The following is a 55,983-nucleotide window of genomic DNA, read 5'->3' as shown; positions in this document are numbered from 1 at the left end:
GCCTCCAGCCTCCGTACCCAGCAGATCCACCCCATCTGGGCGGCTGCGGTGGACATTCAACAGCAGTGTGGTTTCCGGAAGTTGTTCCGCTCTGTCCCTTGACACCCCAGCGGGGAGCCGCAACCCTTCAACACATCAACCTGGGAGCGCTCCCACAGTACCTGAGTCATACACAACCCGCACGCTGCCCGCCCGTGCCGATGCATCTCAAAGTCCCATGGATTCCCCCTTTTTGGCCGGGAGCGGTACGTCAGGGCGCTAGGAGGACGGAATGCGCAGGACCACTGGTACGTACCGCAGCAGAGCGGTGGCCCTCGCGGCCATCGCCGCGTTAGGGGCCGGACTGCTCAGCGGCTGCGCCGACGACGGCGACAGCGACACCAACAAGTCCGGCGGTGGCGGCGAGGGCGGCAGCGGCAAGACGAAGATCATCATGGGCCTCTTCGGCACCATGGGCTTCAAGGAGGCCGGGCTCTACGACGAGTACATGAAGCTCCACCCGGACATCAAGATCGAGCAGACGGTCATCGAGCGCAACGAGAACTACTACCCGCAGCTGCTCAACCACCTGAGCACGGGCAGCGGTCTCGCCGACGTCCAGGGCATCGAAGTCGCCAACATCGCCGAGGTCGTCCAGACCCAGGCGGACAAGTTCGTTGATCTTTCGAAGACAGCGGGCGTCAAGAAAGAGAACTGGCTCGACTGGAAATGGCCGCAGGGCGTCACCAAGGACGGCAAGGCGATCGGTCTCGCCACCGACATCGGCCCGATGGCGATCTGCTACCGCAAGGACCTGTTCCAGAAGGCCGGGCTGCCCACCGACCGTGAGAAGGTCGCCCAGCTCTGGGCCGGGGACTGGAACAAGTACCTGGACGCGGGCAAGGAGTACATGAAGAAGGCCCCCAGCGGCACGGCCTTCGTCGACTCGGCGGGCGGCGTCTTCAACGCGGTGGTCGCGGGCAACGCGGAGCGCTACTACAACAAGAGCGGCAAGATCATCTACAAGGACAGCCCGGCCGTGAAGGACGCCTGGAAGATCGCGACCGAGGCGGCCACCGGGAAGGTGACGGCCAAGCTCCAGCAGTTCCAGAAGACCTGGGACCAGGGCTTCGCCAACGGGCAGTTCGCCACCGTCTCCTGCCCGCCGTGGATGCTCGGCTACATCCAGGAGAAGGCCGGGGACAAGGCGAAGGACCAGTGGGACGTCGCCGCCGCGCCCAAGCCCGGCAACTGGGGCGGCACCTTCCTCGGCGTGCCGCAGGCGGGCAAGAACAAGGAGGAGGCGGCCAAGCTCGTCGCCTGGCTGACCGCGCCCGAGCAGCAGGCCAAGCTGTTCAAGGAGCGCGGAAGCTGGCCGAGCGCCCAGGCGTCGTACTCGCTGCCCGATGTGAAGGACGCCAAGCACCCCTACTTCGCGAACGCGCCCATCGGCTCCATCTTCGCCGAGGCCGCCAAGGGCATCCCGGTCCAGGTGCTGGGCCCGAAGGACCAGATCATCAACCAGAACCTCGTGGACATCGGCATCCTCCAGGTCGACCAGCAGGGCAAGTCCCCTGAGGCGGGCTGGAAGGCCGCGACCAAGACGATCGACAACGCGCTGGACCAGTGACCCGGATGTCCACCACCTCCGGTACTGCCGCGCCCCCCGCAGGGCAGGGGGGCGCGGCCCCGCGCCGCGCCGCCCCGGCGGCGCCCCTCGACCCCAGGGAGCAGCGGCGGCGCACCTGGCGCTCCCGCCGCCACCACTGGGACGTGAAGTGGAGCCCGTACGCCTTCGTCGCCCCGTTCTTCCTCTTCTTCGCCGCCTTCGGACTCTTCCCGCTGCTGTACACGGGCTGGTCCGCGCTGCACCGCGTGGAGCTGACCGACCCCACCCACATGGAGTGGGTCGGGATGCGGAACTTCTCCCGGCTGTGGGAGGACGAGTTCTTCTGGAACGCGCTCCAGAACACGTTCACCATCGGACTGATCTCCACCGTGCCGCAGCTGCTGATGGCCCTCGGGCTGGCGCATCTGCTCAACTACAAGCTGCGCGGCTCGATGTTCTTCCGGGTCGCCGTCCTCACCCCGTACGCCACGTCGGTGGCCGCCGCGACGCTGGTGTTCGTGCTGCTCTTCGGGCGCGACTACGGAATGATCAACTGGGCGCTCGGCTCGATCGGCATCGACAGGATCGACTGGCAGAACGGCACCTGGACCTCCCAGTTCGCCGTCTCCACCATCGTCATCTGGCGCTGGACCGGCTACAACGCGCTGATCTACCTGGCCGCCATGCAGGCCGTGCCGCACGATCTGTACGAGTCGGCGTCGCTCGACGGGGCCTCCCGCTGGCAGCAGTTCATCCATGTCACGATCCCCTCGCTGCGCCCCACGATCCTGTTCACCGTCGTGGTGTCCACGATCGGGGCGACCCAGCTCTTCGGCGAGCCCCTGCTGTTCAACGGCAGCGCGGGCGCGACCGGCGGGGGCGACCACCAGTTCCAGACGCTGGGCCTGTACCTGTACGAGCAGGGCTGGGTGAACCTCCATCTCGGCCGGGCCTCGGCCATCGCCTGGACCATGTTCCTGATCCTGCTGCTGATCGCCGCGGCCAACTGGCTGTTCCAGCGACGGCTGCGGAAGAGCCAGTGAGGGAGACGAGGGACCACCATGACCGCCACCGTGTCTTCCCGGCCGGCGTCCGCACCGCCCGCACCGCCCCCGGCCGGGCGGAAGGGCCGTAACCGCGCGGGCAGGCAGCTGCACGGCGGGAAGATCACCTACGCCGTGCTGATCCTGTTCACCATCGGCTCGCTCTTCCCGCTGGTGTGGACCGCCATCGCCGCCTCCCGCACCAACACCCGGCTCGCCGAGACCCCGCCGCCGTTCTGGTTCGGCGGGAACCTGTTCCACAACCTCGATGTGGCGTGGAACGACGCCAACATGGGCGAGGCGCTGCTGAACACGACCGTGGTGGCCGGGACCATCTCGGTCGGAACCGTGCTGTTCTCCACCATCGCCGGGTTCGCCTTCGCCAAGCTGCGCTTCCGCTTCAAGAACCTGCTGCTGATGCTCACCATCGGGACGATGATGGTGCCGCCCCAGCTCAGCGTGGTACCGCTGTACATGATGGTCGCCAAGCTGGAGTGGACCGACCAGCTCCAGGCCGTCATCCTGCCGACGCTGGTGACCGCCTTCGGGGTGTTCTTCATGCGGCAGTACCTCACCCAGGCGCTGCCGACGGAGCTGATCGAGGCGGCCCGGGTGGACGGCGCCAGCAGTCTGCGCATCATCTGGCACATCGTCTTCCCGGCGGCCCGCCCGGCCATGGCCGTGCTGGGGATGCTCACCTTCGTCCAGGCGTGGAACGACTTCTTCTGGCCGATCATCGCACTCACCCAGACCGGCAACCCCACCGTCCAGGTCGCGCTGAACGGACTGGGCCGCGGCTATGTCCCCGACCAGTCGGTGATCATGGCGGGGGCACTGCTCGGCACCCTGCCGCTGCTGATCGCGTTCGTGCTCTTCGGCAAGCAGATCGTGGGAGGCATCATGCAGGGCGCGGTCAAGGGCTGAGCCACCCGCCCGCGCCGTCCGCACGGCCCGCACCGCCCTCGCCTCCCTCTCCCCCGTCCCTCCCCACACCCTCACCTCGAATGGGAGCGCTTCCATGACCCTTTCCTTCCCGCCCGGATTCCTGTGGGGCGCGGCCGCCGCGGCCTACCAGATCGAGGGCGCCGCGCAGGAGGACGGCCGCACCCCGTCCATCTGGGACACCTTCAGCCACACCCCCGGCAAGGTGCTCGGCGGCGACACCGGCGATGTGGCGGTCGACCACTACCACCGCTTCCGCGAGGACATCCGGCTCATGGCCGACCTCAACCTGGCGGCATACCGCTTCTCCGTCTCCTGGTCACGCGTCCAGCCCACCGGCCGCGGGCCCGCGGTGCAGCGCGGGCTGGACTTCTACCGCGGCCTGGTGGACGAGCTGCTGTCCGCCGGGATCCAGCCGGTGCTGACCCTGTACCACTGGGACCTCCCCCAGGAGCTGGAAAACACAGGAGGCTGGCCGGAACGCGAGACGGCCGAGCGGTTCGCCGAGTACGCCGGGATCGTCGCGGAGGCGCTGGGCGACCGCGTCGAGTACTGGACCACCCTCAACGAGCCGTGGTGCAGCGCCTTCCTCGGCTACGGCTCCGGGGTGCACGCCCCGGGTCGCACCGAGCGGCTCGCCCCGCTGCGCGCCGCCCACCACCTCAACCTGGCCCACGGCCTCGGCGCGCAGGCGCTGCGGGCCGTCCTCCCGGCCCGCGCCCAGATCGCCATCAGCCTCAACCCGGCCGTGATCCGCCCGCTCACCCAGGACCCCGCGGACCTGGACGCTCAGCGCCGTATCGACGCGCTGGCCAACCGGGTGTTCAGCGGGCCGCTGCTGCGCGGCGCGTATCCGAGCGACCTCATCGAGGACACGGCGGCTATCACCGACTGGTCCTTCGTCCGCGATGGCGACCTGGCCGTCATCAAGCACCCCCTCGACGCGCTCGGCATCAACTACTACACGCCCTCATTGGTATCAGCCGCCACCGACAACGGGGACCGGCCCGCCCGCCACGACGGCCACGGCGCCAGCGCCCACTCCCCCTGGCCGGGCTCCGAACGGGTCGCGTTCCACCAGACGCCGGGCGACCGCACCGAGATGGGCTGGACCGTCGACCCGACCGGACTGTACGAGCTGCTGATGCGCTACACCCGTGAGGCGCCGGGCGTGCCGCTCTACATCACCGAGAACGGCGCCGCGTACGACGACAAACCGGACGCGGACGGCAAGGTCCACGACCCGGAGCGGATCGAGTACCTGCGCGCCCACCTGGCCACCGCCCACCGGGCCATCGCGGACGGCGCCGATCTGCGCGGCTACTTCCTGTGGTCGCTGATGGACAACTTCGAATGGGCGTACGGGTACAGCAAGCGCTTCGGCGCGGTCTACGTCGACTACCCCACCCAGGCCCGCGTCCCCAAGTCCAGCGCCCGCTGGTACGCGGAGGTCGCCCGCACCGGAGAGCTGCCGGAGGCGTAGCCGCTCCGGACGCGACAAAGACCGCGGCTCCGCCCAGCCTGGGGGGGGTGGGCGGAGCCGCTCCCTCCCCCGAATGGATTACGGCGTGGGCCACACGCCCGGCCGACGGGGCGGACGGCGGAATGTGCTGGTAAATGCATGAGATATGAGCAAAGCAAAGGGCGAGGCACTTGCCGGGTGGTTCGACGGGCGGGTCGGCCTCTTCAAGATGGCCAAGGCCAATCTGCGGAAGGTCTTCCCCGACCACTGGTCCTTCCTGATCGGTGAGATCGCCCTGTACACGTTCGTCATCATCATTCTGACGGGCGTCTATCTCACCTTGTTCTTCGAGCCCGCGATGAACGAGGTGGTCTACCACGGCCGCTACGAGCCGCTCAATGGCATCCGCATGTCCCAGGCGTTCGAGTCCACCATGGACATCAGCTTCGACGTACGCGGCGGCCTGCTCATGCGGCAGATCCACCACTGGGCGGCCGTGCTCTTCATCGCGAGCATGATCGCCCATATGATGCGCACGTTCTTCAACGGCGTCTTCCGCAAGCCGCGCGAAATCAACTGGCTCTCCGGCGCCGGACTGCTGATTCTCGGCATGTTCGACGGCTTCATGGGCTATTCGCTCCCCGACGACCTGCTGTCCGGCACCGGGCTGCGCTTCATGGAGGGCGCGATGCTGTCGGTTCCGATCGTCGGCACGTATCTGTCGTTCTTCTTCTTCGGCGGAGAGTTCCCCGGGACGATCGTCATCTCCCGGCTCTTCACCCTCCACGTCCTGCTCATCCCCGGTATCATGCTCGGCCTGCTGGCCCTCCATATGATTCTGCTCGTCTATCACAAGCACACCCATGAGCCCGGGCCCGGCAAGAAGAACATGAATATCGTGGGTCCCCCGCTGTGGCCGGTCTATGTCGCCAAATCCGGCGGGTTCTTCTTCCTCGTCTTCGGCGTCACCACCCTGATGGCGGGCATCGCCCAGATCAATCCGATCTGGATGTACGGCCCCTACCGGCCCGACCAGGTCTCCACCGACGCCCAGCCCGACTGGTACATGGGCTACTCCGAGGGGCTGATCCGGCTGATGCCGGGCTGGGAGATCAACCTGTGGGGCCACACCCTGGTCCTCGGCGTCTTCATCCCCCTGGTGGTCTTCCCGATGGTGCTGCTCGCCATCTGGCTCTATCCGTTCCTCGAAGCCTGGATCACCGGCGACAAGCGCGAACACCACCTCAACCAGCGCCCGCGCAACGCCCCCACCCGCACCGCCTTCGGCGCCGCCTGGATCGCCCTGTACACGGTCCTGCTGATCGGCGGCGGCAACGACCTCTTCGCGACCCACTTCCATCTGTCGATCAACGCGATCACCTGGGCCGGACGGATCGGCTTCTTCGTGGTGCCGCTCGTGGTGTTCGCCATCACCCGACGGGTCTGTCTCGGGTTGCAGCGGCGCGACCGGGACAAGGTGCTGCACGGCCGCGAGACCGGCATCATCCAGCGGCTGCCGCACGGCGAGTACATCGAGGTGCACGAGCCGCTGTCACCGGGCGAGCGGTACACGCTGACGGCCTACGAGCAGTACGAGCCCCTGGAGCTGCCACCGGCCGTGGACGGGGCCGGGGTCGAACGGAAGCTGACCCGCAAGGAGCGGCTGCGGGCGCGGCTGTCCCAGTTCTACTTCGGCGACGGCGGCCAGATCGCCAAGCCGACGGCCGAGGAGTACCGGGAGCACCAGGAGAGCCCCCACCACTAGAGCCCTTCCGCAGAGCCCTTCCGCAGAGCCCTTTCGCAGGGCCCTTCGGCGGGTCAGCCCCGGTAGCCGCCCAGCGCCTTGGTGAACGCGAGCGCGCCCTGCTCGACCGAGCTACAGATCGCCGACGCCGTGGCCTGGGTGCCGCCCGCGCACTGTTTGTCGCGGGTGGCGGACCACATCGACAGCTTGCCCAGCCCCTTGGTCCGGGCGAACCGCACCAGCTCCGTGGCGTCGTCAACCGTGAATATCTCGTTCTTGACGTCGTTGACGCCGATCATCGGGGTGACGCCGACGGTCTTCCACGCCGCCGCGTCGCCCAGCCCGAGGGCACGCTTGAGCTGCTTCTGCGTCGCGGTGGCCGCGTCGATCGCGTACCGGCCCATGTCGCCGTCGAAGGAGCTGCCGTAGTCCATGGCCATGATGTTGACGGCGGAGACCTTCACCCCGTTCTTCCGGGCGTCGGCGACCAGTTCGGCGCCGTCGCGGGTGAGGCCGGTGGGCATCACGGGCAGGGTGAACGAGACGTCCAGACCGGGCTTCTGCTTCTGGAGCGCGGCGATGGCCTGCGCACGGCGGGTGCTCGCCGCGGCGTTCTCCAGCGCCTTGCCCTCGATGTCGAAGTCGACCTTGGTGAGCTTGAACCGGTCCACGACCTGGCTGTACGCCGCGGTCAGCTGGTCCACCGAGGAGCAGGCCAGTGCGAGTTCGGACCCGGCCTGACCGCCGAAGGACACCCGTATGTCCCCGCCCTCCGCGCGCAGCGCCTCCGTCTGCCGGGCCACCTTGTCGGCGCCGAGCCCGGTCCTGCCACCCCACTTGGGGGTGCAGCCGCCGCCGGGGGAGACGAAGCCGAGGGTGAACTCCTTGACGCCGGTCTTCTTCGCGGTGCCCACCATGTCGTAGGGGGCGTGGAGCGAGGTGTCGATGTACGGGGCGAAGCGCGCGTTCGCGACCTCCCCCGCCCCGTTCCCCGGCTGCTTCCCCGGTGCCGTCCCCGGCGTCGTGCCTGGCGTCGTGCCCGGTGTCGTCCCTGGCGCGGTGCCCGGCCCGGTCCCCGGTCCGGTGCCCGCGCCCAAGTCCGGTGCCGTTCCCGCCGTGTCCCCGCCGTCGTCCGTCGCGCTGCTCAGCGCGAACGCCGCCCCGCCCGCCACGAGAACGGCGGCGGTGGCTCCCATCGCCATCGTGCTCCGGCTCATGGTGCGGCGGCGGTACCTGCGGCTCGTCACGTGTGCCTGCCCTGCATACGGAAGTGGGGGTCGTCGTACGCGCGCCACGGTAACGGCCGGGTATCGGCACTCACGAAAAGATCTTCACAAGACGCACAGTTTTCCTGACCCGCTTGAACAACCGGGAGGCACAACTGAGGCCCGGTCAGTCGAAGACGGCCGCCGGAGGCGCCGGGGACCGCGTGGCGGTCGCGTCGGTGGCCGGGACCGCGCCACCGGTGAAGTCCGCCAGCGCGCGGCCGTGTTCGACCCGGGCGGGGTGCGGATCCCCGGCGGCGCGGCGGGTCAGCTCGGCCACCGGCAGCTCGTGGTCGGCGGCCAGCAGGACGGCGTTGCCGAAGCGGCGGCCGCGCAGCACGGCGGGGTCGGCGGTCAGGCACACCTCGGCGAACGCGGCGCGGGCGGTGGCGATCTGGGCGCGCAGATGGGCCAGCGGCGGGCCGTCCGCGACGTTCGCCGCGTACAGTCCGCCGGGGCGCAGCACCCGGCGGACCTCGGCCAGGAACTCCAGGCTGGTCAGGTGCGCGGGGGTGCGGGCCCCGCTGAAGACGTCCGCGATGACCAGATCGGCCCACCCCTCGGGCACCTTGGCGAGCCCGGCCCGGGCGTCGGTGCCCCGCACCCGTATCCGGTCGCCGGGGTCGAGCGGCAGCTCGCGCCGTACGAACTGGACGAGCGCGGCGTCGATCTCGACGATCTGCTGGGTGGAGCGGGGCCGGGTCGCCGCGATGTAGCGGGCCAGGGTGAAGGCGCCGCCGCCCAGATGGACGGCGTGCAGCGGGCGCCCCGGCGGGGCGGCGAGATCGGCGGCGTGGCCGAGCCGCCGCTGATACTCGAAGTCGAGGTGGGCGGGGTCGTCCAGGTCCACGTGGGACTGCGGTTTGCCGTCCAGCAGCAGCGTCCAGCCGCGCGGGCGGTCGCGGTCCGGCACCAGCTCGGCGAGGCCCCCGTCGACGGGTGCGGTGATCGGCTCGGGGGTGCGCCCCCGGCCTGCCGCGCGCCCGCGCGCCGCCGCTCGCTTCTTCGTGCCTTTCGCCATGTGCCCCAGTATGAGCCGGGCCACCGACAGCCGGTCCGCCGGTCCGCCGGCCAGGGCCCATGCCGACCAGGGGTACTCCGGCCCGGGGCTGCTCCGGCCAGCTCTACTGACAGCGGTCGACGGCCTCGATGGTGCGGGCCGCCTCACCGAGCGCGGCGCGCAGCTCCGCGGGGTCGGTGGCGCCGCTGTACGCGGCGTCCGGCGGCACCAGCCAGTGGGTGGCGCCCTGACCCGGGGCGCCGCCGTCGCTTATCCGCATGCCGCGCCCGGCCGTCTGGGTGCAGTCGCTGCCCGGCATGTCCCAGCCGTCCGCGGTGCCGGGGGGCACCAGGAAGCCGAGGGTGTCGCAGGCGTTGTCGTGCATCACGGGGCCGAGGCCGTCGCAGCCGCGGCGCAGGATGTCCACCGCCTCCAGCCCCTGGCGGGCGGGCACGGTGACCAGATCGCAGTCCTGGCGCTGGTGATGTTGGGCAGTCGTCCGCGAGCGGCTGATATCCACTCCGGCCTCCCTCTTCATCGGGTTGCACAGGGTTCAACGCTCGGCAGTGTCAACGGCTACGGCCGAATGCCGCCGTAAAGGATGGCAGTTCATGGCAGATCGCGGGCGTTTCGTCTTTATTGCCGGGAATATCCGAATGGCGAGAACGTCGCAACCGGTACGGTTCTCCCCCGCCGACACGGCGGCACCGTGCAGCACCGTAGGGAGGGTCACATGAGGCCGCTTCCGGAATCCCCGTCATCCCCTTCATCTTCATCCTCGTCACTGCGGCCGAACACCGCGTTCCGGCTGTTACGCGGGCAGCTCTCACCGGCCGAGTTCGCGGCGTCCGTACGGCGCGCGGCCCGCGAGATCGGCGAACAGGTCTCCTGCGACGCGCGCTACATCGGCCGTGTCGAGTCGGGGGCGATCCGCTGCCCCAACTACGCCTACGAGCGGGTCTTCCGCCATATGTTCCCCGGCCGCGCCCTCACCGACCTGGGGTTCACCCCCCGCGAGGCGGTCCGGGGCCGCCCGGTCGGGCCCGCCGCCGTCCCGGCGCCCCGCCCGGAACCGCTGCCCGGCCCGGAACCGGTATCCCGCCCGGAGCCACTGCCCCGGCCGGAGCCGGAGCGCCGCGCCCCGGCCGACATCGACGTCTTCGAGGAGAGCGAACTGCTACGGCGCGCGTTCATGGCCGGTGGAGCGGCGGCCGCCGCCGACGCCGTGCGGACCTCCCGGCGGGCCGGGCAGGCCGAGGCGGCCGCCGTGGAGGAGGCCGTGCGCCGGATCCGGCTGCTGGACGACCGGCACGGCGCGGACAGCCTCTACATCCACACCGCGCGCCCGCTGAGCGCCGCGTACGCGCTGCTCGACGCGGGCGGCTACGGCCGGTCCGTCGTGGAGCGGCTGTACGCGGGCGCGGGCGAACTGGCCATCTCGGTGGGCTGGCTCGCCCACGACTCAGGACGGCTCACCGACGCCCGCTCGCACTACGCGGAGGCGCTCGCCACCGCACGCGTCACGGGCGATCCCGCCCTGGAGGCCCACGCGTTCTGCAACACCGCCTTCCTCGCCCGCGACGCCGGGCGCCCGCGCGAGGCCGTACGCGCCGCCCAGGCCGCGCAGCGGGCCGCGCGGCGGCTGGCGTCGCCCCGGCTGCTGTCGCTCATCGCGCTGCGCGAGGCGGGCGGCCGGGCCTGGCTGGCGGACCGCAGCGGCTGCGAACGGGCCCTGCTGCGCGCCCAGACGCTCTTCGGCCGCGGCCCCTGCGACGACGACCCGGAGTGGATGACCTTCTTCGGCGAGGCCGAACTGGAGGGGCTGGAGGCGCAGTGCTGGTCGGCCCTGGGCGACTGGGGGCGCGCGGCGGAGCACGCGCGCCGCGCGGTCTCCCTCCAGAAGCCCCACTTCACGCGCAACATCGCCCTGTTCACCACCGAGTTGGCGAGCGACCTGGTCGCGGACGGCGAGCCGGAGGCGGCCGCCGCGGCGGCGGACCGCGCCCTGGGCCTGCTGAACCAGGTCACGTCCTCCCGGATCCGCCGCATGCTGGAGGACACCGCCCGGCTGCTGCGCCCGCACGGCCGCAACGCGTCGGTCGCGGACTTCCTCGCCCGCTATCAGCAGGCCGTTCGCGAGAGCCCGGTCTGACGGTGCCCTCCCACGTCCTCCCGTCCGTGACCGGAGGTCAGGCCAGGTGCCCGGTGTCGTTCCAGCGCTCGATGGCCGGTTCGCCGTACGCCCATCCCAGGATCGACAGGGACGTGGGGTCGAGGCGTATGCGGGCCGCGAAGGAGGCGTCGTAGCCGAGCCAGCGGGCCCCCAGGGTGCGCAGGATGTGGCCGTGCGCGAAGACCAGCACATCGCGGTCGGCGGAGCGCGCCCACTCCACCACCGCGTCCGCCCGGGCCGTGATCGCGGCCAGGGACTCGCCCTCCGGGACGCCGTCGCGCCAGATGAGCCAGCCGGGGCGGGTCGCCTTGATCTCGTCCGGGGTCATCCCCTCGTAGGCGCCGTAGTCCCACTCCAGCAGGGCGTCCCACTCGCTCGCCCGGTCGCCGAAGCCCGCGAGTTCGCAGGTCTCCCCGGCGCGTACGAGCGGACTGGTGCGCACCTCGACGTCCGGCAGGCCCGCCCACGGGGACTGGTGCAGCCGCTCGCCGAGCAGTTTGGCGCCGCGCCGCCCCTCGTCCAGCAGCGGGATGTCCGTACGGCCGGTGTGCTTGCCCAGGAGCGACCACTGCGTCTGTCCGTGCCGGGCCAGGAGGATGCGTGGTGCCATGGGGGTCGCCTTTCACCGGAAACGTGCCTGCCGCGCGCCCCGTGCGCCGTGACACGTGACCGCCCGCGGATACCTGCGCTCTACGCGCCCAGGGGAACAGATCTCTGTCCGTCCGTTGTCCAACCATCATCGCGCACGTGATCGAGAGGCAACCTCGGGGGGACTCCCGGCGTCTTCCTCCTCGCGCGGTCGTCAGCCGTGGGACCCCGGGGGCGGTGCGGGGGCCGCCTCGACTACACCGTACGGTTGATCGCGCGCCATGTCGTGGCCGCCTGATTTTTGACTGGGAGAGCGTCCGGATGCCCCATACCGTGCCCCGTGCCGGAGTGTCACTGGGCAGTCGGCCCCGTTGGTGGACCGAGCTGCCGCTGATCGCGGTGGTGTACCTCGCGTACGCGGGCGGTCGGCTTCTGGGCCAAGGCGATGTGACCACGGCCGTCAACCACGGCCTGGGAATCCTCCGTTTCGAGCGGCGGTTCAACATCGATTTCGAGTCACCGCTCAACGACCTGTTCACCCGCCACGCCTGGATAGGCATACCGGCCGACTTCGTGTACGCGTCGCTGCACTACGCGGCCACCCCGGCGGTGCTGGTGTGGCTGTGGAAGCGCGGCCGGAACGCGGACTACCGCTTCGCCCGCACCTGGCTGCTGATCACGACGATGATCGGCCTGATCGGCTTCGTCGTGGTGCCGACCTGCCCGCCGCGGCTGCTGGAGGCGGGCCAGGGCTTCGTCGACACGATGGCCCAGTACAGCTCGTACGGCTGGTGGGGCGGTGACGCGAGCGCGCCGCGCGGCATGGGCGGACTCACCAACCAGTACGCGGCGATGCCGAGCCTCCATGTGGGCTGGGCGCTGTGGTGCGGGATAGCGCTGTGGTGGCAGGGGCGCTCGGTGTGGTCGAAGATCATCGCCGTGGTCTATCCGCTGGTCATCACCCTCGTGGTGATGGGCACCGCGAACCACTACTTCCTCGACGCGGCCGCCGGTGCCGCCGCCGTCGGGGCCGGAGCGCTGCTGACCCGGCCCGCGCTGCGGCTTGCGAGCGCCGTCCGCGAGCGCTTCGCCCCGGCCCGCGCCGCCACCGCGACCCGTACCGCCGACGCCTCCGCCGAGGCGGGCGCCGCCGGAATCACCGCCGGAGAGCCCGCCGAACCTGCGGGTGCGGCCACGAATGTCAGTGACAAGTGCGAGACTTCGGCCCGTGAACGGGAACGGATCCCCCGACAGCAGGGCAGGGGCGCGGACAGGCAACGTACGGATGGCGGCGACGGCGGCGGACGGGAAGCCGGTGCCGGTGCCGGACGCGGCCGGGGGACCGGCGCGGGCGGAAGCTCCGCGGCAGCCGGCGACGGCGCTCCGGCAACAGCTCGCTGAGCTGCGCGGCCCGTCCGCCGTTCCGCATCCGATGGACGCCCGCGCGCTGGCCGCGCTGGCGTCCAACCCCGGCTGCCGCCGCCGCGCGCTGCTCGACGGCGCCGGGGTCGACAAGGGCGCCCTCGCGCGGGCGCTCGGAGCACCCGCGCCCTTCGGCCAGTCCCAGTTCGCCCACCAGCGCGGCAACACCTTCGAGGCCCGGGTCAAGGCCGACCGCGGCGCACTGCTCACGCGGCTGCTGCACGAGCGGCTGGCCGACGGTTCGGACCCGCCCGACCCGGACACCACCGCGGCCCCCGACCTGACCGCGGCCGGTCCCCAGGGGCGCACGGCCCGTACGGCGCTGGCGCTGCGGGAAGCCACCGCGGCGGGGCAGTGGGCGCTGCTCGACCATCCGATGGTGAGCCTGGACGTCGCGGGCTCCCCCGCCTTCCTGGAGCCGGACGCGGTCGTGGTGCACCCGGACGGCTCCTGGACCGTCATCGAGATCAAGTCCTTCCCCATGGTGGACGGCGCCGCCGACCCGGCCAAGGTCGGCGCGGCGGCCCGGCAGTCGGCCGTCTACGCCCTGGCCCTCGAGCGGATCGCGGCCCACCTCGGGGAGGTCACGGAGGGCCCGGAGGGCAAGGAGGACGGCGTCGCGGCCCGGGTGCGGCACCAGGTGCTGCTCGTCTGCCCCAAGGACTTCTCCAACCTGCCCACCGCCGAACTCGTCGACGTGCGCAAGCAGCTCGCCGTGACCCGGCGGCAGCTGGGCCGCCTCACCCGGATCGAGGAGATCGCCGCCGCCCTCCCCGAGGGCACCACCTTCGACCTGCGGCTCGCCGAGGACGGCCGGACCCCGACCCGGCCCGTCGAGGAGCTGACCGCCGCCGTCGAGACGGTGGACGCGGCGTACGCGCCGGAGTGCCTGTCCACCTGCGAACTGGCCCTCCACTGCCGGGCGCGGGCCCGGGAGGCGGGCGCCGTCGAGTCGCTGGGGCGCGGCGTCCGGGGCGAGCTGGGCGGGCTCACCACGGTCGAGGCGGTGCTCGCGGCCGCCCTGGAGTCCGGCGGTGCGGAGCCCACCGGCGACCCGGCCGTGGACACCCTGCGGCGCGCGGCGGCCCTGCGCGCCGAGGCCCTCGCCACCGCCGCGCGGTCTGCGGAGGCGGTATGTCGCTGATCACCACGCTGGCCCGGATGGAGGCCGTCCGGGAGGGCCGGGCACGGCCGGTCGCCACGGTGCGGCACCGTCATCTCTCGCAGCGGCCGCTGGCGTTCGTGCCGCTGACCACCGCGGGCGAGACGGGCGCGCCGCTCGGAGCCCTGGTGGGCACCGACCGGGACGCGCCGCGGCTGCTGGTCGTGGCGCAGCCGCGCAACCGTGATCTGCGGTTCGCGTTCCTCGCCGAGCTGGCGGAGGAGATGCTTCCGTACCTGGAGGGGTACGCGGACGACGTCGAGCTGGAGGAGCGCAAGGAGACCGACCCGGAGACCGGGAAGAAGGTGCCGGTCCAGGTCGAGCTGTGCGCGGACGCGCCGCAGCTGCTGGTGCCCAGCGGTGCGGGCGTGGCGTTCGTCCGGCTGCTGGGGCGGTCGATGCGGTTCCGGCGCACCGCCGAGCAGGACCCGGAGACGCCGTTCCCGGCGCCCGCGCGCGTACCGCTCCTCGGCCGGTGGCTCACGCACTACGGGGAGCGGTCCCGGGTGCCCGGCTCCTCGCTGCTGCTGTCGCTGACCGAGCTGCTGGGGCGGCACTGGGCGACCGGGCAGAGCAACCTGGAGGACCAGCACCTGGGGTCGCTGCTGGCCTGGATCGACCCGCCGGAGGGCGTCCCGGGCGCGGAGGCGGCGCTGCACACCGAGACGGCGCGGGACGGGGACGGACAGCTGCTGTACCCGCCCGCGGGACCCGCCACCGACCCGGCGTTCGACAACAAGCTGCTGGCCCCGGCGATGTCCCGGTACGACGCGGCGCGCTCCGAGGTGACCGGCGGCGTGGCGAGCGGGGAGGCGCGGCTGCGGGCGGCCGAGGCGGAGTTGCGCGAGCTGATCGCGTCCCAGCTGCGGCCCACCTGGGACGCGCTGTGGCGGGGTGTGGACCTGCTGCGGGACCTGCCGGAGGGGGCGCGGGTTGCGGACCGCTGGAAGCGGGACCGCTGGTCGTACACGGCCCACCGGGACCGGATCCGGGCCGGTGAGCCGCCCCAGCCGAAGCGGGACGACGCGGTGACGGCGGCGCAGAAGCTCGCGGCGCGGGAGACGGCGCAGGCCCAGCTGGACGCCCAGGAGGCGCTGGACGATCCGCTGGTCATGGCCGGGCGGCGGCTGTCCGGGGAGGCGTTCGCGGGCGAGGTCACCGAGGTGGAGATGGCCTGGTCGGAGGCGAAGGTGCCGCGGCCGAGGCCGCTGGTCACGGTGCGCACCGAGGACCGTCCGCATCTGGCCGAGCGGGTCAAGCTGTACCGGGTGATGGACGACGGCCGGACGCAGACCGCGGAGTTCGCCGGGGAGCCCGAGGAGCCTGAGGATTCCGGGGAGCCCGCGGAATCCAGGGAGCCTTCGGAGCCTGTGGAGGCCGGGGCGCCCGGAAGGGCCTCCGCCGCGTTCGTCGTCCGGCTGACCGGTGGGATGGGCCGGGGCAAGGAGCCGGAGCCGGGTTCGGTGCCCGAGCCGGGCGACCGGGTGTGCTGGACGCTGTTCGAGCACGCACCCCGGGGTGGGCCCGAGCTGCCCGACCCCGAGAGCACCCCGTGGACCCACGGCGGCCCGCCGGACCCGGCCGCGCAGGACGCCGACCCCGTGACCGAGGAGGACTATCTTTGACCCCTCCCCCAGCTGACAGCAGGGGGATTCCTGGCTCACGTCGCCTGCGGCCCCGCGGGTCGACAGGTCTCCCACGATCAACACCAGCCGGGTTGGAACCAGCCCGGTTCGGCATTACAAGCAAAGGAGTCGCTGTGCTGGCTTGGTTCTCGCTCAGCACACCGGACCTCGTACCAGCCGTCTCGTCCGATTCCTCCCGATCTGAAGACCAGGGCATCTTCGGAGGTTCACGGTGATCGCCACGGACCGGGCGGCCCGTACGGGGAGGGGCGAGCCGTTCGACCCGTCGGCCGCGGCCGCGCGCGCGACCGACGCGATCCTGCACGACACGCTGCACGGCACCCACCGCGGTGTGGTCGTGGACTCCCCGCCCGGCGCGGGCAAGTCGACGCTGGTCGTCCGGGCGGCCCGGGAGCTGGCCGCCGCCGGGCGGCCGCTGATGGTGGTCGCGCAGACCAACGCACAGGTGGATGACCTGGTGGACCGGCTCGCCACGGCGGACCCGGACCTTCCGGTCGGCCGGTTGCACAGCAGCGATCCGCATCCGTACGACCCGGTGCTCGACGATCATCCGGCGGTGCGCTGCTCGGCGAAGGCCGCCGATCTGGCCGGGCTGGGCATCGTGGTGTCCACCGCTGCGAAATGGGCGCACGTCAAGAACGTCGAGCCGTGGAGCCACGCGATCGTGGACGAGGCGTACCAGATGCGCTCGGACGCGCTGCTGGCCGTCGCGGGGCTCTTCGAGCGGGCGCTGTTCGTCGGCGACCCCGGGCAGCTCGACCCGTTCAGCGTGGTGGGCGCCGATCAGTGGGCGGGGCTCTCGTACGACCCGTCGGCGAGCGCGGTGACCACGCTCCTGGCCCACAATCCGCGGCTGCCGCAGCACCGGCTGCCGGTGTCCTGGCGGCTGCCCGCGTCGGCCGCGCCGCTGGTCTCGGACGCGTTCTATCCGTACACGCCCTTCCGCAGCGGCACCGACCACGGTGACCGGCGGCTGAGCTTCGGGGTGCCCTCGGACGGTTCCGGGCCGGACCGGGTGCTGGACGAGGCCGCCGTCTCGGGGTGGGGTCTGCTGGAGCTTCCGGCCCGCCGTACGCCGCGCACCGACCCGGAGGCGGTGGCCGCCGTGGCCCAGGTGGTCCGGCGGACGCTGGACCGGGGCGGCGCGGCGGTCAGCGAGCGCGCCGACGAGCCGGTGCCGCTGACCGCCGACCGGATCGCCGTCGGCACCGCGCACCGCGACCAGGCGGCGGCCGTGCGGGCGGCGCTGGCGGGGCTGGGGGTGTCGGGCGTCACCATCGATACGGCGAACCGCCTCCAGGGACGTGAGTTCGATCTGACGGTGGTGCTGCACCCGCTGTCCGGCCGCCCGGACGCGACAGCCTTCCACCTGGAGACGGGCCGGTTGTGCGTGCTGGCGTCGCGGCACCGGCACGCGTGTGTGGTGGTGTGCCGGGCCGGGGTGGCGGAGCTGCTGGACGAGCATCCGTCGACGGAACCGGTGCAGCTGGGGGTGACGGTGAAGTTCCCGGACGGGTGGGAGGCGAATCACGCCGTTCTGTCGCACCTGGCCGAACACCGCGTCTCCTGGCGGCCGTAGGGGGTGTCGTGCCTCCGCCCGGCCCCGGACCGGTGGCCGGGAGCCGGGCGCTGGGTTCGGAGGAGGGGCCGATGGGGAGACACCCCTGGTGGGGGCGGCGGTCTTGCCTCCCGCGCGACAATGGGAGCAGGACGCACCGCGAACCGATCGTGTCCCACGACCCAGGAGGAGAGATCACATGCCCGAGCCGGATGCGGCTCAAGGCCCGCACGGCGGCGCGCCACGGCGAATGAAACCAGCCGCGCTGCTCTTCGAACCGGCCGCCGCCGTCAAGGACGAGGCGCACTTCTTCGACCTGGAATCGATCGAGGATCCACGCGAACTGCTCACCCGCTCGACCGAGCTGGTGCTCGCGTTCCGCGCGGCGACGGACCGGGCCATGGAGTTCCAGGCGATGGCGGCCGCGCAGCTCGCCGACCCGCGGCGGTTCGACCGGCTGACCCCCGCCGTGATCGCCGAGCGGGCGGAGTGGACCGAGGACTACGCCAAAAAGATGATCGAGTTCGGTCGCGAACTGATACAAAGCGGCGAGCTACCAGACTGATGGGCGTACTCCGTAGGAGAAACCCGCACGAACGCGTGGCGTCCTGCCGTGATCACGCGCCGGGGGCATATGCGGGCGGAAGGTACCCCATCGCCCCGCGTCATGTCCTGGTTTTGCCGCATCCCCCGACACCTCGTCCACCGACGGTAATTGTAGAAACATGAGCAGAACGCCTCGGGACGCACTTCACACCGCCGCCTACGTCACCCCGGCCGGCGCGGACTGGCTCGCCTCCGCCAGCCGGACCCCCCGCGGCGTCCACGCGCTCTGGGCACAGCATCCGGCGACCTCGGTCCCGCTGCCGTGCGGCACCGCATTCGACGTCGTCAGCATGGACGCGCTCTTCGGGCGCCGGGTGGTCAGCCGGTTATGGACCGATGGGCCCGGCACGGGTCCGGTGGCCGCCCAGGGCGGCCGGGTCCTGCTGTTCGCCACCCCGGGCTCGGCCCAGCGGCTGCCCGCGCTGCTCGGCTGGGAGGAGTGGGGCGGCGCCGCCCCACCGCTGCTCTGCTACGGCTGGGGAGACACGGTGACCGTGCCGCCCCTGTACCCCCTGGACCCCGGCCCGGCGGATCCCGAGCCCCCGGCGGAGATCGCCTCGTACGACGCGCCCTCGCCCCGCTGGCTCGTCGCCCCCGACGTCCGCAGCCCCTGGCTGCCCGGGCCCGAGGTGCTGCTGTGGGCCTGTGTGCGGGCGGCCCGCACGCTCCGTGCCACCGCCGATACGGACATGGAGAGCACGGACACGGGGGGTACGGACGCCGATGGCACGGACGCCGACGACAGGGCTGTGACCAGCGCACCCGCCCTTTTTCCGGGCTGAGAGCGGCCTGAAAGATATCGATTTTCGCTTCGCCTGACCCGGGTGCTAAGGTCTCCTACGTCAGCAGGCGCCGCTAGCTCAGTTGGTTAGAGCAGCTGACTCTTAATCAGCGGGTCCGGGGTTCGAGTCCCTGGCGGCGCACCGACATGCGAAGGCCCTTCACCACGTGTGAGGGGCCTTTCGTATGTCCTCGGGGCGGGCCGTCAGCCGCACGACCGCCGCCTCCGGGCCGGGCATCGACCGGGCCTCCTCCCGCAGCGCACGGGCCGCGACCACGTACGAGGGCTGCTCCAGCAGGGCGAAGAGGTCCCGGGCCAGCTGGGCACCGGCCGCCCGGGCGGTGCGCGGCGAACCGTCGAGGAGCGCGGCGGGGGTGTGCGCCCCGGCGCCCGTGAGGGCCACCCGCGCCCCGTTGAGCTGCTGCTCCGGGCGGGGCGCGACGATCAGCTGGGGCACCCCGGCCACCGCCGCGGCCAGGACGGCGGCCCCGCCGCCCTGGTGGAGCACCGCGCGGCAGCCCGGCAGCACCCGGTGCAGCGGTCCGGCGGGCGGCGGCCCCACCGCGGCGGTACCCAGCCGGACGACCTCCACCCCGCGCGCCTCGGCCGCCCGCAGCGCCGCCCGTACGGCTTCGGGCGGGCCCGCTGGGTCCTCCCACGCGGCACAGATGCGGGTGGGCGCGGGGACCGGCCCCCGGCGCGTCGAGTCGTACGACGGCTCGCCCACCGCGTCGTACGCCCCCTCGTACGCCCCGCGTGGCGCCCCGTACGGCGACTCGTAGGGCATCTCGTACGGGGGCTCGTACGGGGGCTCGTACGGCGACTCGTACGGGACGAACCGCACCGGAAGCCGCCGCTCCGGCGACGGCAGCGCCAGGCTCGGCGGGCAGGGGTCGAGCCACAGCTCCGGTTCGCGCGCCGGATCCGCCCCGTAGCGCCGCATCAGGCGTGCATAGCCGGGCAGCGGCGGGCCGTCCAGCCGCTGCCGGTCGAGGCGCAGCAGCGCCGCGCTCCCGCACAGCTGGCCGACCGCGGGCACGCCCAGCGCCGCCGCGGCCACCGTGCCCGCGTACGTACTCGCGTCGTGCACCACCAGCTCCGGCTGCCAGCAGCGGGCGTAGGCCACCAGCCCCTGGGCCATCGCCTCGGCGATGGCCACCCGCCGGTCGCCGAGGGCGCGCAGCACCCCGTGCTGCTCGGGGCCGAGCACACCGGGCCGCACCGGCCAGTCCGCGGGCCAGATGCCGCGCGAGCGGCGCGCCACGGCCGGTGGCAGGCCGAGCGCGCGGGGCAGCACCCCGGCGGGCACCGGCATCAGCCCGGCCCGGGCGACCGCCGCCGCGCAGCCGCCCGGGACCGCGACCCGCACCTGGTGGCCCGCCGCGAGGAAGGCCCGGGCGAGCGGCACCAGCGCGATCAGATGCCCGCCCGGGGCCCAGGTCGTGAACAGGACGCGCACGATCCCTCCCGGTCAGCCGCCTGTGAGCGTGAGGGTGTGGCCGGTGAGACGGGTGTTGGCCCCCGAGCACAGGAACAGCAGCGTCTGCGCGGCGGCTCCGGCCCCGGAGGGCGCGCCCTCCGGGCACACCGCGTTGACCAGCACGCCGTCCGCCGCCACCTGCCCGCTGAGGCCGCGGGCCAGGCCGTGCAGCCCGGCCTCGGCCGCGCCGTGGAACTCGTCGGGCACCCGGCGCGAGGACACCAGCGCGATCCGGCCCCAGCCGCGCTCCCGCATCCCGACGACGGCGCGCTGCACCGTACGGATCACCGGGGCGAGGCTGTCCGCGACGACCGGCAGCCAGTCCCCCTCGGGGATGTCCTCGAAACGGGCGCGCGAATCGCAGCGCGCGCCCCGCCGCCACGCGTTCGCCACCAGGACGTCGAGTGCGCCCCAGCGCTCCTCGACGGCGGCCACGACCCAGCGCGGCGACGCGGAGTCCTCCAGTGCGTACGGCACGGCGAACGCCTGGTTGCCGTCCGGGCCCGCCAGCTCGGCGGCCAGCTCCTCGGCGGTCTCGCGGCGGTTCCGGAAGGCCAGCGCCACCCGGGCGCCCTGTGCCGCGAAGGCGCGGGCGGCGGCCCGGCCGACGACGCCGGTGGCGCCGGTGACCAGGACCGTGCGCCCGTCCAAACCGAGGTCCATCATGGGCGCGCCGCCATCGCGCGGTCCGGCGCCCCCGCCTCGGCCAGCTGGTCGCGCAGCGACCGGACCGTGCCGAACCGCGGCCGCCAGCCCAGCAGCAGCCGGGCCCGGGAGATGTCCACCCGCTGCCAGGCAGGGCCCGGAGGGTGACCGCCGGCGCCCGGCTCCTCCACCAGCGGCACGCCGAGCCCGCTCAGCACGATCATGCGCTCCACCAGCCTGCGCACGCTCAGCGCCTGGCCACAGCCGATGTTGACGACCTGCCCGCTCGCGCGGGGCGCCGTCGCCGCCGCGAGGGCCGCGGCGGCGACGTCCCGGACGTCCACGAAGTCCCAGCGCCCCTCCAGCGGTTCCAGCCGCAGCGGACCCGGACAGCGCGAAGCCAGATGGCGGGCGACGGTGCCCAGGAGGTCGGCGCGGGGCGCGCCGGGGCCGAAGACATGGGCGATCCGCAGCACCGTGCCGTCCACCGCACCGGCCCGGGTGGCGCGCAGCAGGGCTTGTGCGCCGTGCAGTTTGGTGCGGCCGTACGCGCTGATCGGCGCGGGCGGCAGATCCTCGGTGATGCCGACGCCCCGGCACACCGGGCCGTACTCGTGGACGGTGCCCAGTTGCACCAGCCGGGGCCGGTACGGCAGCGCCGCGGCGGCCTCCACCAGGGTGCGCACCAGCCCGGCGTTGGCCTCGGCCAACTGCTTCTCGGTGCCGCCGTGGGTGAGCCCCGCCGCGTTCACCACGACATCGGCGGCGGCCCCGGCGAGGAGGGACGCGAGCTGCCCGGACGGGGCGCGGGTCAGATCCAGCCCGGCCCAGGAGACGGCCTCTCCGGGCTCCGGCTCCCGGCGGGAGACCACCAGCACCCGGGCGCCCGCGGCCTCGAACGCGCGCTGGACCGCACCGCCCAGGGCGCCGGTGCCGCCGAGCACCACGACGGACAGCCCCGCTGCGTCTGACACCCTCGGCACCATCGGCGCCCTCCTCGCGGTCGTTCCCGGATGGCGTTGCTGAGTACGCCATGGTCGCCGCCGTGACTTGAGCCCGCCTCGACCCGGCGCCGGTGCCGCCCCGGACCGGGCCGCCGCGCGCCGCCCGCTCAGGGGCGCCCGCACACCCTGGCATCCACGACGCGGATCACCGGGCCGCCGTACGCGATGCGTTGGAGCATCCTGCGGTGCAGCGGGGTGTGGCGCAGCGCCCGGGAGAGATACGGGCGCACACGAGTGGCGAACGCGCCGCCCGAGAGCAGGGCCCGGCTCTGCCGGGCCTGCATCCGTACGACGGCCGCGACATCGGGCTCCCGGCGCCCCTCGAAGGCGGCGAGGCGATCCGCGCCGACGTCCCCCGCGGCCAGCGCACCGACCAGCACGGGGTGCAGCACCACCGCGTCCTGGATGGCGAGGGTGATGCCCTGGGCGGCGATCGGGCCATGGGTGTGGGCGGCGTCGCCGATCAGCACCAGCCCGTCGTCCACCCAGCGCCGGGCACGGGCCGAGAAGACGTCCAACAGCCCGAGGTCGCCCAGGGCGCGGATCTGTTCGCGGATGGCCGTGGCGTACGGCGGCACGGCGCGCGCGAGCCGCTCCCTGACCCGGTCCGGGCCGAGCGCGGTGAGGGCGCGGTGGCCGTGCTGCGGCAGCGTCCAGCCGAGGTGTATGCGGTCCGGCCACGAGCCGTAGACCACCACCGGGCCGTCCCCGGTGCGGAACACCCGCACCTCGCGGAGCGGCGGGGCATGCGCGCCGCCCGCCCTGAGGGTGCACCACAGCAGCACGTGGTGCAGCGCCTCGGTGCGGCCCGCGCCGATCCCGGCCAGCCGCCGGACCCGGGAGTAGCGGCCGTCCGCACCGACCACGGCCCGGGCCCGCACGGTGCAGCGGCCGTCCGGCCCGTCGGCGGTGACCCCGGCGATCCGCCCGTCCCGCCACACCAGGCCGCCGACCCTCCGGCCGGGCAGATAGCGGAAGTCGGGCGAGCGGCGGCAATGGGCGAGGAGTTCGTCCAGCAGATGCGTGCGGGGAAGGGACAGCAGATGGTCGTACGGGGCGGGGAGGAGCCGGTAGTCGGCCTCCAGCAGCATCCGCTCGCCCTCGAACAGCCGGAACCGGTCGTGCTCCTGGGCGCCGCGCGCCCGCGCCCCGGCGAGCACCCCCAGCTCGTCCAGCAGCGCCTGCGCGCCGGGCTGGAGGATCTCGCCGCGGGACTCCCGCTCGTGCGCGCGGGCGCGCTCCAGCACCGTCACCCGCGCCCCCGAGCGCAGCATCAGCAGCGCCAGCACGAGACCGGCCGGGCCGCCGCCCACCACACAGACCTCGGTGTCGACCTCCTGGTGCGCCGTCGCCACCGGACTCACACCTCGTCGAGCAGGGCCACCGCGCGGGTCCAGCCCGAGCCCGCACCCGTGGTCTTCACGGGGAAGCAGGCGACCCGGAACCCGGTGGGCGGCAGGGTGTCCAGCCGCGCCAACCGCTCGATCTGGCAGTACTCCCGGCGGTGGCCCGCGAAGTGCGCGGGCCACAGCGCCGACCGGTCGCCGGTGGCGTGATAGCGGCGGATCATGTCGTGGAAGGGCGCGTCGAGGCTGAACGCGTCGGTGCCGATCACCCGGACCCCCAGGTCGAGGAGGTAGTCGGTGGCGGGGCCGTCGAGGCCGGTGAAGTCGGTGAAGTAGCGCGGCGTACCGGCCCAGCAGGCGGCACCGGTGTGCAGCAGGACGACGTCCAGCGGGCGGGGGCGACAGCCGGTGCGGGCGAGCGCCTTCTCGATGTCCTCGACCCCGGCGGTGCGGGTGTCCGGGTCGGCACCGGTGATGTCCAGGACGTGCGCCGGGCGCAGAAACCACTCCACCGGCATCCGGTCGATGACGCGCGACATCCCGCGCGCACCGGGGGCACCGCAGGGCGCGGGGGCGTCCACCGGTGTGGACAGGTCGATGATGCGCAAGGCACCCCCTCGGCTGGTGTCGGACGAGCGGTCGGCGGGAGGTCGGCGGGCGTTCGGGGCGGCGGACGTTCGGGTCGGTGGGAGTCGGCGGGAGTCGATGGTCGTGCGGCGGGAAATGCACTACGGCTCCGCTTGCCCGCGCGGGGGGATCGGGCAGCGGAGCCGTAGCAGACCCGGCTGAAGGGCGGCGCCGGGCGTTCGGGGGGAGGTCACCGGGCGGGCCCTGGGGAGGTGACGGGGCCTGTGCGGCGGGTGGAGCGGTCAGGCGGGGCGCGGGACGGACCGTACGGAGCGGCGGGTCAGGCGGCGAACAGGTCGAGCACCGGGCGGCGCCAGTGCCCTTCGAGGTCGAGGTCGAGCGCGGGGTCGGAGGCCAGCACCGCCTGCTGGAGCTTCTGGAGCCGCGGCGAGGGCTCCAGCCCCAGGTCCTCGACGAGCCGGGCGCGCAGCCCCTGGTAGACCTCCAGCGCCTGCCACGGGCGGCCCGCCCGGTACAGGGCGGCCATGCACTGGGCGTGCAGCCCCTCGTGCAGCGGATGGCGGGCGGTCAGCTCGGTGAGCTCGGTCAGCAGTTCGGCATGGCGGCCGAGCCGCAGATCGGCCTCGATGCGGCGCTCCAGGACGCCGAGGCGGCTCTCCTCCAGCCGGGCCAGCTCGATCTCCAGGACCGGACCGACCCGCACGTCCACCAGCGCCGGACCGCGCCAGACCGCGAGCGCCTCGCGCAGCAGCAGGGACGCCTCGGCGTCGTCCCCGGCGTCGAGTGCGTCGCGCCCGGCGGCCACCAGCCGGTCGTACTCATGGATGTCGACCGCGCCCGGCTGCGCCTCCAGGACATAGCCGCCGTACCGGGTGGCCAGCACGTCCTTCGAGGCCTGCGGCGCCTGGGGGCCGTAAGCGGCGGCCAGCCTGCGGCGGAGCTGAAGGATGTACGTCTGCAAGGTGGTGGGCGCACTGCGTGGCATCTGCGTGCCCCAGATTTCCTCCATAAGAGTGGGCACCGGCAGCATTTGGTTGGCGTAGACGGAAAGCAGTGCAAGGATCTGCCGCGGCTTGCCCGCGCTGGGCACGATCGACTGACCGCACGCCTCGACGCTCAGCGGCCCCAACACCTTGATGTCCATGGTCCTGTACCTCCGTCAACGGTCCGTCAGGTGCCTCCTGGCCGCGCGGCCGTGCCATCGAGGCACAGAAAAGACTCGCGGGTGAGCGGTGCCTCCGACCAGTGCCGGAATACCGAACTCGGTATGAGTCCTGGGAGGTCGGCCCATGACAAATTCACACCCTGGCGATGACGGCGGCACTGAACCGCGGCGGCGGCCCCGCCGCGGCCCCGGTCCACGACCGCCTCCCACCCCGAGGAGAGCCTGTGATGACGGAAGCCTCCATCCCCCCGCAACCCGCGGCCGACGGCGGTGTCCCGGCCCCGCCGGACCTCGACCCGAACGACCTGAACGCCCTGGACGCCCCGGACGACCCGCACGGCCTGGACGACCCGCACAACCTGGACGACCTGGTCATCGAGGAGCTCACCGACGCCTCCTGGCCGGTCGTCGCGCCGCGTATCTGCATCTGCACGTTCGGCGGGGAATGAGGGAGCGCGGACGCATGGCGGGCGAACTGGGCTTCACCCCGCATCTGCGGGTCGAACCGGTGCCGGGCGAGGCCGTCTACCTGGTCTCCGAGCACGGCGTCACCGCGCTGCACGGGCGGGCGATCGCGGCCCTCGCGCCGCTGCTGGACGGGTCGCGGGACCTCGCGCACATCCTCACCGAGGCCGCCCGCGCGGCCGGGCGGCCGGGCGCGGTGCCCGCCGGGCAGGCGGAGCGGGTCATCGCGCGGCTGCGGGCCGCGGGGCTGGTGTCCGAGCGGGAGCCCACGCACGCCCCCGGGCCCGAGGAGGCGTACTGGGAGCTGGCCGGTCTCGGCGGCGGGGACGGCCGCTCCATACGCCCGGCCGCCCGCCCGGCCGCGGCCTCCGTGGGGTCGGTGGCGTCGGTGATCCTGGGGTCGGCCGACCCCGCCGAAGTCGTCCGGGCGCTGCGGGCGGCGGGGCTGCGGGCGGCGGGCCCGGCGGACGACACGGGGGACGACCGGGCGGCGGCCCCGGCCGCGCAGGGCCGGGAGTGCCGATGGGCCGTACGTCAAGTCGGCCTCCGTCAACACGGCGCCGCAGAACTCACCCTTGTGGTGTGCGACGACTACCTCGATCCGCGGCTCGCCGCGGTCGACGCCGCCCATCGCGCCGCGGGCCGCCGCTGGCTGCCCGTCAAACCGGTGGGCACCCGGGCGTGGCTGGGCCCGTTCCTCGGCGCCCCCGACGACCCGTGCTGGGCGTGTCTGGCCGACCGGCTGTGGCGGGGGCGGCAGGCCGAGGCGTACCTCCAGCGCAGGCTGGGCCGCCCGGGGCCGGTGCCGCGGCCGCCGGCCTCACTGCCCGCGAGCCGCGCGGCCGCGCTCCAGCTGGCCGCGCTGGAGGCCGCCAAGTGGCTGGCCGGGCACCGGCATCCGGGACAGCAGGCGCTGTGCACCCTGGACAGCCTCACCGCCACCGTGGACCGCCATCCGCTCGCCCGCCGCCCGCAGTGCCCCGGGTGCGGGAATCCGGCGCTGGTCGCGGAGCGGATACGGGCGCCGCTGGCCCTGCCGTCGCCGCGCGAGCCCCGTGAGAACCACGTAAACGCCGCCGACGACGCCTCACCGCGCCGCGTGATGGAGCGGTACGGCCATCTGGTGGACCCCGTCACCGGGCTGGTCACCGAGATCCGCCGCGATCCGCGCGGCCCGGCCTTCCTCAACTGCTACCACGCCCGGCACCCTTCGTACGCCGCGTACGCCACCTCCCCGAGCGGGCTGGACGCCGTACGCGCCGGGCTGGGGGCCGCCGCGCACGGCAAGGGGCGGACCGCCGAGCAGGCCCGGGCGAGCGCCCTGTGCGAGGCCCTCGAGCACTACAGCGGCCACTTCCAGGGCGACGAGCCGCGCCAGCGCGCCCGCTACCGCGCGCTGGATCCGGCGGACGCGGTGCATCCGGACACCGTCCAGCTCGTGGATCCACGGCAGTTCGCGCGGCCGTGCACGGACCAGGGGGCGCCGCGCCGCCGGCTCCCCGACCCGTTCGACGAGGACGCCGAGCTGGACTGGACGCCGGTGTGGTCGCTCACCGCCGAGCGGCACCGGCTGCTGCCCACCGCGCTGCTGTACTACGGCGCACCGCAGCCCCCGGGGCGGCGCTGCTGCCGGGCTGACTCCAACGGCGCGGCGGCCGGGTCCACCCTGGCCGACGCCGTCGTGCGGGGCTTCCTGGAGCTGGTGGAGCGGGACGCGGTCGCCCTGTGGTGGTACAACCGCACCCGTCAGCCCGCGCTCCCCCTGGACGCCTTCGACGACCCGTGGCTGGCCGAACTGCGCCGCGCCCACGGCGGACTGCGGCGCGAGGTGTGGGCGCTGGACCTCACCACCGACTTCGGCATCCCGGTGGTCGCCGCACTCTCCCGCCGCACCGACAAGCCCGCCGAGGACATCACACTGGGCTTCGGCGCCCACTTCGACCGGCACACCGCGCTGTGCCACGCCTTCGCCGAGCTGAACCAGATGCTGCCCGCCGTGGTCGAGGCCCGCGCCGACGGCGGCGGATACGGCGCGGGCGACCCGGAGGCGCTGCGCTGGTTCCGCACCGCGACCACCGCCAACCAGCCCTATCTGACGCCCGATCCGGAAGCTGCGCCGCCGCCCGGGACGGCCGCTCCCCCGGACGGCGACGCCCTGGCCGCCGTACGGGACGCGGTCCGTGCGCGCGGGATGGAGCTGCTGGTGCTGGACCAGACCCGGCCGGACGTGGGACTGCCCGTGGCCAAGGTGCTGGTGCCCGGACTGCGCCCGCACTGGCCCCGGTTCGCCCCCGGGCGGCTGTACGACGTCCCGGTGGCCCTGGGACGGCTGCGGCGGCCGACGGCGTACCGCGAGCTGAACCCCGTTCCCCTTTTCCTGTGATTCTTCCTGTGATCCCCGGTGACAACCCGTAACTCTGTGTACAGCATGAGCCTTCTCCGCACCCCCTCCTCCCCCGCAAAAGATCGGATACTCTCGGGCAAGCCGCCCAATCCGGCCCGATCATCCGGAGGACGAGTGCAGGGGAGCCTCTTGCCCGACGATGCCGGGAAAAAGCCGCCGCGCGACCACGACGACCTGGCGCCGCGCCTGGCCGTGGTGATCACGGTGGTGGTGCTGCTGGGCTACTTCACCGTCGCCGTGACGTATGTGGTCGAAGGGCTCCCCCCGGGGAGCGCGGTGGACGCCGTGGTGCGGATGCTGGAGATCCTGCCGGTGCTGGCCGCGCTGCTGGGCATCCAGCTGCTGCACTCCTTCCCGGGTCTTGCGCCCCGGCTGGCCGCCGCCCGGCACTGGACGCTGCTGCTCCAGGCGGCGCTGACCTTCCTGCCGTTCGCCGTCTTCGAGCAGGCGTGGTTGGGCATGCCCGGCTTCCTGGCGGGCTCCGGGCTGCTGGTGCTGGCTCCGGCGGTGGCCTGGCCGACGTTCGCGGCGATCCTGGTGATCACCGATGTGCTGCTGTTCCAGGTGGGGTTCGGCTGGGACAAGGTCGCGTACACCACCGTGTCCACCACGATCACCGGGCTGGTGGTCTTCGGTCTCTCCCGGCTCTCCGGACTGGTCGCCGAGGTCTCCCGGTCGCGCGCGGAGCTGGCCCGGCTGGCGGTCGCGCAGGAGCGGCTGCGGTTCTCGCGGGACGTGCACGACCTGCTCGGCCTCAGCCTCTCCACCATCACCCTCAAGTGCGAGCTGGTGCACCGGCTGGTGCCCCGGCAGAACGACCGGGCGCAGCAGGAACTGGCCGAGATCCTCCAGACCTCCCGTCAGGCGCTGGCCGACGTACGGGCGGTGGCCAGCGGCTACCGCAAGATGTCGCTGTCCGCGGAGGCGGAGACGGCCCGGTCCATGCTGGCCGCGGCGGGCATCCGGGCCACCGCGGACATCGACTGCGGGCCGCTGCCCGAGCGGGTGGACACGGTGCTGGCGAGCGTGCTGCGCGAGGGGCTGACCAATGTGCTGCGGCACAGCAAGGCCGACCACTGCGCGATCACGGCCCGGCGGTCGGGGCCCACGGTGCGGCTGACGCTGGTGAACGACGGGGTGGGCAAGGCGTCCACCCTCCTGCGCGCGGACAGCGTCGCCGGTACCGCGGGCACCGACGGCGGCAGCGGGATCGGCAACCTCCGGGTGCGGCTGTCGGGCCTGGGCGGGCGGCTGTACGCGGACGTACGGTCCGACGGCCGGTTCGAGCTGCGGGCCGAGCTGGAGGTGTCCACGGAGGCGCCGCGCGGCGGGCGGGGGCGCGGTACGGAGGAGGAGCGGGGCCCGGCGGTGACGGCGTGACGTCCCGCTACAGCCAGCCCGCCTCGCGGGCGATCCGGATGGCGTCGACCCGGTTGCGCGCGTTGAGTTTGGTGACGGCCGAGGTCAGGTAGTTGCGCACGGTCCCCACCGACAGAAAGAGCCGGGCCGCGATACGGGTGGCCTCCTCGCCCTCGGAGGCCATGCGCAGCACCTCCAGCTCGCGCGGGGTCAGCGGCTGCGGGCCGTCGTCCAGGGCGGCCAGGGCGAGTTGCGGATCGATGACCCGCTCGCCCCGCGCGACCGCGCGAATGGCGTCGCACAGGGTGGCCGGGCTGCTGTCCTTCAGCAGAAATCCGGCGGCATGGGCCGCCAGGGCGCGCCGCAGATTTCCGGGCCTGCCGAGGCTGGTGAGCATCATGGTCCGGCATTCGGGCACGGCGGTGTGCAGCTCGGCGGCGGCGGTCAGGCCGTCCACTCCGGGCAGGTCGATGTCGAGAATCGCGACGTCCGGGCGGAGCTGACGGGCCTGCGGCAGAATATCGGCGCCGTTGGAGAATTCGGCCACGACCTCGATATCGGGTTCGAATTCCAGCAGAGCGACCAGTGCCTTGCGCAGCATATGCATGTCTTCGGCAATGAGCACTCTGACCATCTCGCCCCGCCCTTTCCCCCCACCGGCCCCCGCATGACGATTATTCCCCCGTGTTTCCTGGCCTCGCAGCTCTTTCCGCCCGATTTCCCTTGTCGAACAGCAGTATTACTGCGGCCGCTGTTCAGGCCGCGCCGCCCCGGCACGGTTCGGTGGGGCCGGGCGCGTAGTCCGCGTGCAGGGCGCGCAGTTCACCGCGCAGATACCACTCGCGCAGCAGGGCGCGGCGTACCTTCACCGCTCCGTCCCGGCGCACCGTACCGGGGCGGACGAGCAGCACCGCGCCGGTGGTGACGCCGAACTCCTCCGCCACCCGGGCCCGGATCCGGGCGGCGAGCCGGGGCAGTCCGGTCCGGGCGGCGCCCGCCGTACGGACCTCCTGGACGACGACCAGCGGCCCGGCGCCGGGGCCCGCGCAGAACACCCGGGCCGACCCCAGGGCCCGCCCGCAGCCGAGGAGTTCGCGCTCGACGTCCTGGGGGTGCAGGGTGACGCCGTCCACCAGGAGGCCGTCGTGGACCCGGCCGGTCATGCGGATTCCGCCGTCCGCGGCGAGGCCGAGGTCGCCGGTGCGCAGGAATGCGCCCGGGCCGTCGGCGGCCCGGGCGGCGAAGAGCGGCACGGTGTCCGGCGGCCGCCCCCAGTAGCCGGTGGCGACGGCGGCGCCGCGCGCCCAGATCTCCCCGGCCGTCCCCTCGGGCAGCCGGCGGCACGTCAGCGGGTCGACGACGCCGAACTCCGCACCGGGCACCGGGGCCCGGCCCTCGGCGAGCAGCAGGGGCGCGCCTTCGGCGGGGGCGTATCCGGCGACCAGGGTTCCGGTGCGCAGCCCCGCGGCGGCGTAGCGTGGGTGAAGGCGGCCATGGTGGCGGGCGAGACCGGCTCCCCGGCGTTGAGCGCGGTCCGCCAGCGGGAGAGGTCGAGCCCGGCGGGCTGTTCGTCGGGGGTCAGCGCGGCGCAGCGCGCGTAGTGGGTGTCGGGGGCGACGGCTTCGGTGATGCCGTGGCGGCTGATGGCCCGCAGCCAGGCGGCCGGGTCGGTACGGAACGGGCGCGCGGGCAGCGGGACGGCGGTGGCGCCCAGCCACAGCGGGTGCAGCACCTGCCCGATCTGGCCGGGGGTGTGGCGGCGGGGCAGCCAGCCGCCGATCCGGGAGCGGGGGCCGGTGCCCAGGGTGGCGCGCAGGGCGTGCATGGCGGCGAGGAGGTTGCGGTGGGTGAGCCGGGCGCCGCGCGGGGCGGTGGCGGGCCCGGCGTCGTACGCCAGCAGGGCGAGGCTGTCGGGGTCGGTGCGCGCGGGCAGGGCGTCCGGGGCGCGATCGGTGCCGTGGTCCGGCCGCAACCGGTCGACGGGCAGGCAGGTGAGGTCGGCGCGGCCGACGAGGGAGAGGCGGCGGGAGGTCTCGGTGGCGTGCGCGGTTTCGGTGAGGACGAGGTCCACGGCGGCGTCGCGGGCGATCGCCGCGGTGCGCTCGGCGGCGGTGCGGGAGGCGGTGGGCGCGGGGACGGGGACGGCGACGGCGCCCGCGTAGAGGCAGCCGAGCAGGGCGGCCGCGATGTGCGGGCCGGGGTCCAGGACGACGAGCACCCGGCGCCCGGCGGCGTCGCGTCCGCGCAGCCAGGCGGCGACGGCTCCGGCGCGGGCGTCGAGTTCGGCGTAGGAGATCCGCCGCTCGCCGCCGGTGCCATCCGGGTGGGCCAGCGCCACGGTGTGGTCCCCGCCGTCCCGGGCCCGTTCTCTCAGTGCCTCGGCCAGATTCGCGTGTCGTGGCATGGTCGCTCCCGGCGCCGGAGATCAAAACGAGGCCACAGTCTCGGAGCGCCACCTCGAACGCTGCTTGATCACCGTTCGGGTGCCGGGGCCTGCGCTACGGTGTCGGCCGGTTCAGGAGGCGTTCCAGGCGCGCCAGGGGGTGTCTTGCCGATCATGCCGGGCTCGCGACGCCTGGCACGGCACCTCGCGGCCCCGCGCTCGTCGCTCCCCCAGCTACCGCTGGGAGGTGCCCCCTGACGCCGCTCGCCGATCCGGCCTGACCGGCAAGACACCCCCTAGGTGCGCTCGCCACGGGTGACCTGGACGGCCCAGGAACCTCCGGTGGCGCGGCCGGTGACGGTCACGCGGACCGCTTCCTCCCTGGCCAGGAGGGAGTCGCCGACGCCGAGCGGGGCGTCGGCCAGCTCGGGGTAGACGGACTCGTTCCAGCAGGCCGAGGTGGCGGGGTGGCCGTCCAGCACCCGGACGGGGCCCTCTCCGGAGGCGGCGTCGTTGCGCACCCGGTAGACCAGGACGCCTTCGGTGCAGGTGCCCGCGTCGTTGCCGTACGCGCCGCGCGCCTCGATGGCCAGTGCGGTGGTGGGGCCGGTGCGGACCACCACCAGCCGGGTGCGGGTGTCGGCGCCGGGGCGGCCCTCCATGGGGGCGCCGAGGGGCTGGAGGGTGTACATCTTCGGGCCGAGGGCCCGGGCGCAGACCACCTGTCGGCCGGTGAGCCAGCCGAGTTTCCACTTGTGCCAGCCGAAGGGGTCCGGGGAAAGGCCGAACTGGCTGCCCATCAGGTCCCAGTCGCCGACGTAGGTGTCCCAGTCGCCGCTGTTGTCGGCGGTGCTGGGCCGGTGGTAGAGGTCGGGCAGGTCGAAGACGTGCCCGGTCTCATGGGCGAGGACATTGCGATCGGGCGGATGGTGCTCGAAGACGGTCACCAGGCGGCGCAGATCCTTACCGTCGGCGCGCAGGGGCCGTTCGAAGTTGACCACTTTGGTCGCGTCGGCGTCGACGCCCGGGGCGTCGGGGTCGGCGACCAGATAGACGATGTCGTAGCGGCCGAAGTCCAGGTGCGGATCGGCGGCGCGGATGGCGTCGCGCAGGTACGCGGCGCGGCGCGCGGAGTTCCAGTCGCGCTGTATGGCGTACGCGGTGGACGCCTTCGGCATGGTGATCCAGCGCCGCAGCGGGTGGACGCGCAGCGAGAAGCGCCCGTAGGAGGCGCGCTGGAAGAAGTCGCCGGTCGCGGGGGTGTGGTCGGCGGCCAGCCGGGCTGGGGTGACCTTGGGGGCGGCGTCCGGGAAGGACAGGAAGACCATGGCCGCGCGGAGGGAGCGGACCGGGCGGGGGTAGTTGTGGTTCCAGTTGTCCAGCCCCTCGGAGTGGTGGGCCTCGGTGCGCTCCAGGGTGCACGGCCCGCCCGCGCCCGCGGCCGTGGCGGGGCCCGCCACCACGGTGGTGGCGATGACGGCGCTCAGCGAGGTCAGTACGGCCTGGGCACGGCGCAGCCGGGTCGTCCGCGGCGCCCCCGCGAACGCTTGAGGACGCACCATGCCGACCTCCCGGGCGTAGACGGAACACCCACTCCACCCTGGGTCGGATGGGCGCGGTACGCCCTGTTCGGCTGGACCGGTCGAGTGAACCGGCCGGGAATCGGGTACGTAACAGACGGTCACATCCGGTCAAGCGGGCAGTGCGCCCGCGCAGAGTCGAACAGATACGACCAAACACCTTGTCAAGGCGGCGGTGATCGCGATGGCGTCGATGGAACGCGCGGAGTACGAGCCTCTATGATCGGCACATTTCCAGCGGGGATTACCTACTCAGGCAGGTTCTTGACGCCTGCCCGGCACCCGGTGTGAGAGATGCACGAGACGTGTACGACACAGATGACATACCTGGACCAGACAAACGCCACGCGGGAGCGAGCGGTGAGCGGAACCCCCGACGGGCAGGGCCGCGCGCCCGGCGCGACGCTGCCGACGATCACTGAGCGTCATACCCACCCCAGCGCTCCGCCCGTCGAGGCGGGCGCCGGCGCACCCCCCGCCCCGGCGGCCGCCGCGGGCGCGCAACCCTGCCCGCAGGGCGCTCCCCCGGGCCCACCACGCGGCGCTCCCCCGGGCGCCGCGCCCGGCGACTACCGGGCCGCCTTCAACGCCGCGCGGCTCGCCATGGCGGTCATCGACCGCGAGGGCAACGTCCTCGACGCCAACCCCGCCCTGGGCACGCTGCTGGGCGCCGACCCCGCCCAGCTGGCGGCCCGCGGCGCAGCCGAGCTGGCGGAGCTGCGCGAGGACGCGCGCGCCTGGAACGACTATCGCGAGGTGCTGCTCGGCCACCGCGAGCGGATGACGTGCACCCGTCGGCTCCATCACTCCGACGGCCACGCCCTGTGGACCGAGATCACCGTCGAAACGGCCCCGGACAGCTGTGGCTTGCTGCTGTCGATGGCCGACATCAGCGACCGCCGGGACCTCCAGGGCAGGCTGCGCCATCTCCAGATGCACGACCCGGTGACCCGGCTGCCCAACCGGAACCTGTTCTTCGAGCGGCTGGCCGCCGCGCTGGAGGCGGGGGCGTACGACCGCGCGGGCACCGGCCGGATCGGGCTGTGCTACCTCGACCTGGACGGCTTCAAGGCCATCAACGACACCCTCGGCCACCGGGTCGGCGACCGGCTGCTGCGCGCGGTCGCCCAGCGGCTCTCCGAGTGCGCGGCGCCCGGCGACCATCTGGTGGCGCGGCTCGGCGGTGACGAGTTCGCCCTGCTGGTGCGGGAGTCCAGCGGCACCGAGCAGGTGTGCGAGCTGGCCCGCTCGGTGCTGGCCGCGCTCCAGCGGCCGTTCGACGTGGGCGGGCAGCGGCTGTCGGTGTCGGCGAGCATCGGCGTCGTGGAGCGGCCCGCGGCGGGCACCCACACCACGTGGCTGATGCAGGCCGCGGACACCACGCTCTACTGGGCGAAGGAGGACGGCAAGGCGCGCTGGACCCTGTTCGACCCCGAGCGCAACGCCCACCGCATGACCCGCCAGGCGCTCTCCAGCACACTGCGACCGGCGGTCGAGCGGGAGGAGTTCGTGCTGGACTACCAGCCGCTGGTCGGCCTGGTCGACGGGGTCGTACGGGGCGTGGAGGCGCTGGTGCGCTGGGACCATCCGCAGTTCGGCAGGCTTTCGCCGAATCGGTTCGTCCCGCTGGCCGAGGAGAACGGCGCGATCGTGCCGCTCGGGCGCTGGGTGCTGCGTACCGCCTGCCGTCAGGCCCGCGCCTGGCAGCAGGCCCATCCGCGGCATCCGCTGGTGGTCAGCGTCAATGTGGCCGTGCGTCAGGTGTGGGACTCCGACCTGGTCGCCGACGTGGGCACGATCCTCGCCGAGACGGGGCTGCCACCGCGGCTGCTCCAGCTGGAGCTGACCGAGTCGGCGGTCATGGGCTCGGCGGGCCGTCCGCTCCAGGCGCTCCAGCAGCTGAGCGACATGGGGGTGGCCATCGCGATCGACGACTTCGGCACCGGCTACTCCAACCTCGCCTATCTGAGCCGGCTGCCGGTCTCCACGCTCAAGCTGGACGGCTCCTTCGTCCAGGGCTTCCGGGCCGAGGAGCACCCCAATCCGGCGGACGAGACGATCGTCCGGGCGCTGGTGGAGCTGGCGCACCGGCTGGGGCTCACGGTGGTGGCGGAGTGCGTGGAGAGCGCGGAGCAGGCGGAGCGGCTGGGACGGATCGGCTGCGACACGGGCCAGGGCTGGTTCTACTCCCGCCCGGTCCCGCCGGACCGCATCCCTCCCATGCTCCCCGCCTGCCCTCTCTCCCCTTAGGGGGTGTCCGCGGACGCGTCCGGCAGACCGTACGCGTCCGCGATCAGGTCGTACGAACGGAGCTTGGCCTCCGGTCCGTGCGCCGTCGTCGTGATCTTGAGTTCGTCCGCGCCGGTGCGCTTGACCAGGTCGTCCAGGCCCTCGTGCACCTCGTCCGGCGTCCCGTACACCACATTGGCCAGCCAGTTGTTCACGAAGTCGCGCTCGATCTCGCTGAACGCGTAGCGCTCGGCCTCCTCCGGCGACGGCACCAGGCCCGGGCGCCCGGTGCGCAGCCGGAGCATGGAGAGGGCGCCGGTGAGCACCTGCCGGTAGGCCTCCTTCTCGTCCTCGGCCGCGAACGCCGAGACGCCGATCGACGCGTACGGCCGGTCCAGCACCGCGGACGGCCGGAACGACTCGCGGTAGAGGTCGAGGGCGGGGATCGTGTTGGCCGCGGAGAAGTGGTGCGCGAAGGAGAACGGCAGGCCCAGCTGCCCCGCGAGCCGGGCGCTGAACCCGCTGGACCCCAGCAGCCATACCGAGGGCCGGTCGGCGGACTGCACCCCGCCGGGGACCGTCCCCTGGACGGGCCCGGGCACCGCGTGGATACGGGCGTACCGGTGGCCGTCGGGGAAGTCGTCGTCCAGGAACCGGGTCAGCTCGGCGAGCGCTTGCGGGAACTCGTCGGCGCCCTCGCGCAGCCGGTCGGTGCGGCGCAGCGCGGCCGCGGTGGCCCCGTCCGTGCCGGGGGCGCGGCCGAGGCCGAGGTCGATCCGGCCGGGGGCGAGCGCCTCCAGCGTGCCGAACTGCTCGGCGATGACGAGCGGGGCGTGGTTGGGCAGCATCACCCCGCCCGAGCCGAGCCGGATCCGCTCGGTGTGCGCGGCCAGATGGGCGAGGATGACGGCCGGGGAGGAGCTGGCGACGCCCGGCATGGAGTGGTGCTCGGCCACCCAGAAGCGGTGGAAGCCGCGGCGCTCGGCGAGCCCGGCCAGCTCGGTGGTGGTGCGCAGCGCCTGGGTGGCGGTCAGCCCGCTGCCGACGGTCGCCAGGTCCAGCACCGACAGCGGTACGGGCGCGCTGCCCCGGGCCCTGGCCCGGATGGTGTCGCGCTCCGCGTCTCGCTCTTCGCCTCGCCGGTCCTGCTCATCGGCCACGGTGGCCCGCCTCCCTGATCGCGCTGCGGTGCACATTCGTCCACCGCGCACGGTCAACCGGATGAAGGCTCCGCTTTATTCCCGGCCCCGGGACCAGGGAGGATCCAGGGTTCGTAGGTCCTCCGGGTCCCGGGGCCGAGCGGCGTCAGGCGGTACGGCGGCGGCGGAGCACCAGGACGCTGGCCGCGGTGCCGAACGCCAGCGCACCGCAGCGGCCACCGTCACCGCACCGGCGATCAGCCGCGGGCGTGGCGCCCCGGACACGAGGGGAGGAAGGCGGCGCACGGCTGCATGCCAAGCGGACTTCGGGAAGCGGCACTCTGCCGGGGACGGCCGGAGGGAGGGAATTCCCACCCGGTTCACCGGTCCGTCATCGCCCGCTCCCTCTGTCCGCCGCCGTCGCCGCCCGCTCCCCTCGTCCGTCCCTTGGTCGCCGCCCGGTCGCCGCTCAGCCGCCCGCGGCGAACAGCGTGCCCAGCCGGTCATGGACCGGCCTGCGGCCCAGCAACCGCAGCCCCTCCCAGACCGTGACCTGGTTCGCGGTGAGCACGGGCTTGCCCAGATCCGCCTCCAGGTCGGCCAGCCAGGCGGCCGTGTGCAGGGCGGTGTCCGGCAGCAGCACCGCCTGGGCGTCGGGATGGTCACCATGGCGGGCCATCCTCAGCACCTCGTCCTTCCCCCAGGTGCCGACCTCGGCGGCGGTGATGATGCCGCTGCCCTGGGTGGAGACCACCTCGGCGCCGGCCGACTTCAGAAACGTCCTGAAGTACTCCGCGACGTCTTCCGGATAGGTCGCGGCGATGGCCAGCTTCTCCACGCCCAGCGCCTGCACCGCATGGGCGAAGGCGAAGGAGGTGCTGGAGGCGGGCAGCCCGGCCGTCTCCTCCAGCTCGCTCACCTGCTCCCGGGCACCTTCCCAGCCGAAGACGAAGCTCGCGCTGGTACACGCCCAGATCACCGCCTGGGCGCCGCGCTCCTTCAGCTCGGCGACCCCGGCCGCGAGGCGGGCCCCGGACCCCATTTCCAGCAGGGCGTCGACCCGGTGCGCGTCCTCACCGATGTCGGTGTGGACGAGCGGGAGCCGCACGCTGTCGCCGAGCATCCCCTCCAGACGCGGATAGTCGTCCTCGGCGGAATAGCCCGGGTAGAGAAAGCCCACCGTGTCCGGCGTCTGGTGCGCCGTCTGCTGCGTCGCGTCCGTCATGACTGCCTCCTTACCTGCGGCCCCCGCGGGCGCCGCCCCTGCACTGTCACTTCTGATACACCGCAGCTACCCGGCAGGTTCCCTCACATCGCAGACGGGCCTCCCGAATCATCGAGGAACGGGCCCTCGCCGATCCCCGGCCCGAAGCCCGGGTCGAGCCCGTCCGCCGGATCGACGTCCGGCCCCGGCGACGCGGCCCCGGCCAGTGCCGCCTCCGGCTCCGCATGCGTCGCCGGCCCCGCCATCGGGGGCAGCGAGGCCATCGGGTCGGCCACCGTCGACGACGCCATGCCCGCCGGGCCCCGCCGCGCGGCCGGGTCCAGCAGCGCCTGGTACGGGCCGACCGCCTGGGCACCGATCTCCCGCAGTGCCGCCCAGACCGTCACCTGGTTGGCCGACAGTACGGGCATCCGCAACTCCGCCTCCAGCTGCGGAATCACGTCGTACGTCGGCAAGTTGGTGCAGCTGATGAAGAGTGCGTCGGGCGACCCGACCACCGCCTCCCGCGCCATGTCGACCACGTCGCGGTAGGGGACCTTCCAGATGTGCCGGGTCAGTCCGAGATAGGCCCGGCCCGTCACGGTGATACCGGCCTCGCCGAGGTAGTCCTCCAGCGAGTCGGTCACCGACCGGGTGTACGGGGTCACCACCGCGACCCGCCGGGCGCCGATCTCCCGCAGCGCCTCCAGCAGGGCGCCCGAGGTGGTGAGCGAGGGCAGCTCGCCCGCCTGTGTCATCGCCGCGCACATCGCGCGCTCGCCGGCCACGCCGCCGACGAAGCTGCCCGAGGTGCAGGCGTAAGCGGCCACTTCCGGTGCGACGGCGCTCAGCGCCCGCACCGCGTCCTGAAGGGTTTCGTGCTCGCTCACGAGCCGTGCCAGGTCGAGACTGACCTCGACCGGAACGAAGGGGGTCCGGGTGAGGTGCAAGGAAACCTCGTCCGGCACCCAGCGCCACAGTTCGCGATCAAGCGCGAAGTCGAACGGTGCGACGACGCCCACGCCACGTTGCGGCTGCGGGCCACCCAGAAAGGAGACGTCCATATATCGAGCCCCAATACAGAAAGGGAGGGCTGGACCATTGGCCAGAGATATAAGAGAGAGCACCGGCCTGATGCCGGGACGTCGGGACAGATCCGTTGTTGACGACGGTAGTTTCCGCTGCCTAGCGTGGTCAATCCCCGCAAACCTTGGCGCCTGCCCCGACTCTCGACAGCCAAACCCACCCACGTTTCGAAATGGTTTCCCGCCTATGTCCGAAAGCACTGTTGTCGTCTTCGGCGAGCAGCCCCCGGTCCGGCTGGACCGGCTGGCCGGCCGGGCCCAGGTCGTGGTGTGCGACGAGAAGACCCTGCCCGACGCCCTGCCCTCCGCGGATGTCCTCCTGGTCTGGGATTTCACCTCCGACGCGGTACGCGACGCCTGGCCCGGCGACGGCCCCCGGCCGCGGTGGGTCCACACCGCCAGCGCCGGGGTGGACCGGCTGCTGAGCCCCGAATTGACCGCGTCCGACACGGTGTTGACCAACGCGCGCGGCGTCTTCGAACAGCCGATCGCCGAGTACGTCGCCGGTCTGGTCATCGCCATGGGCAAGGACTTCTTCGGAAGCTGGGAGCTCCAGCGGCAGCGGCGCTGGCAGCACCGCGAGACGATGCGCCTGGCCGGGTCGCGCGCGGCCGTCATCGGCGCCGGGCCCATCGGCCGGGCCATCGGCACCACCCTCTCCGCCCTCGGGATCGAGGTCGACCTGGTGGGACGCACCGCCCGCCCGGGCGTACGCGGGAACGACGAACTGCCCGGGCTGCTCGCGCAGGCCGACTGGGTGATCTCCGTCGCGCCGCTCACCGAGGACACGCGCGGCATGTTCGACCGGACCGCCTTCGCCCGTATGAAGTCCACCGCCCGCTTCATCAACGTCGGACGCGGCCCCCTCGTCATCGAGGCCGACCTCAAGGCCGCCCTCATCGGACGGCACATCGCGGGCGCCGCGCTGGACGTCTTCGAGAACGAGCCGCTGTCCCCCGACGACCCCCTGTGGGACGTGCCCGGGCTCTTCGTCTCGCCCCACATGAGCGGCGACACGGTCGGCTGGCGCGACCACCTCGCCGAACAGTTCCAGGACAACTACGACCGCTGGAGCGCCGGCGAACCCCTGCTCAACATCGTCGACAAGCGCCTCGGCTACGTACCCGTGGACTGATCGCACGGCCTCACGATCTGCACGATCTGAACGGAGAGCTGGATGACCGACCTGCACGACCTGACAGCGGTTCAACTCCTCGAGCGGTACGGCTCCGGCGACCTCTCCCCCGTCGAGGCCACACGAGCCGCGCTCGACCGGATCGAGCAGATCCAGCCGAGGGTCAACGCCTACAGCCGGGTGGACGGCGAGGAAGCCCTGCGCCAGGCGGAGGAGTCCGCCGAACGGTGGCGGCGCGGCGAGCCCGCCGGGCTCCTGGACGGCGTTCCGGTGTCCGTGAAGGACATCCTGCTGATGCGCGGCGGCCCCACGCTGCGCGGGTCGCGCACGGTACGGACCGACGGGCCGTGGGACGAGGACGCGCCCGCGGTGGCCCGGATGCGGGACCACGGGGCGGTGTTTCTCGGCAAGACGACGACCCCGGAGTTTGGCTGGAAAGGTGTCACGGACAACCCCGTGGACGGGGTGACGGGCAATCCGTACGACCCCGGGCGCACCGCGGGCGGCTCCAGCGGCGGCAGCGCGGCCGCCGTCGCGATGGGCGCCGGTCCGCTCAGCCTCGGCACGGACGGCGGCGGGTCCGTGCGCATCCCCGCCTCCTTCTGCGGCATCTTCGCGCTCAAACCCACCTACGGGCGGGTGCCGATATACCCGGCCAGCGCCTTCGGAACCCTCGCCCATGTGGGGCCCATGACCCGGGACGCGGCCGACTCCGCCCTGCTCATGGACGTCATCACCGGGCCTGACTGGCGCGACTGGTCGCAGCTCGGCCCCCTCGGGGGGAGTTTCCGGGAGGCCATCAGCGCGGGCGGCGGCTCGATCGACGGGCTGCGGGTCGCCTACAGCCCGACGATGGGCGGCGCTGCCGCCGTCGACCCGGAGGTGGCCGCGGCGGTGCGGCGGGCCGTGGATCTGCTGGCCGGGCTGGGCGCCGTCGTGGAGGAGATCGACCCGGGCATCGAGGACCCCGTGGAGGCCTTCCACACGCTGTGGTTCAGCGGCGCGGCGCGGGTGGTGCAGCCGCTCGGGCAGGAGCAGTGGGAACTGCTCGACCCGGGGCTGCGGGAGATCTGTGCCCAGGGGGCCGCGTACAGCGCGCTCGACTATCTGGCGGCCGTGGACGTACGGATGGCGCTCGGGCACGCGATGGGGCGCTTCCACTCCGCGTACGACCTGCTGGTCACGCCGACCCTGCCGATCACCGCCTTCGAGGCGGGGGTGGAGGTGCCCGAGGGGTCGGGGCATACCCGGTGGACCGGGTGGACGCCGTTCACGTACCCCTTCAACATGACGCAGCAGCCGGCGGCGTCCGTGCCGTGCGGGATGTCGTCGGCGGGGTTGCCGATCGGGGTGCAGTTGGTGGGGGCGCGGCATGCGGATGCGGTGGTTTTGCGGGTGGCGCATGCGTTGTATGGGGCCGGGGTGACGGAGGGCGTCCATCCGCCGGTGGGGTGACGGTTCCCCCACCCCGCGCCCCTTCCCGACCCCTGACGATTTGCGGCTCCGCCGCGCGAGAGGCTCCGCCCCGGACCCCGCTGGGACTGCGCCCCGGACCCCGTTGCGGGGGGCTCCGCCCCTGCACCCCCGCCGGGGCTCCGCCCCTGGACCCCGGTCCTCAAACGCCGGACGGGCTGGGGGTAGGGCATCCCCGCCCCGGGCCCCGGTCCTCAAACGCCGGACGGGCTGGTTTCCCGGACCGGGGTGGATTTCCCCGCCCGGGCTGCTTTTCCCGGCCTCGGGTGGATTTCCCGGACCAGGCTGGACTCCCCGGCCCGGGCTGGTTTTCCCGGGCCTCGGTCCAGCCCGGGGTCGGGTTTCCGGGCCCGCACCGGGGCCGGGGCGGTGCCCCGGCCCCGGCGGGGGCATGGCGTCAGGCCCGGCGGAAGCTCAGGGTTTCGCCCAGGGCGCCTGCGCGCCAGAGGTCTTGGCAGGCGTCGGCCATGCGGTCGAGGCCGTCGACGACCGAGCCCCAGACGATGCCCGGGACCCAGCCCGCGTCACCGTTGATGAGCAGGTTGTTCCGCTCGTAGAACAGCGCGAGGTCGATCACCTGGCGCTTGCCCTGGTGCTTGGCCTGGGCCTCGTAGCCGTAGGACTTCGTGCCGAGCTGGGTGTCGGAGAAGGTGAAGTAGCACAGGTCCCCGGGGATGGGGGTGATCGTGGGGTTCTCCAGCGGGGGCTCCTCGGGGGCGAAGGGGGCCAGCAGCGCGTAGATCTCGTTCCGCGCGTACTTGGCGTGGTACACGTCGCCCCCCAGCGGCAGCGCGTTCCAGACCGCCTCGCAGGTGATCGGCGCGCGGTCATCGAGGAGTTTCGCGGTACAGGTCACTCCGCGCTTGTCGAGCGAGACCTCGATGAACCGGTCGGCTCGGTCAACCATCGACATTCCTCCAGGTCGCTTCGGAACCAGTCCTTCACCAGTCCTTCCCCAGGGGGCATACCCAGCATCGTCTGTATCAAGGGCTGGAAACGACCTGCATATATTTCGTGGGTTCGGGTAGTCGCGCGCCCATGGCTCCACCACGTGGGAAAGACATCGATAGCAGAGCAAAAGGGGCATCCCGTCGATCGCTTCTGGTCGGCGGCGCGGCCCTTGGCCTGCTGGGCGCGGTCGGCTGTAGCCGGGTGTCCAGCTCGGACGCCAGAGATGGGGGCAATCTGCTGGAGCGCCTGAGGGCGCAGGGGACGGTCCGACTGGGAATTGCGGGGGAGATCCCATTCGGGTATATCGACAAGAATGGCGACTTCACCGGTGAGGCGCCGGAGATCGCGAAGGTCATCTTCAAGCGGCTGGGGGTGGACAAGGTCCAGCCCGTGCCGACCGAGTTCGGCTCCCTGATTCCGGGGCTCCGTTCGCAGCAGTTCGACGTGGTCTCCGCGGGGATGTACATCAATCCCGAACGCTGCGCCCAAGTGATCTTTTCCGACCCCGACTACCGCATGCGGGACGCGTTCATCGTCCGCAAGGGCAATCCGAAGAACCTGCACAATTACGAAGACATCGTCAAGCAGAAGGCCAAAATGGCCACCGGCACCGCCTATGCCGAGATCGATTACGCCAAGAACGCCGGGGTCAAGGAGAGCGACATGCTGATCCTCCCGGACCAGTTGGCCGGGCTGCTGGCAGTGGAGCAGGGCCGGGCCGATGTGTTCGCGGGCACGACCGTGACCGTGCACAACGTGGTCAAGCAGCGGAACAGCAAGCGGGCCGAGGCGACCGAACCGTTCCAGGCCATGCTCGACGGCAAGCCGGACATCGGGGCGGGCGGCTTCGCCTTCCGGCCGGAGGAGACCAAGCTCCGCGATGCCTTCAACGTCGAGCTGCACAAGATGAAGAAGAGCGGTGAGCTGCTGCGCATCGTGCGGCCCTTCGGGTTCACCGAGGGCGAGATGACCGACCTGACCGCCGAGGAGCTGTGCAAATGACGGCCGGGCTGTGGGAACACTGGCTTCTTCCGGGCGTCTGGATCACGGTCCAGCTGACCCTGTACTGCGCGGCCTTCGCCCTCGCCGTCGCCTTCGGCATCGGCATGGCGCGCACCTCGCGGCTGCGGTTCGTCCGCTTCCTCACCGCCTGCTACGTGGAGATCTTCCGCGGTACATCGGCCCTGGTGCTGATGTTCTGGCTGGCGTTCGTGATGCCGCTCGCCTTCGGCTGGCAGCTGTTCCCGATGTGGGCGGCGGTGCTGGCCATCGGGCTGAACTACGGGGCGTACGGCTCCGAGATCGTCCGCGGCGCGATCGCCTCCGTGGCGCCCGCGCAGCGCGAGGCGGCCATCGCGCTCAGCTTCACCCCGGCGCAGCGGATGCGGCGGGTGATCCTGCCGCAGGCGATCCCCGAGATGATCCCGCCGTTCAACAATCTGCTGATCGAGATCCTGAAGGCGACGGCCCTGGTCTCGGCCGTGAACGTCGCCGACATCACCTTCGCCGCCCAGCTGTCCCGGCTGGCGACGGGTGAGAGTGCGCAGATCTACACGATCATCCTGGTCCTGTACTTCGTGCTGGCGTTCATCCTGACCCGGCTGATGCGGCTGCTGGAGCGGCGTGCCAAGGCCAACATCGGCCAGGCTCCGCCCAAGGGCTCGCTGGTCACGCGCAAGCTGATCGGCAAGCAGGAGTCCGAGCAGTCGCGCAACATCGTCGTCGGAGGAGGTGCCCAGTGAAGTGGGACTGGGACGTGGCCAGGGACTTCCTCCCGCAGCTGGGCCACGGGCTGCTGATCACGCTGGAGGCCACCGCCCTCGGCTCCATCCTGGCGTTCGCGCTGGGGCTGGTGTGGGCGATGGCGTTCCGCTCGCCGAGCCGCTTCGTGCGCTGGCCGGTGTCGGCGGTGACGGAGTTCATCCGCAACACCCCGCTGCTGGTGCAGCTGTTCTTCTTCTTCTACGTGCTGCCCACCTGGGACATCAAGTTCTCGGCGCTCACCACTGGTGTGATCGCGCTCGGGCTGCACTACTCGACGTACACCGCCGAGGTCTACCGGGCCGGTATCGACGGTGTACCGGTGGGCCAGTGGGAGGCCGCCACCGCGCTCAGCCTCTCCCGGGGCCGCACCTGGCAGGCGGTGATCCTTCCGCAGGCGATCCGCCGCGTGGTGCCCGCCCTCGGCAACTACGTCATCGCGATGCTGAAGGACTCCCCGATGCTCGCGCTGATCGGCGTCGTCGACATGCTTCAGAAGGCGCGGGGCGAGGCCTCGTCGTCCTTCCACTACATCGAGCCGTTCACGATGGTCGGCATCGCCTTCATCCTCATCGCCTATCCGGCATCTCTTCTCATGCGAGCCCTGGAGCGTCGTCTTGGCCACTGAAACCGACCACACGAATCCTGCCGTGGACGGCAGTGAACTGATCCGCTTCGACAAGGTGACCAAGCGCTTCGGCAGCAATACCGTCCTGGACGACCTCGACTTCTCGGTGTCCTCCGGCAAGCACGTCACCCTCATCGGCCCGTCCGGATCCGGCAAGACCACGATCCTGCGGCTGCTGATGACGCTGCTCAAGCCCGACGAGGGCACGATCAAGGTCGACGGGGACTACCTCACCCACGAGGACAAGGGCGGCAAGCTGGTCCCGGCGGGCGAGAAGCACACCCGTGAGGTGCGCAAGAAGATCGGCATGGTCTTCCAGCAGTTCAACCTCTTCCCCAACATGCGGGTGCTGCGGAACATCACCGAGGCCCCGGTGAACGTCCTGGGCCTGAACAAGGACGAGGCCGAGGAGCGGGCGCGGGAGCTGCTGGATCTCGTCGGCCTCGGCGACAAGTGCGACATGTATCCGACGCAGCTGTCCGGCGGGCAGCAGCAGCGGGTGGCGATCGCGAGGGCGCTGGCCATGCGGCCGCAGGTGATGCTGCTGGACGAGGTCACCTCGGCGCTCGACCCGGAGCTGGTGGCCGGAGTGCTCGACGTCCTGCGGGACATCGCCCATACGACGGACATCACCATGCTGTGCGTGACGCACGAGATGAACTTCGCGCGCGACATCTCCGACGACGTGCTGATGTTCGACGCGGGCCGGGTCATCGAGTCCGGACCGCCGGAGAAGATCTTCTCGGAGCCGGAGCACGAGCGGACCCGGGAGTTCCTGAGCGCGGTGCTGTAAACCCGTACCGCAACGCCGCGAGGGGGCGATGTGGGCGGCTTGACGATGGCACATGCCATCGCTCAACTTCCGCTCCATATCGCCCCCTTGGCGGCTATCGTGGTACGAAGCCGCCTCCTGCGGGCCCCCGTGGGCTACCCCGCACCCGTGACCCGCAGCGACGGCGTTGACGCAAGCGGTCACCACCTGCGAGAGGGGACGCCGTGGTGCTGGGGCCCGAGCCGATCGCACCGCTCCGCTCGGTGCGGCACGCCCTGCGCATCCTGGAGGTCGTCGCCCGGCATTCCGGCGGGGTGAGCCACGCCGGGATAGCCCGCGAGACCCGGCTGCCGAGCGACCGGCTCGTCGAGCTGCTGCGGATGCTGCGCCGCGAGGGGTACGTGGAGCAGATCGCCGACGGGGCGTACATCGGCGGTACGTCCCTCACCCTGCTGGACACCGGGGTGCCGGGGCGCGGCCGGGCCGTCGAGGACAAGCTCCAGAAGTCGCTCGGCGCGCTCCGTGACTCGGTGGGCGCGGCGGTCTACTTCAGCCGCTACGTGGACGGCGAAGTCAAGATCACGCAGTACGCCGACGGGCCGCAGACACCCAAGGTCAACGAGTGGGTGGACTTCCGCGCCGCCGCCCATGCGATGGCCGTCGGAAAGTGCCTGCTCACCCAGCTCGACCACGACGGCCGCCGGGACCATCTCTCCCGCCACAAGACGGTCCGGCTCACCTCGCGGACGACGACCAGCGAGAAGGTGCTCTTCCGCAAGCTGGACAGCCAGCCACCCACCGTGCCCGTGCTCGACCTCCAGGAATACGCCGTGGGCACGGTCTGCGCGGCCGTCCCCGTCACGGCGGGCCACACGGTCGGATGCCTGGCGCTGTCCCTCCCCCTGGAGCGCGCGCACCGGCTGCGTCAGGCGGCCTACCTGCTCAATCGCGAGGCGGCGCCGATGCTGCTCTCACTGACCATCTGACGCCGGTCACCGGCGGCGGTCACCGGCGTTGGTCAAAAGCACCCTCCCGGACCAGGTAGTATTTACTTCGTCAGCAGGCGCCGCTAGCTCAGTTGGTTAGAGCAGCTGACTCTTAATCAGCGGGTCCGGGGTTCGAGTCCCTGGCGGCGCACATGGCAGCGATTCGGGGCTTCTCGTTCATCGAGGAGCCCCGGTCGCGTTTGGCGGATACATACCGCCCTGACTCGTCTGAGCTTCCGCGCGCGTCACCGCCTGATATCGATGCGTCACTCGTGGGAGTGATCCACCACGAACTGTGTCCCCGTCGCACGCGTGCCCAGGAATGCTGGCTTCCTCCAGGAAAGAGGTGCAACATGACGGTTATGACCGAGCGCACGTCTCACATGCAGGTGGAAGAGTTCGAAGAGATCGCCTCTACCGTGCCCGAAACCGTCACGTTGGAGTTCATCAACGGACGGATCGAGGAGAAGTGCGTGCCGGACGGGGATCACGACGAGATCGTCAGGTGGCTACAGAAGCGCTGTATGCAGCACCGCCCCGACCTCTGGCTCTACGCGGGCGAGCGTGGGCTGAAGGTCGAGGCGTACCGCAAGGGGCGGGCCCGCCCGGACGGCGTGCTGGCGCCGGACGGGCACTTCAGAGGACACGGTGAGTGGTCCGACCCCGAAGGGGTCCTGATGGCTGTCGAGGTCACCTCGCACGACGGGGATACCGACCGCCGCGACCGGATCGACAAGCCCGCCGCCTACGCGGCGGCAGGCATTCCCGTCTACCTCCTCGTGGACCGTGACGCCTGTGCGGTCATCGTGCACACCAACCCCGCCCCGAAGAGCGGCTGCTACCTCGACATCCACCGGGCCCCCTTCGGCGAGCAGGTGGTCCTTCCCGACCCGGTGGGCATCACGCTGGACTCGGACGTCCTCAAGAACTACGTCCGCTGACCCCCTGCCCGGCGGGGGCCCGCGGGACCGCCCGGCCCTCGTCGCCTCGGGGCAGGGGCGACAAGGGCCGGGCGGCGGTCTTCAGTACCGCTGCCGACCGCCCGGGTAGCGGACCGGCTGTCGGCACTCGAGGGAATCATCGGGCGGACGCTGCCCGTCCAGCGCGTAGCAGAGGGCCGCGTGCAACTGCTCCGCGGAGGCAGGGGTCAGTGGTAGTTCGGTGACGGCGAGATGCTGTCCGTCGCCGCTGATCCGGAGTGGCAGCGACAGTACGCCGCCGTCGGCGCGGCGCAAGCCCCGCCCCGGGACGAGGCTGATCGTCCAGCGGGTCACGGCGCCTCCCCTCCGCTACCGGACGCCCAGTGGTCATCCGCGCCGTCCTCCGGCTCGGCCGGTCCGTTCTCCTCGTCGCCCGTGGGCAGTCGCGCTCCTCTGCTCTCGGCCACCCGAAGCACGTCGCGCAGCGCCTCACACAGCCGCTCCGCCAGGAAGCGAACCTCCCCGATGTCCGCCTTCCGGTCGTCGAGCAACGCGCGGGCGTGGCCGAGGAGTTCGGCGCCCATGGACAGCTGAAGGGCCTCGATCTCGTCCGCCCGGCGGCTCAAGCGGCTATGGGCACCGGCTGGCGCGAGGTAGCACGGCCTGCCGTCCGGGCTGGTCCACGGCAGCAGCCGCAGGCCGCCTGTTGCGGTCACCGGCCCGCCCCCACGAGGACGCCGTGAATCCACTCCGTTCCCGCGTCCAAGCCGTCGAAGGCCAGCGGCAACACCCGCCGCCGCTCCCGCTGTTGCCGGTGGCGTTGCTCGCTCCGGCTCCGCTGGTGTTCCTCGTGGGCGAGGACGTACGGCCGGACGAGCAACCGTCCGGTGTCGAGCGGCACGTCAAGCTTGTGCGGAATCGGCGAAGTTGGACGTCGGGCGGTGACGGCCGAGGGTGGCATGCCGCCGGTGGTCGTCGGTGGAGGTGCCACGGTCGCGGCGGCCCCGGTGAGCGCCGCCGGCCCGGCCCGGTGACGGCCGCGCGGCCGTAAGGCGACGCAAACCGATCTCACCCATTCGAGTGCACGCCGCATAGGATCGAGCACGTCATCAGCTCCTTCTCAGCTGTTGGCCACGCCCCCGGACGGTCCGACGTCGCGGGGGTCTTTCGCGCAGCCCTCGTGTACAGACGCGCCACACCGTCTTCCCTTCAGCCGATGTGGAGCAGGGCTACCACCATGAACCCCGAGGGCATACGCTCACCAGGAGTGACGCGTGGCCAACCGTCGGTTGTCCACGCCCGCTCGTTCGATGGAGAGGTCCGCTCGATGACAGAACGCGAAGACGACGAACGGCTCACCCTGCCCCAACTTCTGGGCAATGAGCTGAAGCGTCAGCGTGAACGGAGGGGGTGGTCTCTGCGAGACCTCAAGGAGCAGACCACATTCGACCACGCCTATCTAGGACGAGTGGAACGCGGAGAGCAGCTACCGTCGGAGAAAATGACGCGGTCCCTCGACGCATTATTCAAGACGGGCGGCACACTGCTTGAGATCCTCGAAGTAGCCAGAGCAGGGTCAATCCAAGGTTATGCACAGAAGGCCGCCGCGCAGGAATCCAAGGCGGAACGCATCCAAGTCTTCACCAGCAGCACCATCCCTGCACTCCTGCAAACGGAAGACTACGCGACAGCCTTCATCCGCACCGAGCACCCCAAAGCCCCCACCAGCGACATCACCGGAACCATCACCGCTCGAATGGCGCGCAAGGGAGTGTTTTCCAGGGCTGACGCTCCACCATACTGGGCAATCATGGATGAAGCAGCACTAAGGCGACCTGTTGGCGGATCAGCGACAATGACTGATCAACTCTTCCAGATCCTGAAAAGGATCGAAAATCCCAACATCACCGTCCAAGTAATCCCCTTTGAGCAAGGTGAATATTGGATGCTCGGAGGCAGCCTGACACTGATCACCAAACCCAACGGAACAACCATTGCCTATGTCGAGTCGTTTGGATCGGGCGAACTGGTAGAGTCAACCAAGAGGGTGGTGCAGTTAACTCAGCAGTTTGACTCGGTTCGACAACTAGCGCTACCCGAACCCGCGTCAGCGGATCTCATTAAAAGGTACCTGGAGGAATACCAGTGACCCGACTCAGGGGCCTGAATGGCGCCCAATGGCGCAAATCTACTTACAGCAATGGAATGGAGAACTGCGTCGAGGTCGCCGACGGCCCTCTCGGCTCCGTCCCCGTCCGAGACAGCAAGAACCTTAACGGCCCGGTGCTCGTTTTCCCTAAGTCTTCTTGGTCATCGTTCACATCGGCAGTCAAGCATGGGAACTTCACCAGCGGCTGACTGGTGATACCTCATCAGGCAAGCGCCTCTCTCTCGCAACGCGACTGGCCGACCTCGACGGTGCCGCAGGTTCGCTCGGACCACGACATCAGGTCCGTGACAGCTGAGCGGTGATCTCACTTTCGGGGGCCACGCAGGCGATCAAGCTGAATGGCCCGGGTGACGGCACCCGGGCCATTCAGCTTATGCGGCCACCCCTTACCTCCAGCGTGCTCAGCAGCTCCCCCGTGGCGGCGGCGATCGTCTCGACCGCCTTGTCGAAGGCCGCGACGTTGTGCGGAGCGGGCTGCCGGAAGCCGCTGATCTTGCGTACGTACTGGAGCGCGGCGGCGCGCATGTCCTCCTCGGTGACCGATTCGGCATACGGCGGGCGGAGCGTCTTGATGGATCTGCACATACCCACGACGGTACGCCGCCGGTCCGACAACGCGGTCCGCCGGCGAGGGGTTCGGTACTGCTGCCACTTGCCGTGTACGAGTGCGCGTTCGCGAGCGTCAGTGAGCGCCGCCGTCTGGCGGCTGGGCGCGTGCACGGACGTCCGGCCGGTGAGAACGGGGGTTCGTCCGTCGGATACGTGACCTTTGCGAGGGGTGTTCGTTGGGCGGGGTGACGGGGTCTTCGAGGCCGGGTGGGGGGGACGGGAGTGGATGGGCTGCGCGAGGTGGCGGCGCCGTTCGTCGTGCCCGGCCCCTGCGGGGTGGCGATCCGGGACCGCCTCAAGGGCCTGACCGCCGGAGACGAGGAGGTGCTGCGGCTGGTCGGTGACCATCTCGGGTCACTGGCATCACGCGATCTGAGGGCGCGGTGCGCGGCGGGTCTGAAGCACGACGGCGAGCGGTGGGCACGGCGCAAGCGGGAGTTGAGCGGGCAGTCGTCGTCGCGGTGGGCGGGGTCGCTGACGAAGGCCACGCATGATCAGTGGGCACTGGCGAGGCGCGGTCAGGCCGCGCACATCCGCAGCCTGGAGGCCGGGATCGGCGCGGTCCGCCTCCGGCTGTCACTCCCCCTCGGGTTGAAGGGATCGAAGCGGGCGGCGGGCGGTTATGGCAGCGAGAGCGAGTGGTTTGCCAAGTCGCGTCGTCTGCGGGTGCTGGAGGACCGGCTGGAGCGGGAGCGGGCCGACCGGGAGGCCGGGCGGGTGCGGGTCGTGCGGGGCGGGAAGCGGCTGCTGAACACCCGGCATCACCTGGAGCGGGCCGGGCTCACCCAGAAGGAGTGGCGCCGCCGGTGGGAGGCGTCGCGCCGCTTCCTACAGGCGGACGGCGAGTCCGGCAAGCGGTACGGCAACGAGACCGTCCGGGTCAGCCCCGACGGGGAGGTCAGCATCCGGCTCCCGGCCCCGCTCGCCCACCTCTCCAACGCCGCGCACGGCCGGTACGTTCTTACCGCCCGCGTCACGTTTCCGCACCGGGGCGAGACCTGGCGCGACCGGATCACCGTGAACCGGGCGGTGGCCTACCGCATCCACGAGGACACCGGCCGGGGACGCTGGTACCTGACCGCGTCATGGACAATCCCGCCGGTCCAGGCCGTGCCGCTGGCGACCGCCCGCAGGAGCGGCCTGATCGGTGTCGACACGAACGCCGATCACCTGGCGGCCTGGCGGCTGGATGAGCACGGGAACCCGGTCGGCTCCCCGCGCCGGTTCGACTACGAGCTTTCGGGCACCGCCCAGCATCGCGACGCGCAGGTGCGCCACGCCCTCATCCGCCTCCTACACTGGGCCCAGCGCCACGGCCTGGCGATCGCGATCGAGGACCTGGACTTCAGCGCGGAGACGACCCGGGAGAAACACGGCAGCCGTAAACGGTTCCGCAAGCTGATCTCCGGTATGCCCGTCGCCCGGCTACGGGCCCGGCTGGTGTCGATGGCGGCCGAACTCGGCATCCCCCTGGTCGCCGTCGACCCCGCCTACACCTCCCGCTGGGGCGCCCAGCACTGGAAGAAGCCCCTTACTGGCAAGACCAGGAAGACGACCCGCCACGGCGCAGCAGCCGTGGCGATCGGACGGCGCGCCCTGGGGCACCCGATCCGGCGACGGACGTCACCGCCCCAGCAGGACCAGAGTGATCGTGCTGGGCATCGGACCGTCCAGGCCGAAGCGGGCATCCCGGGGCGTGAGGAACCCCGCCCCCGCGTTCCCGGACCACGCACCAGATGCGTGCTGCCCGGACGCGGAGCGAACGCGGGCAACCAGAACACCCAGCACCGTTCGGGGTGTTCGGCTGAGCATGGGCCCTGGCAACAGGACTCACTCCCGCTCAGTCCCTCGTGCCGCGTCAGCCAAGGTTCACCCCGCTCGCCGCCCTGGGACCGAGTAGGCCCACTACGAGGCCGATCCGGCGCCTTGCATCTGACCGCACCAGGACGCCTCGCTACCGGGCAAACCTTGACTGACGCGGCACTAGGAACGGTCGCCAAGCAGACCATCTACCGCTGGTGGAGCACCAAGATCGACGTCCTCATGGACGCCTTCCTCCAGGACGCGGCCAAGGACCTCGTCCAGCAGGATTCCGGTGACCTCGCCGTCGATCTGCGCCACTATCTGCGCCAGCTGGCCTGGTTCCTCAGCGCGTCCGACTCCGGCGCCGTCTTCCGGGCTCTGATCGCCCAGGCCCAGCATGATCCGGAGTTCGCCCGGGACTTCCGCGCCCGCTACCTGGACGAGCAGCGCCGCCGCGACCGCCTGCCGCTGGAACGGGCCGTGGAGCGGGGGCAGTTGCCGTCCGGGCTGGATCTGGCGGCCGAGATCGACCAGCTCATGGGCCCGGTCTACTACCGGGTGCTGGTGACCGACGAGCCCGTCGGCGAGGAGTTCACCGACCGGCTGGTCGACGCCTTTCTACGGCGCCACGGCTAGACCGCCGCGCCGCCGTCCAGCATGAAGGTGCGCATCAGCGAGGCCAGTCGGTGCGGCTGGTCCACCGGGATCAGGGTGTAGCTGTCGGGGATCTCCACATGGCGGCCCTGCGGCAGCAGGGCCGCGAGCCGGAGGCCGTGTTCCGGGGGCATCACGCGGTCCTCGGACGCCCACGCCACCAGCGCGGGCCGGTCGAAGGCGCGCAGCCGCTCGGCCCAGCGCAGCAGTTCCGCGGCGGGCGGCACGCCGAGCACGTACTTCCGCAGGTCGCGGCGGATCTCCGGGGAGGTCCACAGCGGCCGGAACCAGGCGTCCATCAGCTCCGCCGGCACCGGGCGTTTGGTCATCCAGCCCCACGTCATCGGCAGCCGCCGCAGGGGGCGCAGCTTGAGCAGGGTGAACGCGGTGCGCAAGCCCCCCGGGAGGCGGGCGGAGGTGTGGAGGTTCTTGCCGGGCAGGCCGGGCGGGAAGTTCTCGAACGCCTCGCACGAGGTGATGACCAGCCGCCCGATCCGCTCGTCGCGGCCGTCGGCGACGAGGGCCTGGGCGCCGCCCCAGTCGTTCATCGCGAGGGTGACGTCCCTGAGGTCCAGCCGCTCCAGGAACTCGGCCACCAGCCGGGCCACGCCGAGGACGGACAGATCGGCGTCGGGGCGCATGGGGCGGCGGTGGCCGCCCAGCGGCAGGGTGGGGACGATGCAGCGGACGCCGGGGCGGAGTCCGGCGACGACCTCGCGCCACAGCGAGCCGTCCATGGCGACTCCGTGCAGCAGGACGGCGACCGGCCCCTCACCCCCGGTGTCCTCGTACTCGATGGTGCCTGCGGAGAGTTCCACCTCGTCACGATGCGCCATATGCCCGAAGGTACCCGACCCGTCACGCCAGCCGAAGACCGGTGAACGTCACGACCGGGACGGCGTCGGCGCGGACGGCCACGGCGGCGTGGTAGCCGGGCGGGGCGGGCAGGTCGGCGAGGGCCCAGCCGGGCGGGGTGGACACGTCGTCGGGGACCGGGGCGCCGAGCTCCTCCGCGAGGCCCACGTAATGGGTGCGGAGCCCGCCCGGCAGCCCGGTTCCGATGCCCTTCAGATACGCCTCCTTGCGCACCCAGCAGCTCATGAACGCCCGCTCCCGCAAGCCCTCGTCCGGCAGCGCGGCGATCGCCGCGCGCTCGCCGGGGTGCAGCTGGCCGATCAGGCCGTCGAGGCGGGCGCCGGTGCGCCGGGGGCTGCGCTCCTCGATGTCGGCGCCGACGGGCGCACCGCCCGACACCGCGCACAGCGCGGCGTCCCCGGCGTGGGAGAGCGAGAACGCCAGCGTGCCGTCACCGGCGACGGCGGGGCGGCCGTGCGGCTTGTCGCAGTCCGGCATGCCGCAGGTCTCGCGGGTGAACTCGATGTCCGCCGGGTCCGCCCCCAGATAGCCGCCGAGCACCGTCCGCAGCCCCACGTGCGAGGTGACGTACTGCTCGCGCGCCGTCTCGTGCCGCATCCCCGCGGCCCGCTCGCGCTCGCCCGCGTCCAGCGTCCGGTCCGCGACCGCGGCGGCAGCGGCGGCGTGCGGCGGGAGGTGCAGCAGCCATACGGCGACCTCGCCGGGGCCGGGGCGGTCCTCCGGGCGGGGCGGTGCGGCGAGCGGGCCCCAAGGGTCGGCGGTGGGGGCGGGGTCGTCGGCCGGGCGTATGAGCGGCACTGTTCCGTTACCTCCGTTGGAGTTCATCCGTGTCCGCCGTCCGGCGTCCGTCCACCGACGACCGTACCCGCCCGCCGCACCGGCAACGCCCGTGCCACGACGCGAGGTTGCCGTACGGGAACGCCCGGTGACTTCGGACACGTTCGCTTCCCGGCCGACCCGGCCCCGGGGCGGCACCACTACGATCGCGCACGACCGGGCACGATCTGTGATGGGGGTTTGCGACATGGCGACGGGATTCCTGACGAAGGCGGCCTCCGCGGCGACGCTCCCGGTGGCTCCGCTCTACGGCGCCTTCCTCTCGTACTTCATCTATCACCCGCCCCGGCGGCCGCATCACAAAAAGCCCGACGACCTGGGCCTGACCAGCACCGATGTCCAGGTCCCGCTGAACGGGAAGCCGCGCGGGCTGCATGTGTGGCTCTGCCCGGGCGATACGGAACGGGTGGTGGTGCTCGGCCACGGGCTGGGCTTGAGCAAGTCGGCGAGCCTGGCCCAGGCGGCGATGCTGAACCGGGCGGGCTACACGGTCGCCCTGTTCGACCACCGCAACCACGGCAAGAGCGTCTCGGACCCGGCGTGCTGGGGCATGAGCGAACGTCACACCGACGATGTGGTGGCGGTCATCAGGCATCTGCGCGCGATGGACGAGTACGCGGCGGCGCGCTTCGCCGTCTTCGGATTCTCCATCTCCGCCTTCCCCTCCTTCTACCTGCTGGGGCGCGCGGCGGACTGCCCGGTCGACGCGGTGATCTGCGACAGCGGCCCGGCGCTCGAACTTGCCCCCCTGTTCCGCAACTTCGTCGCGGCCGACGGGTTGCCCATCCCCGGCCCGCTGCGCACCGGGCTCTCCCGGAAGGCGCTGGAGACGGTCGCCGCGTCGTCGGCCCTGGCGATGCTGCGGGTGCAGTGGCCGCCGGCGGCGGAGGGGGCGTACGAGCGGACGCCGATGCTCTTCCTGGCCGGTGAGCGCGACACGATGATCCCGGCCACGGGGGTGCACGCGCTGGGCGAGCGCTATCCGCTGGCCGAGGTGCACACGCTGCCGGACACCGACCACCTCCAGGGCATCAAGGCCCAGCCGGATGTGTACGCGGACACGGTGCTGGGCTTCCTGGAGCGGACGCTCAAGGACTAGACACCCCGGAACATCGGCAGGCCCCTCCCCCGCCGACGGGGTGGGGCCTGCCGATGAGTGAAGAGCCGTGCGGCGTCAGTCCTTGATCTCGCAGATGACGGCGCCGGAGCTGACGGACGCGCCGACGTCCGCGTTCAGGTTCTTCACGATCCCGGCGCGGTGGGCGTTGAGGGGCTGTTCCATCTTCATGGCTTCGAGGACGACGACGAGGTCGCCTTCGGCCACGGTGTCGCCCTCGGCGACGGCGACCTTG

Annotated in this window: 52 protein-coding genes, 2 tRNA genes and 1 pseudogene; 30 read left to right on the top strand and 25 right to left on the bottom strand. The window is 72.2% G+C overall.

Annotated elements, in window-relative coordinates; genetic code table 11:
* Positions 1-271: 271 nt before the first annotated feature.
* From LCH29_RS15285 to qcrB, 5 genes are all read left to right on the top strand, one after another.
* Positions 272-1,609, top strand: a complete 1,338-nt coding sequence (locus LCH29_RS15285; protein ID WP_446462279.1) for an ABC transporter substrate-binding protein — start codon at positions 272-274, stop codon at positions 1,607-1,609.
* Positions 1,610-1,614: 5 nt separating this feature from the next.
* Complete coding sequence (locus LCH29_RS15280) at positions 1,615-2,631, top strand: carbohydrate ABC transporter permease (protein ID WP_446462278.1); 1,017 nt, start codon at positions 1,615-1,617, stop codon at positions 2,629-2,631.
* Positions 2,632-2,649: 18 nt separating this feature from the next.
* Positions 2,650-3,555 (top strand): carbohydrate ABC transporter permease, encoded by a 906-nt coding sequence (locus LCH29_RS15275; protein WP_446462277.1) that lies wholly within the window; start codon positions 2,650-2,652, stop codon positions 3,553-3,555.
* A 94-nt stretch (positions 3,556-3,649) separates the two neighbouring features.
* Positions 3,650-5,056, top strand: a complete 1,407-nt coding sequence (locus tag LCH29_RS15270) for a GH1 family beta-glucosidase (protein ID WP_446462276.1) — start codon at positions 3,650-3,652, stop codon at positions 5,054-5,056.
* Between the two features lie 145 nt (positions 5,057-5,201).
* Positions 5,202-6,800 (top strand): cytochrome bc1 complex cytochrome b subunit, encoded by a 1,599-nt coding sequence (qcrB, locus tag LCH29_RS15265; protein ID WP_446462275.1) that lies wholly within the window; start codon positions 5,202-5,204, stop codon positions 6,798-6,800.
* A 53-nt stretch (positions 6,801-6,853) separates the two neighbouring features.
* On the opposite strand, the gene LCH29_RS15260 is transcribed toward qcrB, so the two are convergent.
* From LCH29_RS15260 to LCH29_RS15250, 3 genes are all read right to left on the bottom strand, one after another.
* Entirely contained in the window at positions 6,854-8,026 is a 1,173-nt protein-coding gene (locus LCH29_RS15260; RefSeq protein ID WP_446462274.1) for a chitinase, read from the bottom strand.
* Positions 8,027-8,171: 145 nt separating this feature from the next.
* The gene (locus LCH29_RS15255) at positions 8,172-9,065 is read right to left on the bottom strand and encodes a spermidine synthase (protein WP_446462273.1); all 894 of its coding nucleotides are present in this window, start codon (positions 9,063-9,065) and stop codon (positions 8,172-8,174) included.
* Positions 9,066-9,168: 103 nt separating this feature from the next.
* Complete coding sequence (locus tag LCH29_RS15250; RefSeq protein WP_425473052.1) at positions 9,169-9,582, bottom strand: hypothetical protein; 414 nt, start codon at positions 9,580-9,582, stop codon at positions 9,169-9,171.
* Between the two features lie 195 nt (positions 9,583-9,777).
* Between LCH29_RS15250 and LCH29_RS15245 the strand changes: the two genes are divergently transcribed.
* Positions 9,778-11,196, top strand: coding sequence for a tetratricopeptide repeat protein (locus LCH29_RS15245; protein ID WP_446462272.1), 1,419 nt, complete (start codon positions 9,778-9,780; stop codon positions 11,194-11,196).
* 37 nt (positions 11,197-11,233) lie between these two features.
* Here the strand turns inward: LCH29_RS15245 and LCH29_RS15240 are convergent, their stop codons facing one another.
* Positions 11,234-11,827, bottom strand: a complete 594-nt coding sequence (locus LCH29_RS15240) for a histidine phosphatase family protein (RefSeq protein ID WP_446462271.1) — start codon at positions 11,825-11,827, stop codon at positions 11,234-11,236.
* Between the two features lie 299 nt (positions 11,828-12,126).
* Between LCH29_RS15240 and LCH29_RS15235 the strand changes: the two genes are divergently transcribed.
* From LCH29_RS15235 to LCH29_RS15205, 7 genes are all read left to right on the top strand, one after another.
* Entirely contained in the window at positions 12,127-13,206 is a 1,080-nt protein-coding gene (locus LCH29_RS15235; protein WP_446462270.1) for a phosphatase PAP2 family protein, read from the top strand.
* Entirely contained in the window at positions 13,091-14,371 is a 1,281-nt protein-coding gene (locus LCH29_RS15230; RefSeq protein WP_446462269.1) for a hypothetical protein, read from the top strand. Before LCH29_RS15235 ends, LCH29_RS15230 begins: the two co-directional genes overlap by 116 nt.
* A complete protein-coding gene (locus LCH29_RS15225) occupies positions 14,362-16,014 on the top strand; it encodes a hypothetical protein (RefSeq protein ID WP_446462268.1) in 1,653 nt (550 codons plus the stop codon). The genes LCH29_RS15230 and LCH29_RS15225 overlap by 10 nt, the downstream gene beginning before the upstream one ends.
* Positions 16,015-16,246: 232 nt before the next feature.
* The gene (locus tag LCH29_RS15220) at positions 16,247-17,614 is read left to right on the top strand and encodes an AAA domain-containing protein (RefSeq protein ID WP_446462267.1); all 1,368 of its coding nucleotides are present in this window, start codon (positions 16,247-16,249) and stop codon (positions 17,612-17,614) included.
* Between the two features lie 178 nt (positions 17,615-17,792).
* Positions 17,793-18,158, top strand: a complete 366-nt coding sequence (locus tag LCH29_RS15215) for a hypothetical protein (RefSeq protein WP_446462266.1) — start codon at positions 17,793-17,795, stop codon at positions 18,156-18,158.
* 160 nt (positions 18,159-18,318) lie between these two features.
* Entirely contained in the window at positions 18,319-18,981 is a 663-nt protein-coding gene (locus LCH29_RS15210) for a bifunctional DNA primase/polymerase (protein ID WP_446462265.1), read from the top strand.
* 67 nt (positions 18,982-19,048) lie between these two features.
* Positions 19,049-19,122, top strand: a tRNA-Lys gene (locus LCH29_RS15205).
* Between the two features lie 18 nt (positions 19,123-19,140).
* Here the strand turns inward: LCH29_RS15205 and LCH29_RS15200 are convergent.
* From LCH29_RS15200 to LCH29_RS15175, 6 genes and pseudogenes are all read right to left on the bottom strand, one after another.
* Complete coding sequence (locus tag LCH29_RS15200) at positions 19,141-20,439, bottom strand: nucleotide disphospho-sugar-binding domain-containing protein (RefSeq protein ID WP_446462264.1); 1,299 nt, start codon at positions 20,437-20,439, stop codon at positions 19,141-19,143.
* Between the two features lie 12 nt (positions 20,440-20,451).
* Positions 20,452-21,126, bottom strand: a complete 675-nt coding sequence (locus tag LCH29_RS15195; RefSeq protein WP_446462263.1) for an SDR family NAD(P)-dependent oxidoreductase — start codon at positions 21,124-21,126, stop codon at positions 20,452-20,454.
* Entirely contained in the window at positions 21,123-22,079 is a 957-nt protein-coding gene (locus LCH29_RS15190; RefSeq protein WP_446462262.1) for an NAD-dependent epimerase/dehydratase family protein, read from the bottom strand. Before LCH29_RS15190 ends, LCH29_RS15195 begins: the two co-directional genes overlap by 4 nt.
* 137 nt (positions 22,080-22,216) lie before the next feature.
* The gene (locus LCH29_RS15185) at positions 22,217-23,464 is read right to left on the bottom strand and encodes an FAD-dependent monooxygenase (protein ID WP_446462261.1); all 1,248 of its coding nucleotides are present in this window, start codon (positions 23,462-23,464) and stop codon (positions 22,217-22,219) included.
* 5 nt (positions 23,465-23,469) lie between these two features.
* Positions 23,470-24,042 (bottom strand): annotated as a pseudogene (locus LCH29_RS15180) (cyclase family protein); the annotation flags it as partial.
* Between the two features lie 320 nt (positions 24,043-24,362).
* A complete protein-coding gene (locus tag LCH29_RS15175; protein WP_446462260.1) occupies positions 24,363-25,187 on the bottom strand; it encodes an AfsR/SARP family transcriptional regulator in 825 nt (274 codons plus the stop codon).
* 248 nt (positions 25,188-25,435) lie between these two features.
* Here LCH29_RS15175 and LCH29_RS15170 point away from each other — a divergent pair, with 248 nt between their 5' ends.
* From LCH29_RS15170 to LCH29_RS15160, 3 genes are all read left to right on the top strand, one after another.
* A complete protein-coding gene (locus tag LCH29_RS15170; RefSeq protein ID WP_446462259.1) occupies positions 25,436-25,657 on the top strand; it encodes a hypothetical protein in 222 nt (73 codons plus the stop codon).
* Between the two features lie 14 nt (positions 25,658-25,671).
* Positions 25,672-28,056, top strand: coding sequence for a TOMM precursor leader peptide-binding protein (locus LCH29_RS15165; protein WP_446462258.1), 2,385 nt, complete (start codon positions 25,672-25,674; stop codon positions 28,054-28,056).
* 150 nt (positions 28,057-28,206) lie between these two features.
* Entirely contained in the window at positions 28,207-29,457 is a 1,251-nt protein-coding gene (locus LCH29_RS15160) for a sensor histidine kinase (RefSeq protein ID WP_446462257.1), read from the top strand.
* A gap of 7 nt (positions 29,458-29,464) precedes the next feature.
* Here the strand turns inward: LCH29_RS15160 and LCH29_RS15155 are convergent, their stop codons facing one another.
* From LCH29_RS15155 to LCH29_RS15140, 4 genes are all read right to left on the bottom strand, one after another.
* Complete coding sequence (locus LCH29_RS15155; protein WP_446462256.1) at positions 29,465-30,070, bottom strand: response regulator transcription factor; 606 nt, start codon at positions 30,068-30,070, stop codon at positions 29,465-29,467.
* Between the two features lie 121 nt (positions 30,071-30,191).
* On the bottom strand, positions 30,192-30,818 hold the full coding sequence (locus LCH29_RS15150; RefSeq protein WP_446462255.1) for a hypothetical protein: 627 nt from the start codon (positions 30,816-30,818) through the stop codon (positions 30,192-30,194).
* A complete protein-coding gene (locus LCH29_RS15145; RefSeq protein WP_446462254.1) occupies positions 30,782-31,840 on the bottom strand; it encodes an AMP-binding protein in 1,059 nt (352 codons plus the stop codon). Before LCH29_RS15145 ends, LCH29_RS15150 begins: the two co-directional genes overlap by 37 nt.
* 275 nt (positions 31,841-32,115) lie before the next feature.
* Positions 32,116-33,381, bottom strand: a complete 1,266-nt coding sequence (locus tag LCH29_RS15140; protein WP_446462253.1) for a M6 family metalloprotease domain-containing protein — start codon at positions 33,379-33,381, stop codon at positions 32,116-32,118.
* Positions 33,382-33,717: 336 nt separating this feature from the next.
* Between LCH29_RS15140 and LCH29_RS15135 the strand changes: the two genes are divergently transcribed.
* Entirely contained in the window at positions 33,718-35,649 is a 1,932-nt protein-coding gene (locus LCH29_RS15135; RefSeq protein WP_446462252.1) for a putative bifunctional diguanylate cyclase/phosphodiesterase, read from the top strand.
* On the opposite strand, the gene LCH29_RS15130 is transcribed toward LCH29_RS15135, so the two are convergent.
* The 3 genes from LCH29_RS15130 to LCH29_RS15120 all read right to left on the bottom strand — a co-directional run bounded on the left by LCH29_RS15130 (position 35,646) and on the right by LCH29_RS15120 (position 39,035).
* The gene (locus LCH29_RS15130) at positions 35,646-36,788 is read right to left on the bottom strand and encodes an LLM class flavin-dependent oxidoreductase (RefSeq protein ID WP_446462251.1); all 1,143 of its coding nucleotides are present in this window, start codon (positions 36,786-36,788) and stop codon (positions 35,646-35,648) included. The genes LCH29_RS15135 and LCH29_RS15130 overlap by 4 nt on opposite strands.
* A gap of 448 nt (positions 36,789-37,236) precedes the next feature.
* Positions 37,237-37,992, bottom strand: coding sequence for a maleate cis-trans isomerase family protein (locus LCH29_RS15125; protein ID WP_009717655.1), 756 nt, complete (start codon positions 37,990-37,992; stop codon positions 37,237-37,239).
* Positions 37,993-38,075: 83 nt separating this feature from the next.
* Entirely contained in the window at positions 38,076-39,035 is a 960-nt protein-coding gene (locus LCH29_RS15120; RefSeq protein WP_446462250.1) for a maleate cis-trans isomerase family protein, read from the bottom strand.
* 208 nt (positions 39,036-39,243) lie between these two features.
* Between LCH29_RS15120 and LCH29_RS15115 the strand changes: the two genes are divergently transcribed.
* Positions 39,244-40,191, top strand: a complete 948-nt coding sequence (locus LCH29_RS15115; protein ID WP_446462249.1) for a D-2-hydroxyacid dehydrogenase — start codon at positions 39,244-39,246, stop codon at positions 40,189-40,191.
* 42 nt (positions 40,192-40,233) lie between these two features.
* Positions 40,234-41,646: an amidase gene (locus LCH29_RS15110; RefSeq protein WP_446462248.1), complete on the top strand. Its 1,413-nt coding sequence runs from the start codon at positions 40,234-40,236 to the stop codon at positions 41,644-41,646.
* A 415-nt stretch (positions 41,647-42,061) separates the two neighbouring features.
* Here LCH29_RS15110 and LCH29_RS15105 read toward each other — a convergent pair whose 3' ends face one another.
* Complete coding sequence (locus tag LCH29_RS15105; protein ID WP_446462247.1) at positions 42,062-42,571, bottom strand: DUF3830 family protein; 510 nt, start codon at positions 42,569-42,571, stop codon at positions 42,062-42,064.
* A 131-nt stretch (positions 42,572-42,702) separates the two neighbouring features.
* Between LCH29_RS15105 and ehuB the strand changes: the two genes are divergently transcribed.
* The 7 genes from ehuB (at position 42,703) to LCH29_RS15070 (ending at position 47,703) form a co-directional block, all read left to right on the top strand.
* Complete coding sequence (gene ehuB / locus LCH29_RS15100; protein ID WP_446462246.1) at positions 42,703-43,617, top strand: ectoine/hydroxyectoine ABC transporter substrate-binding protein EhuB; 915 nt, start codon at positions 42,703-42,705, stop codon at positions 43,615-43,617.
* Positions 43,614-44,357, top strand: coding sequence for an ectoine/hydroxyectoine ABC transporter permease subunit EhuC (gene ehuC, locus LCH29_RS15095; RefSeq protein WP_446462245.1), 744 nt, complete (start codon positions 43,614-43,616; stop codon positions 44,355-44,357). Before ehuB ends, ehuC begins: the two co-directional genes overlap by 4 nt.
* Positions 44,354-45,004, top strand: coding sequence for an ectoine/hydroxyectoine ABC transporter permease subunit EhuD (gene ehuD / locus LCH29_RS15090; protein ID WP_446462244.1), 651 nt, complete (start codon positions 44,354-44,356; stop codon positions 45,002-45,004). Before ehuC ends, ehuD begins: the two co-directional genes overlap by 4 nt.
* Before the next feature lie 22 nt (positions 45,005-45,026).
* Positions 45,027-45,797, top strand: coding sequence for an ectoine/hydroxyectoine ABC transporter ATP-binding protein EhuA (gene ehuA, locus LCH29_RS15085; protein WP_446462351.1), 771 nt, complete (start codon positions 45,027-45,029; stop codon positions 45,795-45,797).
* A gap of 203 nt (positions 45,798-46,000) precedes the next feature.
* The gene (locus LCH29_RS15080) at positions 46,001-46,762 is read left to right on the top strand and encodes an IclR family transcriptional regulator domain-containing protein (protein ID WP_446462243.1); all 762 of its coding nucleotides are present in this window, start codon (positions 46,001-46,003) and stop codon (positions 46,760-46,762) included.
* A 77-nt stretch (positions 46,763-46,839) separates the two neighbouring features.
* Positions 46,840-46,913: transfer RNA gene (locus LCH29_RS15075), tRNA-Lys, on the top strand.
* A 202-nt stretch (positions 46,914-47,115) separates the two neighbouring features.
* Positions 47,116-47,703, top strand: a complete 588-nt coding sequence (locus tag LCH29_RS15070; RefSeq protein WP_446462242.1) for a Uma2 family endonuclease — start codon at positions 47,116-47,118, stop codon at positions 47,701-47,703.
* A gap of 81 nt (positions 47,704-47,784) precedes the next feature.
* Here the strand turns inward: LCH29_RS15070 and LCH29_RS15065 are convergent, their stop codons facing one another.
* From LCH29_RS15065 to LCH29_RS15055, 3 genes are read right to left on the bottom strand one after another with little or no spacing between them, the layout of a single operon-like run.
* Positions 47,785-48,036, bottom strand: coding sequence for a hypothetical protein (locus LCH29_RS15065; protein WP_446462241.1), 252 nt, complete (start codon positions 48,034-48,036; stop codon positions 47,785-47,787).
* The gene (locus tag LCH29_RS15060) at positions 48,033-48,398 is read right to left on the bottom strand and encodes a hypothetical protein (protein ID WP_446462240.1); all 366 of its coding nucleotides are present in this window, start codon (positions 48,396-48,398) and stop codon (positions 48,033-48,035) included. Before LCH29_RS15060 ends, LCH29_RS15065 begins: the two co-directional genes overlap by 4 nt.
* Entirely contained in the window at positions 48,395-48,583 is a 189-nt protein-coding gene (locus LCH29_RS15055) for a hypothetical protein (protein ID WP_446462239.1), read from the bottom strand. Before LCH29_RS15055 ends, LCH29_RS15060 begins: the two co-directional genes overlap by 4 nt.
* A gap of 426 nt (positions 48,584-49,009) precedes the next feature.
* On the opposite strand from LCH29_RS15055, the gene LCH29_RS15050 reads away from it, so the two are divergent.
* Entirely contained in the window at positions 49,010-49,831 is an 822-nt protein-coding gene (locus LCH29_RS15050) for a helix-turn-helix domain-containing protein (protein ID WP_446462238.1), read from the top strand.
* On the top strand, positions 49,828-50,040 hold the full coding sequence (locus LCH29_RS15045) for a DUF397 domain-containing protein (protein WP_446462237.1): 213 nt from the start codon (positions 49,828-49,830) through the stop codon (positions 50,038-50,040). Before LCH29_RS15050 ends, LCH29_RS15045 begins: the two co-directional genes overlap by 4 nt.
* Positions 50,041-50,218: 178 nt before the next feature.
* Here the strand turns inward: LCH29_RS15045 and LCH29_RS15040 are convergent, their stop codons facing one another.
* The gene (locus LCH29_RS15040; protein ID WP_446462236.1) at positions 50,219-50,437 is read right to left on the bottom strand and encodes a DUF2277 domain-containing protein; all 219 of its coding nucleotides are present in this window, start codon (positions 50,435-50,437) and stop codon (positions 50,219-50,221) included.
* Positions 50,438-50,683: 246 nt separating this feature from the next.
* Here LCH29_RS15040 and LCH29_RS15035 point away from each other — a divergent pair, with 246 nt between their 5' ends.
* On the top strand, positions 50,684-52,900 hold the full coding sequence (locus LCH29_RS15035) for a TetR/AcrR family transcriptional regulator C-terminal ligand-binding domain-containing protein (protein ID WP_446462235.1): 2,217 nt from the start codon (positions 50,684-50,686) through the stop codon (positions 52,898-52,900).
* On the opposite strand, the gene LCH29_RS15030 is transcribed toward LCH29_RS15035, so the two are convergent.
* Both LCH29_RS15030 and LCH29_RS15025 read right to left on the bottom strand, forming a co-directional pair.
* Positions 52,897-53,754: an alpha/beta fold hydrolase gene (locus LCH29_RS15030; RefSeq protein WP_446462234.1), complete on the bottom strand. Its 858-nt coding sequence runs from the start codon at positions 53,752-53,754 to the stop codon at positions 52,897-52,899. The two genes, LCH29_RS15035 and LCH29_RS15030, sit on opposite strands and share 4 nt — an antisense overlap.
* A 22-nt stretch (positions 53,755-53,776) precedes the next feature.
* A complete protein-coding gene (locus LCH29_RS15025; protein WP_446462233.1) occupies positions 53,777-54,592 on the bottom strand; it encodes a 4'-phosphopantetheinyl transferase family protein in 816 nt (271 codons plus the stop codon).
* 226 nt (positions 54,593-54,818) lie between these two features.
* Here LCH29_RS15025 and LCH29_RS15020 point away from each other — a divergent pair, with 226 nt between their 5' ends.
* Entirely contained in the window at positions 54,819-55,730 is a 912-nt protein-coding gene (locus LCH29_RS15020; RefSeq protein ID WP_446462232.1) for an alpha/beta hydrolase, read from the top strand.
* Between the two features lie 75 nt (positions 55,731-55,805).
* On the opposite strand, the gene LCH29_RS15015 is transcribed toward LCH29_RS15020, so the two are convergent.
* On the bottom strand, positions 55,806-55,983 hold a 178-nt coding region (locus LCH29_RS15015), incomplete at its 5' end, for an acetyl-CoA carboxylase biotin carboxyl carrier protein subunit (RefSeq protein ID WP_446462350.1).

The sequence above is a fragment of the Streptomyces sp. BRA346 genome, from assembly GCF_052851135.1.
Note: the sequence above shows the minus strand (reverse complement) of the source record. Positions and strands in the feature narration are given on the sequence as shown.

Excerpts from the sequence above, each read along its gene's own strand:
- LCH29_RS15050 (WP_446462238.1), top strand. The coding sequence starts at position 49,010 with ATGACAGAACGCGAAGACGACGAACGGCTCACCCTGCCCCAACTTCTG.
- LCH29_RS15215 (WP_446462266.1), top strand. The coding sequence starts at position 17,793 with ATGCCCGAGCCGGATGCGGCTCAAGGCCCGCACGGCGGCGCGCCACGG.
- ehuB (WP_446462246.1), top strand. The coding sequence starts at position 42,703 with ATGGCTCCACCACGTGGGAAAGACATCGATAGCAGAGCAAAAGGGGCA.
- LCH29_RS15195 (WP_446462263.1), bottom strand. The coding sequence starts at position 21,126 with ATGATGGACCTCGGTTTGGACGGGCGCACGGTCCTGGTCACCGGCGCC.
- LCH29_RS15270 (WP_446462276.1), top strand. The coding sequence starts at position 3,650 with ATGACCCTTTCCTTCCCGCCCGGATTCCTGTGGGGCGCGGCCGCCGCG.
- LCH29_RS15230 (WP_446462269.1), top strand. The coding sequence starts at position 13,091 with ATGGCGGCGACGGCGGCGGACGGGAAGCCGGTGCCGGTGCCGGACGCG.
- qcrB (WP_446462275.1), top strand. The coding sequence starts at position 5,202 with ATGAGCAAAGCAAAGGGCGAGGCACTTGCCGGGTGGTTCGACGGGCGG.
- LCH29_RS15235 (WP_446462270.1), top strand. The coding sequence starts at position 12,127 with ATGCCCCATACCGTGCCCCGTGCCGGAGTGTCACTGGGCAGTCGGCCC.
- ehuC (WP_446462245.1), top strand. The coding sequence starts at position 43,614 with ATGACGGCCGGGCTGTGGGAACACTGGCTTCTTCCGGGCGTCTGGATC.
- LCH29_RS15070 (WP_446462242.1), top strand. The coding sequence starts at position 47,116 with ATGACGGTTATGACCGAGCGCACGTCTCACATGCAGGTGGAAGAGTTC.
- LCH29_RS15275 (WP_446462277.1), top strand. The coding sequence starts at position 2,650 with ATGACCGCCACCGTGTCTTCCCGGCCGGCGTCCGCACCGCCCGCACCG.
- LCH29_RS15030 (WP_446462234.1), bottom strand. The coding sequence starts at position 53,754 with ATGGCGCATCGTGACGAGGTGGAACTCTCCGCAGGCACCATCGAGTAC.
- LCH29_RS15165 (WP_446462258.1), top strand. The coding sequence starts at position 25,672 with ATGGCGGGCGAACTGGGCTTCACCCCGCATCTGCGGGTCGAACCGGTG.
- LCH29_RS15145 (WP_446462254.1), bottom strand. The coding sequence starts at position 31,840 with ATGCCACGACACGCGAATCTGGCCGAGGCACTGAGAGAACGGGCCCGG.
- LCH29_RS15155 (WP_446462256.1), bottom strand. The coding sequence starts at position 30,070 with ATGGTCAGAGTGCTCATTGCCGAAGACATGCATATGCTGCGCAAGGCA.
- LCH29_RS15020 (WP_446462232.1), top strand. The coding sequence starts at position 54,819 with ATGGCGACGGGATTCCTGACGAAGGCGGCCTCCGCGGCGACGCTCCCG.
- LCH29_RS15225 (WP_446462268.1), top strand. The coding sequence starts at position 14,362 with ATGTCGCTGATCACCACGCTGGCCCGGATGGAGGCCGTCCGGGAGGGC.
- LCH29_RS15115 (WP_446462249.1), top strand. The coding sequence starts at position 39,244 with ATGTCCGAAAGCACTGTTGTCGTCTTCGGCGAGCAGCCCCCGGTCCGG.
- LCH29_RS15280 (WP_446462278.1), top strand. The coding sequence starts at position 1,615 with ATGTCCACCACCTCCGGTACTGCCGCGCCCCCCGCAGGGCAGGGGGGC.
- LCH29_RS15040 (WP_446462236.1), bottom strand. The coding sequence starts at position 50,437 with ATGTGCAGATCCATCAAGACGCTCCGCCCGCCGTATGCCGAATCGGTC.
- LCH29_RS15240 (WP_446462271.1), bottom strand. The coding sequence starts at position 11,827 with ATGGCACCACGCATCCTCCTGGCCCGGCACGGACAGACGCAGTGGTCG.
- LCH29_RS15245 (WP_446462272.1), top strand. The coding sequence starts at position 9,778 with ATGAGGCCGCTTCCGGAATCCCCGTCATCCCCTTCATCTTCATCCTCG.
- LCH29_RS15250 (WP_425473052.1), bottom strand. The coding sequence starts at position 9,582 with ATGAAGAGGGAGGCCGGAGTGGATATCAGCCGCTCGCGGACGACTGCC.
- LCH29_RS15105 (WP_446462247.1), bottom strand. The coding sequence starts at position 42,571 with ATGGTTGACCGAGCCGACCGGTTCATCGAGGTCTCGCTCGACAAGCGC.
- LCH29_RS15135 (WP_446462252.1), top strand. The coding sequence starts at position 33,718 with ATGACATACCTGGACCAGACAAACGCCACGCGGGAGCGAGCGGTGAGC.
- LCH29_RS15120 (WP_446462250.1), bottom strand. The coding sequence starts at position 39,035 with ATGGACGTCTCCTTTCTGGGTGGCCCGCAGCCGCAACGTGGCGTGGGC.
- LCH29_RS15255 (WP_446462273.1), bottom strand. The coding sequence starts at position 9,065 with ATGGCGAAAGGCACGAAGAAGCGAGCGGCGGCGCGCGGGCGCGCGGCA.
- LCH29_RS15170 (WP_446462259.1), top strand. The coding sequence starts at position 25,436 with ATGACGGAAGCCTCCATCCCCCCGCAACCCGCGGCCGACGGCGGTGTC.
- LCH29_RS15285 (WP_446462279.1), top strand. The coding sequence starts at position 272 with ATGCGCAGGACCACTGGTACGTACCGCAGCAGAGCGGTGGCCCTCGCG.
- LCH29_RS15110 (WP_446462248.1), top strand. The coding sequence starts at position 40,234 with ATGACCGACCTGCACGACCTGACAGCGGTTCAACTCCTCGAGCGGTAC.
- LCH29_RS15210 (WP_446462265.1), top strand. The coding sequence starts at position 18,319 with ATGAGCAGAACGCCTCGGGACGCACTTCACACCGCCGCCTACGTCACC.
- LCH29_RS15125 (WP_009717655.1), bottom strand. The coding sequence starts at position 37,992 with ATGACGGACGCGACGCAGCAGACGGCGCACCAGACGCCGGACACGGTG.
- LCH29_RS15140 (WP_446462253.1), bottom strand. The coding sequence starts at position 33,381 with ATGGTGCGTCCTCAAGCGTTCGCGGGGGCGCCGCGGACGACCCGGCTG.
- LCH29_RS15175 (WP_446462260.1), bottom strand. The coding sequence starts at position 25,187 with ATGGACATCAAGGTGTTGGGGCCGCTGAGCGTCGAGGCGTGCGGTCAG.